This is a genomic window from Klebsiella sp. M5al, from assembly GCF_002090195.1.
GTDB classification, from domain to species: domain Bacteria; phylum Pseudomonadota; class Gammaproteobacteria; order Enterobacterales; family Enterobacteriaceae; genus Klebsiella; species Klebsiella grimontii.
This window is the reverse complement of the sequence record NZ_CP020657.1, coordinates 1,555,829-1,613,499: the sequence shown is the minus strand read 5'-3', so window position 1 is coordinate 1,613,499 and position 57,671 is coordinate 1,555,829. Positions and strand designations below refer to the sequence as shown.

Here is a 57,671-nt window from a genome sequence, read left to right as displayed (position 1 = left end):
CGACGGTGTTTACCGACTGCGATGACCAGATGACCATCGTTCGCGAAGAGATCTTCGGCCCGGTGATGTCCATTCTGAGCTACGACGATGAGGAAGAAGCGCTCCGCCGCGCCAACGCCACCGAATATGGCCTCGCCGCCGGCGTCGTTACGCCGGATTTAAACCGCGCCCATCGCCTGATTCATCGGCTGGAGGCCGGGATCTGCTGGATCAACACGTGGGGCGAGTCCCCGGCGGAGATGCCGGTCGGCGGCTACAAGCACTCCGGCATTGGCCGCGAAAACGGCGTGCAGACGCTGCACAGCTACACCCAGATAAAATCCATCCAGGTTGAGATGGGTCAGTTTCAATCCATATTTTAACCAGGAGGTCATTTTTGCAGTTTGACTACATTATTATTGGTGCCGGTTCCGCCGGCAACGTACTGGCTACACGACTGACGGAAGATCCCGATACCACCGTCCTGCTGCTGGAAGCGGGCGGCCCGGATTACCGTTTCGACTTCCGCACCCAGATGCCCGCCGCGCTGGCCTTTCCCCTACAGGGTCGGCGCTATAACTGGGCCTACGAGACCGAGCCTGAACCGCATATGAACCATCGCCGCATGGAGTGCGGACGCGGGAAGGGCCTCGGCGGATCCTCGTTAATTAACGGCATGTGCTATATCCGCGGCAACGCTATGGATCTCGATAACTGGGCCTCGGCGCCGGGGCTTGAGCACTGGAGCTACCTGGACTGCCTGCCCTACTACCGCAAAGCGGAAACCCGCGATATCGGCGCCAACGATTACCACGGCGGCGACGGCCCGGTCAGCGTCACCACGCCAAAGCAGGGCAACAATCCGCTGTTCCACGCGATGATTGAAGCCGGCGTACAGGCCGGCTACCCGCGCACCGACGATCTCAACGGCTACCAGCAGGAAGGGTTTGGCCCGATGGATCGTACCGTGACGCCGCAGGGACGCCGCGCCAGCACCGCGCGCGGCTATCTCGACCAGGCCCGCGCGCGTCCTAATTTGACTATTCGCACCCACGCGCTGACCGATCATATTATTTTTGCCGGCAAGCGCGCCGTCGGCGTCGAATGGCTGGAGGGCGACAGCACCGCGCCGTCAAAAGCCACCGCTAATAAAGAAGTGCTGCTCTGCGCGGGCGCTATCGCCTCGCCGCAGATCCTGCAGCGCTCCGGCGTCGGCAGCCCGGAACTGTTGCGCCAGTTCGATATTTCGCTGGTTCACGCCCTGCCCGGCGTCGGCGAGAACCTGCAGGATCATCTGGAGATGTACCTGCAGTACGAATGTAAAGAGCCGGTGTCGCTCTACCCGGCACTGCAATGGTGGAATCAGCCGAAAATCGGCGCCGAGTGGCTGTTCGGCGGGACCGGCATCGGCGCCAGCAACCAGTTTGAAGCGGGCGGATTTATCCGCAGCCGCGAGGCGTTTGCGTGGCCGAATATTCAGTACCACTTCCTGCCGGTGGCGATTAACTACAACGGTTCAAACGCGGTGAAAGAGCACGGATTCCAGTGCCACGTCGGTTCCATGCGCTCCCCGAGCCGCGGCCACGTGCGTCTGAAATCGCGCGACCCGCACCAGCATCCGGCGATCCTGTTCAACTATATGTCGCATGAACAGGACTGGCAGGAGTTCCGCGACGCCATTCGCATCACCCGTGAGATCATGAGCCAGCCGGCGCTGGATAACTATCGCGGCCGGGAGATCAGCCCGGGCATTGAGTGCCAGAGCGATGCCGAACTGGATGAGTTCGTACGCAACCATGCGGAAACCGCCTTCCACCCCTGCGGTACCTGCAAGATGGGCTACGACGAGATGGCGGTGGTGGATGGCGAAGGTCGGGTTCACGGGCTGGAAGGCCTGCGCGTGGTCGACGCCTCGATTATGCCGCAGATTATTACCGGCAACCTTAACGCGACCACGATTATGATTGGCGAAAAAATGGCCGATGCCATTCGCGGCCGCCAGCCGCTGCCGAAGAGCACCGCGGCGTACTATGTGGCGAACGGCGCGCCGGTTCGGCGGTAAGAGTAAGCCCCGCCCCTCTCCCTGCGGAGAGGGTTAGGGTAAGGGAAAACTAGCGAAAATCTTCCAGCCGCTTTATCTGCCGTCCATCAGCATCAAAATTCTCCGGCGCCAGCCACGCTCGCAGCGCCGCGTCGCGCGCGGGCCATTCGCTATCGATAATCGACAGCATATCGCTATCGCGGGTGCGTCCTTTACGCACCATCCTCTGGCGAAGACGCCCTTCCCAGGTAAACCCCAGCCGGTCGGCGGCGCGGCGGGAGGCGAGATTCATTGAGTCGCATTTCCACTCCAGCCGACGATAGCCGTGAGCAAAACCATTTTGCAGCAGCAGCCAAACTGCCTCGGTCCCGAGCGGCGTATTTTTCATCGCCCGCGACCAGGTGACGTGCCCTATCTCCACCGTGCCCATCGCCCGCTCAATCGCCATATAGCTGACCAGCCCGACGGCCCGCTCGGCGTGGAGATCGATAACCGCATACGGCACCAGCCCATCGTCCATGACCTTGCCGGTAATCCAGTGCGCCGTTGACTCCACGCTCTGCGGACAGTTGCTGGCAAGCCACGTCCAGTCGCTGTCGTCGCCGAGGGTGTAGGCGGCAAACAGATCCGCCGCGTGCCGCTCGGTATCCAGCGGCTCCAGCCGGCAAAAGCGGCCATTTAACGCCGTGCGGCGCAGAAGCCCCGCGCCCTGCCACCCGGGCACGCGATCGTTGACCTGCTGACCAAACTCATTGATTTCCGGCACGCTTATCTCTCCCGTAGTGTTATCAGGTTGTTATATCAAGAAACCCGGATTGCAGGAAGATGCTGGCAGAATAAGCTATTGAGTTAAGATGGGATGAAAATCAGCCCCGTTCGCGCGAGGCTTAGCGGGGCTACGAGTAGGTGGCCCGGGTCAGGCGGTTACGCCGCGACCCGGGAAATCATCCCCTTACTTCGCCAGGCTCGCGAAGCGGGCGAATACCGCATCAAAAATCGCCAGCCCTTTTGCCACCTGTTCGGCGCTGATGGTGCACGGCGGCACCACGTGAATGCGATTTTCCACGACGAACGCCAGAAGGCCGGCTTCGGTCAACGCGCCTTTAATGGCCGCCATATCGGCAGCGCCCAGCGGCGTTTTATGTTCGCGGCTGCTAACCAGCTCCAGCGCCTGGAACAGACCGCGGCCGCGCACGTTGCCGATAATCGCGTGCTTCTCCGCCAGCGCTTCCAGCCCCGGACGCAGCACCTCGTTGCCGATGGTCGCCGCGTTCTCTACCACCTTCTCTTCTTTCATCGCGTCAATGGTGGCGACAATCGCCGCCATCGCCAGCGGATGGCCGGAATAGGTCAGGCCGCCGGCAAAGAAATGGTCATCAAAGTAGCGGGCGATCGGCTCGCTGATCAGCACGCCGCCGGCCGGGACGTAGCCGGCGTTAACCCCTTTGGCGAACGTCACCAGATCCGGCACCACGCCGTCCTGCTCGAAGGCAAACCAGCTCCCGGTGCGGCCAAAACCGGCCATCACTTCATCGAGGATCAATATAATACCGAACTCGTCAGCCAGCGCCCGCACGCCCTGCATATAGCCCTCCGGCGGCACCAGAATCCCGGCGGTCCCCGGGATCGACTCCAGCAGAATCGCGGCAATCGCGTTCGGGCCTTCACATTCGATCATCCGCCGCAGATGGGCCAGCGCGCGCTGGCACTCCTCTTCTTCCGTCGTGGCGTTAAATTCGCTGCGGTAGAGATAGGGGTTAAAGAAGTGAACGTGACCGCGCGAATACTCGTTCGGTACGCGCCGCCAGTCGCCGGTGGCGGCAATCGCGCTGCCGGTATTGCCGTGATAGGAACGATAGGCGGAGAGCACTTTATCGCGCCCGGTATAGAGCCGCGCCATACGGATGGCGTTCTCATTGGCGTCGGCGCCGGCGTTGGTGAAGAACACTTTGCTAAAGCCTTCCGGCGCCAGCTCGACAATCCGCTTCGCCGCTTCGCCGCGGGCGAGGTTGGCGGTGGCGGGAGCGATAGTCACCAGCGCTTCCAGCTGGGCCTTCATCGCCGCCAGTACGCGAGGGTGCTGATAGCCAATGTTGACGTTGACCAGTTGGCTGCTGAAATCGAGGTAAGTATTGCCTTCGTAATCCCACAGCTCGCAGCCTTTTGCCCCGGCGATCACCAGCGGATGTAAATTGCCCTGCATCGACCATGAATGAAACACATAAGCGCGATCCAGCTGCCGAACTTCATCATTGCTTATCGCTACCTCGTTCTGTAGTGCCAGCTTCATACCCTGCCCTCTCTCATGTCGTTGTTGTTGGCCTCATCATTGGCCGTTCAGGGAAGAAACGGATAGAGCCAGTCAGGCGAAAATGATGTGACACCGTGTCACATCGCCGCGCGCCGACTGGCCCTGTGCCCGCGCGCGCGGGGTTTCTATAGTGGGAACGACAACCTGCACAGGAGAATGAAATGGCAACGAGCAAAGTGGTGTTTATTACCGGGGCGACCTCGGGTTTTGGGGAAGCGGCGGCGCAGGTCTTCGCCGATGCGGGCTGGTCGCTGGTGCTGAGCGGACGCCGTTTTGAGCGGCTGAAGACGTTACAGGATAAGCTCGCCTCGCAGGTACCGGTGCATATTATCGAACTCGACGTGCGCGATAGCGATGCGGTCGCCGCGGCCGTGGCGGCCCTGCCCGCTGATTTCGCCGACATTACGACATTGATTAACAACGCCGGACTGGCGCTGTCGCCGCAGCCCGCGCAGAAAGTGGATCTGGACGACTGGAAAACGATGATCGACACCAACGTCACCGGGCTGGTCAACGTGACCCACGCGCTGCTGCCGACGCTGATTAACCACGGCGCGGGGGCGAGCATCATCAATATCGGCTCTATCGCCGGGCAGTGGCCCTATCCCGGCAGCCACGTCTACGGCGCCAGCAAGGCTTTCGTGAAGCAGTTTAGCTATAACCTGCGCTGCGATCTGCTCGGGACCGGGGTGCGCGTGACCGATCTCGCGCCGGGGATTGCCGAGACGGAATTTACCCTGGTGCGCACCAAAGGCGACCAGGCGGCGTCAGACAACCTGTATCGCGGCACCACGCCGCTGAGCGCGCGGGATATTGCCGAACAGATGTTTTACATCGCCACGCTGCCGGATCATATGAATATCAACCGGGTCGAGGTGATGCCGGTGCGCCAGGCCTGGCAGCCGTTCGCCATCGATCGGGATTAAGGTTTGGTAGACCGGAGACGCGCATCAGACATCGCGCTCGGGCCTGGTAGCCCGGACAGGCGCGATAAGCGCCGCCTCCGGGACGGTGTTGAGGGGTTCCGTTCACTATTATCCCGCAGAAAATGTCTCACCGTGGTAGGTGAACGGGTAAAGGGGAGAAAACCGTCTCCCCCTTTACAATCCCCGCGGTCCCGCAAAGAAATCGGTGCTGCGCACTGCGCTCACCTCCCGGACCTCAGCCTGCGGTCGGCTCAACTCGACATCCCTGTCTCGATTCGCCTCTGTCCGCCATCCCTGGCGGCCAGCCCTTGTCTTCGGACCTCCGGTTCGCCGATTTCAGCGGGGGCCAGGGCATCGCTGCATATCACGTTGTTTCAGCGACATATCCGCTGCTGCATGAAAATCTCCCGGAGGCGGCGCTTACGCGCCTGTCCGGGCTACCCAATCTGCCCCCCTCCAACACCGAGCCCGGAGATCCCGGGTCGCGGCGTAAACGCCATACCCGGCTACTCCTTCGCAGACGGCTGGAAACCCGTAGCCCCGGTAAGCGCAGCGCCACCGGGGAGATTGGCCGCTGATGCTTACCGGCTGCCCTGCAAAAACTGCCTGACGCGCTCGGAATCCGGGTTGCTGAAAAACTTCTCCGGCGGCGCTTTCTCAATCAACAACCCTTTTTCGAGAAACACCACCTCATCCGAGACCTGGCGCGCAAAATCCATCTCATGAGTCACCACCACCATCGTGTAGCCCTCGGCGGCCAGCGCCTTCATCACGCCCAGCACCTCGTTGACCAGCTCGGGGTCCAGCGCCGAGGTCGGCTCATCAAACAGAATGACCTCCGGCGACATCGCCAGCGAACGGGCAATCGCCACCCGCTGCTTCTGTCCGCCGGAGAGCGTAATCGGATAAACGTCGGCTTTATGCGCCATCCCCACTTTCTCCAGCTGCTGCATGGCGATGGCTTTCGCTTCATCACGCTTCATCCCCTTCACGTGCAGCAGCGCTTCGCTGACGTTCTGCTGCACCGTCAGGTGCGGCCACAGGTTAAAGCTCTGGAACACCATGCCAACCCGCTCGCGGATTTTCGACAGCTGGCGGTGGGACATCGCCCGGCCATTATGCTCATCAATACCCAGCCGCTGGCCGCTGATGCGGATCTCGCCGCGATCCGGCTGTTCCAGCCAGTTCATGCAGCGCAGCAGCGTCGATTTACCCGACCCCGACGAGCCGAGAATGCTCACCACGGTCCCCTTCTCTACCGTCAGATTGATATCACGAAGAACTTCAACGTTATCAAACTGTTTAGAGACGTTTTTGACGCTTACTGCAGTGGTATCAGACATGACTCATTCCTCTTCTGACTCCCCAGGCGCTCAGACGCTTAATCAGCAGCTCCAGCAGGATGCTGATCGCCCAGTAGAGCCCAATCGCGACGATAAAGGCGTTAAACGGGATAAAATAAGTGGCCTGCACGCTATTAGCCGCAGCGGTTATCTCCTGGACGGTGATAATGCTGAGAAACGCGGTATCTTTCAGGCAGATAATCAGCTGGTTGCCCATCAGCGGTAGCGCTGAAGAGAGAATATTGGGCAGAATAATGCGGCGGAATATTTTGTAGCGCGAAAATCCCTGCGCCACCGCGGCCTCGATATAGCCGCCGGAAAATACCCGACGCTGGCTGCGTAAAATCTCAAAGAAATAGGCGCCGTGGTAGATAACTAAGGCGATTAGGCCGGCGGTCCAGGGTTCCATACTAATACCAACTTGCGGTAGCCCGTAATAGAGCAAATAGGCAAGAATCAAAAAAGGAATCGCCCGCATTAAGCTGACAAAGGCAATAATAAGCCGGTTAAGGGTTTTCTTTTGATATTCGGTTAAATAGCACAGGACCACACCGATAATTAATCCGGCGATGGCCGCGGTAATAAAAAGCTCAAGGGTGGCGAGTAAACCGGCAATAAAGCTGTCGCGCACCGACCAGATAACGGCCCACTGATTCATAGCACCTCCTGTATTTATCGCGCCAGACGTTTCGCTTTACGCTCGGCCATCCCCTGCAGTTTCAGCAGCAGGCCAATAATCACCACGTACAGCAGACCCGCCGCCAGAATTGGCGAAAGAGGTTCATAGGTGACCGAGGAAATTCGGTTAGTGACGCGCGTCAAATCCACCACGCCAATCACCGCAATGGCCGGGCTACCCTTGATCAGGAACGACATCTCATTAACCAGCGCGGGCAGGCTTTCAATCCACATCTGCGGCAGCATGATATAGCGGAAGTAGGCCCAGCGACGCATTCCTACCGACTCCGCCGCTTCCCGCTGTTCGCGGGGGAAGGTGCGAAAGGCGTTGCGCCAGATTTCGGCGTTAAAGGCCGAGGTATTGAGCGTCAGCGCCACAATCGCCGCGACGTTTTTATCGAGGTTAATCCCGACGGTCGGCAGAGAAAGAAACAGGAACAGCACCAGCGTGACCAGCGGCGTCGCGCGGGCAAGGCTGATATAGACCACCAGCAGCTGATCGATAACCGGGATACGCAACATGCGCACCAGGGCAATCAGCAGACCGATCGCCACGCCAAAAGCAATGGCGATGGCCGAAATCCAGAGGGTCGTCCATGCGCCTTCAATCAGTAACTGCCAGGAAATTGCATCCATGAAGCCCTCCTTCACCTAAACAGGCGGCGGTTTCCCGCCGCAGAACCCATTACAGACCGGCTAATTTATGGAACTGTTCCGGGCTGGTGATTGGCACGTTCGGAAGATCGTCATAGGTTTCGCCAAACCACTTTTTCTGTAGTTCCGCGAGCTTGCCGGTCTCCTTCATGTGGTTCATAAATTTGGTCATATAAGCCAGCAGCTGCGGCGAGTTTTTCGGGATCGGCCACGCCATATAGCCCGGGCCGGATACCGCCAGCCCCTTGGCGAACACCTTCGGTTTGGCCTTCGCCAGATCGTTGACTGAGATAACCACGTTAATCACGTAATCCAGCCGTTTGTTGGCAAGGTCGGCGTAGGCTTCAGGATAGGAGGGATACTCCACCACCGGCCCCAGCTTGCCGCCGGTTTTCTCCAGCATCGCTTTCAGTTCCGGCAGCCGCGCCAGCAGCGCGCTGCCCGCCTGGACGCCCACTTTTTTCCCGCTCAGTTCGGCAATGGTGTTCAGGGAGTTATCGCCCGCGCGTTTAACAAAATAGTGCTGCGCTGACGCCCACGGCGGCGTGAAATCAAAAACCTTGAGACGGTCGTCGGTAATCACCGCGCCGGTTAACGCCATATCGTATTGCCCGGTGGAAACCGCCGCCAATAATCCGGTCCACGGCAGAATGCTCTGGTCAACGTTGAATTTCGCGTATTTACGTAATTCATCGAGCATATCTTTGTTAAAGCCATCCGCCTGGCCGTTATTCATAAAGTTAAAAGGCGCGTAATCATCTTCGGTCGCGACTTTTAGGGTGCCGGATTTTTCTATTTCCGGAAGATCTGCGGCGGCTGCGTGATAAGAAAAGGCCATCGCCATGATGGCGCCCAGACAAATTGAACCTAATGATTTGTTCATTAATTCACCCCTAATTAATTCGCCAGACGTGTTCATTCCAGAACATGAAAAGGTTTTGCAAAATATGTGCCGACGGAAGTTCCGAACCGCGACTGATGAATGCGTTTTTACTGTAGGGAGCGTTTTTAATTTCCGGATAGAGCCAGATTCACCGCGCGGATGTGTCAGTCATTCTCAGGGTGGTATGGAATTTGCTCGAGTTTCTGTACTGAGCGTTTGAGTAAGGAGCCTGGCATGATCCGACACCTGTTACACGTTGATTTCGACCCGCGCCGCGGTTTGCAGGAGCAGGTGCGCGAGACGCTGATTAACGCCATTCTGGGCGGTATTTTTTCCGCCGACACGCCGCTTCCCTCCTGCCGCCAGCTGGCCAGCCAGCTGCGGGTATCGCGTAACACCACGGCGCTGGTTTTTGAGGGGCTGGTTAACGAAGGCTATCTGCTGAGCCGTCCGCGCAGCGGTTACTACCTGCACCCGGATTATCAGCATGCCAGCCGCGCCGCCGCGCCGGAAGCTGCACCCCAGGATGAGCGTTCTGCACCACGCTGGGGCACGCGGCTGCAAATCACGCCCAGCCAGCAGGAGTCGATTCTGAAACCGGCCGGCTGGATGAACTACCGCTATCCGTTTATCTACGGTCAGCCGGATACCCGCCAGTTTCCGCTGGCGACATGGCGTTCGGCGGCAAACTGGCTGCACGGCGGCGTGCGCGACCCGGCGTGGGTGGTGGATCATATCGATCAGGACGTACCGATGCTGATTGAGCAGATCCGCACCCGGGTGCTGCCCAAGCGCGGCATTGTCGCCTCGCCGGACGAGATTCTGATTACCCTCGGTTCGCAAAACGCGCTTTACCTGCTGACGCGCCTGCTGATGTCATCCAGCACGCGCGTTGGCGTGGAGAATCCCTGTTTTCGCGAGGCCATTAACACCTTTCTGCTCGCCGATACCGATATCGTGCCGCATCCGGTGGATGAGCAGGGGATCGTCCTCAATGACGCCCCCTGCGATTACTACTATGTGACGCCCGGCCATCAGGTGCCTACCGGGGTAGCCATGAGCAAAGCGCGGCGCAGCCAGCTGCTGGAGCATGCCGCTCGCCATGACGCGGTGATAATTGAGGACGATTACGACTCTGAAAGTAACTTTATGCTCAACCCGCTGCCGGCGCTGAAGGCCAGCGATCGCTGCGGTAGAGTGATCTACGTGAGCAGCCTGTCAAAAGCGCTATCGCCGGGCCTGCGGCTGGGCTTTATGGTCGCTGACCCGGATCTGATTGATGAAGCCCGGGCGCTGCGCCGTCTGGTGTACCGCCATCCGCCGACCAATATTCAGTATCAGATGGCCCATTTCCTCGCCCAGGGCCACTATGAAACCCACCTGCGGCGCTACCATTACGACTCGGCCCAGCGCTGGGACCGTCTCAACAACGCGCTGCAGCAGCATCTGCCGGAGTGCCAAATCATCCCCGGCAGCGAACACGCCAACGCGTTCTGGCTGGCCACGCCGGAGCAAATCAACACCCAGCAGCTGACCTGGCGCGCCGCCCACGCCGGGGTGCTGATTGAGCCCGGCGCGCGGCATTTCCTCAGCGACGCGCCGCCGGCTAACTTCTTCCGGATGGGGTTTCACGCCATTAATCCTGACGCTATCGAACAAGGCGTGGAGGTGCTGCGCGGCCAGCTGGCGCAGATGGGCTGAGCGCCGGGCCCCGCGTCCTCACGGTCATGATGACAAATAAGGGTGAACGGCGGAAACAATCAGACCGACGGCAAAACACATAAAGACGATGCCACCGGTTTTATTCAACTTAACAAAGGCATTCCCGGACGACATTTTCGTTTTTACGCTGTGTGCGAAAAGGCCGTAGAGTGAATGAATGACAACAACCAGAATACAGAAGGTTATCGACAGCACGCTGAACTGCGGAATAAAGGGCTGCTGGGGATGAATAAACTGGGGGAACAGCGCCATAAAAAACACAATGGGTTTGGGATTAAATAGCGACACCAGCAACCCCTGACGAAACCGGTAGCTGGCGGTAGGTATCACGTCCTCTGAAGACGAGAGAGGTTGATTCAGTACGCGGGGCACCGAGCGATAGAGTTTTATGCCCAGATAGATCAGATAGGCCGCCCCGACCCCCTTGACGATCAACAGCGTCAGCTGAGAAGTGGTAATCAGCACGCCAACGCTGCTGGCGGCAATAATCGAGATGACCCCCATTCCAACCGCCACGCCGATGATCCCCGCCATCGCATTACGCAGATTGTAATTCAGCGTGTTGGTCAGCGTCAGTAATACTCCGGGTCCGGGACTGGCAATGGTCAAACTGGCGATCAGAATATAAATGTAGAGCTGCTGCATTGAAAAAAGATCCTGTACAGAACAGGGCGCCACTCCGCCCCTGAAATGATTAACGACGTAGTATCTTCAGGACGTGCGTGCGCTCAGCGTCAAAAGCACAACCGTACATGATTTTTTGTACACTACAGTAACAATTTTAAGTTGTCATTAAATTTAAAATTATCCATATAATTCATTAAAATAAATAATAATAGTTTATTTTAATATCATTATCCTGCTATTTATCCCTTAAAAGATTACGGATAAGTAAACCTGTATAACGCAGCTAAAACGCCATCGTTATTATCCCGGCGACGATCGCCGATGGACTAGCGGTATTGTTCAAACTCCACGGCTTCGCGAACCTGGAGCAGCGCCGCACGCAGGCTATCCAAGGGGACTGAACCAAGGGCGATGCGGAGCGCCTGCGGCACGTTCGCGGCAGCGCAAAACGGTTCGGCGGTCGACACGGAAATATGGCGATCCATCAGCATTTTCACCAGCCGATCGGCCCGGCTCTCCTCGCCCAGAGGCAGCCAGAGGAAGTACGAACTCGGATGGCTCACAAAGGGAAGCGCGCCGAGCGTCTCACGCGCGAGCGACTGCCGCAGCCGCGCATCCCGTCGCTTCTGCGCCGCAAAACGCGCAACCGTCCCATCATCAATCCAGGCGCAGATCAGCGAGCTCATCAGCGAAGGGGTATTCCACGTCGTGGCCCGTATGGCGCGTACAATCTCAGACCGATAGCGGGACGGGCAGATAACCGCCCCCACGCGCAGCCCGGTGGCGACGTTTTTCGAAAAACCGGTGATATAAACCGTTCTTTCCGGCGCATAGCTGGCCAGCGGCGGCGGCGGATTGCGGACCAGCCAGGCGTATGCGGTATCTTCAATAATCAGCAGGTCATGCAGGCGCGCGAGGTCCGTCAGCGCCTGCCGCTGGCGAGAAGTGAGCACCCAGCCGAGCGGATTGTGCAGCGTCGGCATGGTATAAACCGCCCGTACCCGCCGCTGCCGGCACAGCTGGTGAAGCGCTTGCAGATCCGGCCCCTCCGCGCGACAGGGGATCGCCACCAGTTCCAGATGATAAAGCGCGGCCAGGGCCTTAAAGCCCGAGTAGGTCAGCGCATCAACCGCCACCACATCGCCGGGGCGCAGAAGGCCCATCACGGTCACCGCCAGCCCGTGCTGGGCGCCGCTGACGATCAGCACGTTTTCCGCGTCGGGCGCAAAGCGGCTACCGGTCAAATGGCGGGCGATAGTTTCGCGCTCGGAGAGCCGCCCGGCATGAGGCTGGTAGCGCAGATGAGATTCAATATCCCCCGCCATCGCCAGCCGCCTGAGCGCCTCGCGCAGCGCATCCCCCTGCGCCGGCAGCGAAGGATAGTTGAAGTTGAGATCGATAACATCGCCCGCCACCGACTGCTGATCGACGCCGTGCCCCGGCGGCAGCGAGATATCCCGCACAAAGGTGCCGCGCCCGGTTTCGCCGCTGACCAGCCCCATTGCTTCCAGTTCACGATAAACGCGGGTGGCCGTGGCCAGCGAGATGCGTTCATCGGCGGCAAGGGTACGATGGGTCGGCAGACGGGTTCCGGCCGGCATCTGTCCGCGATGAATCGCCTGCGCGTATCTGTCGACAATGGTTTTGTATCGGGCTTTCATCGGTGAATGTATCTATGACAATAATTTGATTGTATTAGATTAAGAACACTACCATCGCTTCAGACATTGCTCAAGCGGGCACTGCACAGCCAATATTGCGAGGTTAGCGTGGTAGATTCAGCGGTTCATAACACAGCTCCGGGGCCGTGGTCCGGATGGCTTAATGGTTTGCTGGGCGTCATCATTTTTAGCGGTTCGCTGCCCGCGACGCGTCTGGCGGTGCTGGAGATGGACCCTTTTCTATTGACCTTTCTGCGCGCCTCCATCGCCGGGCTCCTGGCCATCGTGCTGGTGGTCGGCTTTCGCCAACAACGCCCGCGCCTGTCGCAGCTTATGCCGCTGGCGATTGTCTCGTCAGGGGTGGTGATCGGTTTTCCGCTGCTCACGGCGCTGGCGCTGCGACACGTCACTTCAGCGCATTCGATAGTTTTTCTTGGGCTTTTACCGCTGACGACGGCCATTTTTGGCGTGCTGCGCGGCGGCGAACGTCCGCGTCGCGCTTTCTGGATCTTTTCGGTTATTGGCAGCCTGCTGGTGGTGGGATTCGCCCTGACGCAAAACGCGGCGGCGTCGCTCAGCGGCGATCTGCTGATGCTGGCGGCGGTGATCGTCTGCGGCCTGGGCTATGCGGAGGGCGCGAAGCTGACCCGGGAGCTCGGCGGCTGGCAGGTGATTAGCTGGGCGCTGATTATGGCGCTGCCTTTTATGCTGGTGGCCTCGTGGATGACCCGGCCAGCGTCATGGGGCGCCCTGACGGTATCGACCTGGGCTGCGCTCGGCTACGTGTCGGTTTTCAGTATGCTTATCGGTTTTATCTTTTGGTACAAAGGGCTGGCCGCTGGCGGTATCGCCGCCGTCGGCCAGCTCCAGCTATTACAGCCATTCTTCGGGCTTGGCCTGGCGGCGGCGCTGTTGCACGAAACCGTCAGCCCCGTGATGCTGGCGGTGACGCTGGGCGTGATTCTGTGCGTTGTCGGTTCGCGTAAATTTGGCCGCTGAAGCCGTTCCCGAAGGCGGGTTGCTAATATTGCCCTGGTAGCCCGGACAGGCGCGCAGCGCCGCCTCCGGGACGGTGTTGAGGGGTTCCGTTCACTATTATCCCGCAGAAAATGTCTCACCGTGGAACGTGAACGGGTGAAGGGGGAGAAAACCGTCTCCCCCTTTACAATCCCCGCGGTCCCGCAAAGAAATCGGAGCTACGCACTGCGCTCATCTCCCGGTTCGCCGATTTCAGCGGGGGCCAGGGCATCGCTGCATATCACGTTGTTTCAGAGACATATCCGCTGCTGCATGAAAATCTCCCGGAGGCGGCGCGTCGCGCCTGTCCGGGCTACCCAATCTGCCTCCCTCAGGCGCCGAACCCGCAAATCCCGGGTCGCGGCGTAAACGCCTTACCCGGGCGACGCCTTCGCAGACGGCTGGAAACCGTAGCCCCGGTAAGCGCAGCGCCACCGGGGAGAACGGCCGTTTACACTACCCGCGCGTACTGCAGCATCACCTGCAGCAGCACGTTCGCGCCGGCCTCAACGTGCTCCGGCGACGCATACTCGATTTCGTTGTGGCTGATCCCATCCTTGCAGGGGATAAAAATCATCCCGGTTGGCGCCAGGTAGCTCATATACACCGCGTCGTGTCCGGCGCCGGAGACAATCTCCCGCGCGGGATAGCCCAGACGCTGCGCGGCGTCGGCAATCGCCGCCTGGCAATCCGGGTGGAACGGCGCCGCCGGATAGTGGCTCACCTCTTTCAGTGCTATTTTCAGGCCGCTCTCCCGTTCAACGTCGGCGATAAACGCCCGCAGCTGACGGTCCATCTCATCCACCAGCGCATCGCTGAGATTGCGCATATCAATCGAAAAGGTTACCTCGCCCGGCACCACGTTGCGGCTGTTCGGATAGACCTGCACCATTCCTACCGTACCGCGCCCCTCGTCGCTGCGCCCGGCAATCGCCACCACCTCCTGCATAATACGGGTGGCGACCTGTAAGGCATCCTGGCGCAGGCGCATCGGCGTCGGTCCGGCGTGGGACTCCTGGCCGGTCACCACGCAGTCATACCAGCGGATCCCCAGCACGCCCTGCACGATACCGATCATTTTCTCTTCATCCTCCAGAATCGGCCCTTGTTCAATATGCGCTTCGAAGTAGGCGCCAATCGGATGATCGCCCGGCGTCTGGCTGCCGATATAGCCGATGCGCGCCAGCTCCTCGCCCACGGTTTTACCGTCCGCATCCTGAGCGGCATAAATAGTTTCCAGCGGGAAAACCCCGGCAAACACCCCGGAGCCCATCATCACCGGCACAAAACGCGATCCCTCTTCGTTAGTCCAGAACACCACTTCAATCGGCGCTTCGGTTTCGATATCCCGATCGTTCAGGGTGCGCACCACCTCCAGCGCCGCCAGCACGCCGTAGTTGCCATCAAATTTACCGCCGGTCGGCTGGGTATCAATATGGCTGCCGGAGACAATCGGCGGCAGCGCCGGATTACGCCCTTCGCGGCGCATAAAGACGTTGCCGATTTTGTCGACGGTGACGCGCATCCCCGCCGCCTGCGCCCAGCTAATCACCAAATCTCGTCCCTGACGGTCAAGATCGGTGAGCGTCAGACGACAGCAACCGCCCTTCGGCGTGGCGCCGATTTCCGCCAGCGTCATCAGCGAATTCCACAGGCGTTCGCCGTTAACCCGGCAGTCGGTGGTGTCGGTCATCGGGGTAAAAAGGACATCACTGCTCATTTCGGTCTCCTTGCATAAACGCGGCGGCCAGCTCGACCAGCAGACGATCGCTGCCGCGCGGCCCTAAAAATGAGATCCCCAGCGGCAGACCGCCCGTCTGGGCGACCGGCAGCGTCACCTGCGGACGTTGGGTCATCACGGAAATTAACAGCAGGTCATGGGACAGGCGGCGGACCGCCTCTATCTCCTCGGCCTGCGCCGTCAGCAGCGGCGCGCCGTCGGGAACGGTCGGCATCACCAGTACCGCATCGCCCAGCTGCGCGTCCCACCAGGCGGCAAAACGCACGCGCTGCTGGCAGGCGGCGTCAAACTGCGCGCGGGTAACCGCTTTGCCCCAGAAAAAGCGCTCGCGGACGTCCGACCCTAGCTGCAGGCCGTAGCGCTCAATGGTTTCGCCCTGCGCCTGCCACGCTTCGTAGCCCTGAATCTGGCGAAAGGCGAGATAGATATCGTCCACGTCCGGCAGCGGCGCGGCGAGCGGGGTTACCGCGCCGAAAAAGCGCGCCAGCCGTTGGCGAACCGGCTGCAGCGCCTGCTGGCTGCGCAGCGGCAGGCGGGAAAACAGCCCATCATGACAGGCCAGCCGAACGCCGCTCAGATCCGCGCGTTCATCGGCAAACAGGCAGGCGGCGACGGCGGAAAAGACCTCCGGCGAGCGGGCAAAGAAACCGCAGGTATCCATGGTGGCGCACAGCGGCTGGCAGCCGTCGAGGGAGAGACGGCCGTGGGTCGGACGCAGGCCGAACAGTCCGCAGTAGCTCGCCGGCGTCCGAACCGAGCCGCCGGTATCGGTACCGAGGGCAAAATCGCACACTTCGTTCGATACCGCTGACGCCGAACCGGACGAAGAGCCGCCGGGAATATGGTTCGGCGCGGCGCCGTTGCGCGGGGTGCCGTAATGGACGTTGTGCCCGCTCATCGAATACGCCAGCTCGCTGGTATGGGTTTTACCGATAAAGCGCGCGCCGTTATTTAACAACGTTTGCACCACCGGCGCGGTGCGGTTTTTAATCCCGGACAGCGCCAGCAGATGCGGATTGCCGCCGCCGGTCGGATAGCCCGCCACGTCGAACAGATCTTTGACCGCAAAGGTTAACCCGCTCAGCGGCCCGCTGAGCGCATGCGCCACCGGATGCGGCGGATAGGGCATAAAAGCGCGAAGGTCATCCTGCATCGTGTTTTCTCCTGGCTTCAGGCGTAAAGCGCCTGGTTTTCAACGGACGGGCTCAGCTCGCGCCAGCGATGGCAGCTCACCACGTGACGCGGCCCGGCCTGGTCGGTGGCCGGCTGGCTTTGCGTACAGGCGGGACGCGCGTGCGGACAGCGTTCGGCAAACGCGCAGCACGGCGGCAGGCGCGAGAGATCCGGCGGCGAGCCGGGAATGCAGCGCAGCGCATCGCCCTTTTTCAACCCCTCTTTCGGACGGCTGCCCAGCAGCACCTGGGTATAAGGATGGCGCGGGCGATACAGAATCTCCTCAATCGACGCCTCTTCGACGATGCGCCCGGCGTACATCACCGCCACCCGGTCGGCGATCTCCACCGCCGCGCCAATATCGTGGGTCACAAATATAATCGACAGATCGCGCTGCTTTTGCTGCTCACGCAGCAGGATCAGGATCTGGATTTGCACCGTGGCGTCGAGGGCGGTGGTCGGCTCATCCGCCAACAGCAGCTGCGGGTTGCAGGAGAGCGCGAGGGCGATCATCGCCCGCTGGCGCATTCCGCCGGACATCTCGTGCGGGTAAGCATCCAGCCGCCGCTCGGGGCTCGGAATACGCACCTGGCGCAGCGCCTCCAGCGCCCGCTCCCGCGCCGCCTGCCGCGACAGGCCTTCATGACGACGCAGCCCTTCGACAATCTGCTGGCCCACGGTATAGACCGGGTCGAAGGCCAGCAGCGGCTCCTGGAAAATCATCGCGCAGCGCGCGCCGCGGTAGCGCCGCAGCTGCCCGGCGTTCATGGTCAGCACCTCTTCCTCACCGACCTTCAGGGTGCCGGAAAGCACGCTGCTTTTCGGCGGATGCAGCCGCATCAGGGCGCGCAGGGTCACGCTTTTCCCGGAGCCAGATTCGCCGATCAGCGCCATGACCTCGCCCTTTTGCACATCAAAGGAGACGCCGTTGACCGCGTTGACCGTCTGACCGTCGCGGCGGAACTCAACCCGCAGATCGCGGATATGGACGTAGGCTTCATGCGACATGGCTGACCTCCTGAATGGCGATATTTTGATGCCAGGGCGACGCGGGCTGCGCCATCAGACAAGCGCTCTGGTGCCCCTCGCCGACGCTTTGCAACGTCGGTTTCACCTCGGCGCACACCGCTCTGGCGTGCGGACAGCGGGTATGAAAGCGGCAGCCGGAAGGCGGCGAAATCGGGCTGGGCGGATCGCCGTTCAGCGCAGAGGTTAAGGTGCGATTATGCGGGTCCATCGACGGCATCGAGCTTAACAGCGCCCGGGTATAGGGGTGGGCCGAGGCGGTAAACAGCTGCTCCGCCGGGCCAATCTCCACCACCTCGCCGAGATACATCACCAGAATGCGGTCCGACAGCCAGCGCACCACGTGCAGATCGTGGCTGATAAACACATAGGTCAGCGCCAGCGTCCGCTTCAACTCCTGCAGCAGCTGCAGTACCTGGGCTTCCACCGATTTATCCAGCGCCGAGACGGCCTCGTCGAGGATCACCAGCCGGGGCTTCATCGCCAGCGCGCGGGCGATATTCACGCGCTGGCGCTGGCCGCCGGAGAGCGCGTGCGGATAACGGTGGGCAAAACGTTCCGGTTCAAGGCCGACGTGCGCCAGCAGATAGCGGGCGTATTCGCTGGCCTCTTTGGCGCTGACGCCGTGTACCCGCTGGCCGAACGCGATGCTCTCTTCCATGGTCATACGCGGGTTGAGCGACGCGTAGCTATCCTGGAAGACCATCTGCACCTGGCGGCGATACGCTTTCATCGGCAGGCGCGATGAGCCCACCTCCAGGCCATCGAAGATCAGCTCCCCGCTATCCTGTTTGAGCAGCTGCATCAGCAGCCGCGCGGTGGTGGATTTACCGCAGCCCGACTCCCCCACCACGCCGAGGGTTTCGCCTTTAATCACCGCGAAGCTGACGTCGTCCACCGCCTGCACCACTTCGCGCGCTTTGCCGCCGCCGGCGGGAAAATGCTTCAGCAGGTTGTTGACCTTCAGCAGCGGCTGCGCCGGTCCGCCGAGATCGATATTGATAAAGGGTTGCATCGCTTACTCCTTAATCGCCATTGCCGCACGCAGGCGGTCCGCGAGGATATTGAACGAAATGGAGGTGATAAAAATCATCAGGCCGGGCAGCGCCGCTACCCACGGCTGGGTATAAATCGCCGTACGCAGGGTGTTCAGCATCAGTCCCCATTCCGGCTCCGGCGGGCGAACCCCGAGGCCGAGAAAAGAGAGCCCGGAGGCGAGGATCATGCACACCGAAATGAGCCCGGTGGAGAAGACGAAAATCGGCCCCAGTACGTTGCCCAGCACCTGCACGCGAATAATGGTGAACGCGCTGGCCCCGGTGGCCCGGGCGGCGTCGATGTAGTCCATATGCCGTACCTGCGCGGTGACGCTTTCGGCGATACGCGCCACCTGCGGCACGAACACCAGGGTCAGCGAGAGCAGCGCGTTACCGATGCCCGCCCCCAGCGCGCCGGAGAGCGCGATCGCCAGCAGCACCGAGGGAAAGGCGTAAAACACGTCCACGGTGCGCATAATCAGGGTATTGGTTTTACCGCCCGCATAGCCGGCGATAATGCCGATCGCCCCGCCGATAAAAAAAGCGAACACTACCGGGACAATCCCCATAAATAGCGACAGCCGGGTGCCGAGAATCAGCCTTGATAGCATGTCGCGCCCGAGCTCATCGGAGCCCAGCGGGAAGCCGTCGGTACCGATCGGCTTGAGGCGTAAAAACATCGACGTTTGGTACGGGTCTTTGACGATAAGCCAGGGGCCGAACAGCGCCAGCGTCAACAGCACGAGGATGATCGCGCCAACGAATACGCCGCCGGGGTCGCGCAGCAGGCGGCGAAACACGCCGCGCCAGTAGCCTTGTCTGGCGACCGTCGTGGCGGAGACGGCAATGCCTTTGGTCGTCACGGTATCCACCATCGTTAGCTCCTCTTAATTCGCGGGTCGAGACTGGTTTGCAGAATATCCACCAGCAGATTGAGCAGCACAAAGAACAGCGCCAGTACCCAGATGGTGCCCTGCAATAGCGGCAGGTCGCGCTGGAAAATGGCGGTGTTCAGCAGCAGGCCGGTGCCGGGCCAGGAAAAAACGGTTTCCACCAGAATCGAGCCGCCCATCAGATAGCCGACCTGCAGCCCCATCACCGCCAGCGCGGTCGGCGCGGCGTTTTTCACCACGTGCAGAAAGATCCGCGATTCGTTGAGCCCCCGAGCGCGCAGGCCGACGATAAACTCCTGGCTGAGAATATCCGCCACCTGAGAGCGAACGGTGCGGGCGATGATGCCGGTCGGGATCACCGACAGGGTGAAGGCCGGCAGCAGCATAAACTGCAGGTGTTCCCAGTCCCACTGCCAGCCCACTTCGCCGATTGGCCCGCCGCCGGTCGCCGGCAGCAGCGCGAATTTGACGCTAAAAACGATCACCAGCAGCATCCCCAGCCAGTAGTGCGGCACGCTGACGCCGAACACCGACAGCACCGAGGCCAGACGGTCAATAATGCTGTTACGAAAGTAACCGGCGACAAAACCAAACAGGCTGCCCAGCACAAAGCCGATCGCCGTCGCCAGCAGCGCCAGACGCAGAGAGTAAGTGACCGCCGTCATCACCTCATCGATGACCGGACGCCCGGTGGCGACCGACATCCCCAGATCGCCGTGCAGCGCCCGCCATAGCCAGTGCACAAACTGCAGCGGCAGCGGTTTATCAAAGCCGTAGGCCTGCATTAAGGTCTGACGCAGCGATTCCGAGGCGTCCGGCGGCATCACCGATACCAGCGGATCGCCCGGCGCTATCTGCACCAGCATAAAACAGATTACCGCCACCCCGAGCATGGTGGGGACGGCCAGCAGGATGCGATATAGCAGGGTATTGATCATCTCTTGCTCCCGTGTCGATTACTCTTTTTTGCTCACCAGACTGAGATCGATAAACCAGCTTTGCGGCTGCACCACTCCGGTGACGGCTGGCGATATCGCCCGTGGTCCGACATCGTGGGCAACGAACAGGAACGGCACCTGATCGACCAGCGCGGCGTGCAGTTCGCCGGCGGCTTTATCCATTTCGGCCGGGGTAAACGCGTGCTTCACCGCCGCCGCCAGCTTTTCGGTTTCCGGGGTCGAGAAGTAGCCCCAGTTGGTCGCCACCGGCGGGAAGGCCTTCGCGGTGGAGAAGCGGATCATGCCGAAATAGGGATCGTTAACCGCGGCGCTAACGTTGATCGCGTCGATCCCTTTCGCGGAGGGATCTTTCGCCCCGAGGCGCCAGTTAGTGAACAGGGTGTTCCATTCGTTGACTTTAATATCGACGTTAAAGAAGCAGCTTTTCAGGCTCTGCTGGATGTACTCGTTCATCGGCAGCGGCTGCATCTGCCCGGAGCCGGAGGCCGAGGTGGCGACCGTGACGTGCAGCGGTTTCCCGGCGCTATACCCGGCTTCGGTCATCAGCTTGCGGGCGGTATCCGGGTCATATTTGATCTGGAAGGTAGGTTTACCGCGCCACGGACTGCCGGCCTCGTAGACGCCGGTCGCTTCGGTCATATAGCCGCCGAGATAGCTTTTAAGCTCCGCGCGGTTCAGGCACAGGTTGGCGGCTTTGCGCACGCGAATATCTTTCCACGGCGAGCCCTCTTCGAAGGAGAATTGCCACGGCCACAGGTGCGGCTGGGTGTTGGCGTAGATTTTAAAGCCCTGGGCTTTAATCTGATCGACCGCATCCGGGGCCGGGGCTTCGATCCAGTCCACCTGCTTCGAGAGCAGCGCCGCGGTGCGGGCGTTGGCTTCCGGCAGCGGGATCAGCACCACTTTATCCACCCGCGGAATGCGATCTTTGTTCCAGTAGTCGGGGTTTTTATCGAGGATCAGCTGCTGGCGGGGAACCAGTTTTTCCATTTTGAACGGACCGCTGCCCACCGCGTGGGCGGCGAATTCGGTCCACGCCTGCTTACTGCGCGCGGCGGTATCGCCAGTGCCCGACGGCACCGCGTCGTACAGCTTCTGCCACGCGGTCGGCGACACGATAAACAGGTTAGTGAGGTTATATGGCAGCAGCGCGTCCGGTTCGGAGGTGGTCAGCGCCACGGTGTGGTCGTCAATCTTTTCCGCGCCGGTGAGAGTCGGCATGCGCGACAGCGTGTTGCCGATCTGGCCGGGCGCATACTGCGGCGCGGCTTTATTCAGCACCTTATCCACGTTCCAGACGATGGCGTCGGCGTTGACCGCAGAACCATCGTGAAATTTAACCCCCGGGCGCAGGGTGAAAATCCAGCGGCTTTGATTTTGCGGGTCAACGTGCCACTCGGTCGCCAGCCCCGGCACCAGGCCGCTGGGTTTCTCTCCCTGCGACAGATCCCATTCAACCAGGGCGTCGTAAAGCGGAATGCCGGTAAAGCGGTTGCCCTCAAAACCCTGATCGGGCTGTCCGAGGGTCAACGGGATATCGGCGGCGGTCATGGCGATCCGCAGGGTTGAGGCCTGAGTCGGCACAGAGGCAAACAGCGCCAATGCCCCGCTAACAGCAACGGCGAGATGGCGTTTACGCGAAAGTAATTTTGTCTTCAGCATCACATTGTCCCTGTTAAATAAAAGTCGCTATTTAACAGGCAAGATACATACCAGTTCTGAACGCGCGGAAAATAAGTGTGAAATGGCTTATAAAATAAGAATGACTTATAACATCCTTATGATTTTACTTGAAAAATAAAATAACCTTATCTTTTTGCACCGCCAGCGGGAATTCTGTTGCAGGATTGCACCAGCCTAACTTTTTACGCAAAGGAATCATCACGTGACGTCACTTTTTATAAAATAAATTCATAATCTTCGGCAAATCATCAGTTTGAGGCGTTGTCTTCTATACTTCTTGATAAAGAGAAAGAGGGAGTCGCCATGCCGTTACCTGATTTTCACCGCTCCGAGCCGTTTACCCTCGGCATCGAGCTGGAGCTCCAGGTCGTCAACCCGCCGGGCTTTGATTTAAGCCAGGACTCTTCCGCGCTGATTGACGAGATCCAGGGCACGCTGAAAGCGGGCGAGGCCAAGCATGACATTACCGAAAGCATGCTGGAGATCGCCACCGGCGTCTGCCGCGACATCCACCAGGCGACGGCGCAGCTGAGCGCGGTTCAGCAGGCGGTGCTTCGTGCCGCCGCCCGCCATCACGTACAAATCTGCGGCGGCGGAACGCATCCGTTTCAAAGCTGGCAGCGCCAGCAGATCAGCGATAGTCCGCGCTACCGGAAAACCGTCGAGCACTTTGGTTATCTGGCGAAGCAGGCGACGATCTTCGGTCAGCACGTGCACGTGGGGTGTCAAAACGGCGATGATGCCATTTATCTTCTGCACGGCCTGTCGCGCTTCGTGCCGCATTTTATCGCGCTGAACGCGGCATCGCCCTGGCTCGACGGGACCGATAGCGGCTTTGCCTGCTCGCGGCTTAACCTTTTCGCCGCCTATCCCGATAACGGTCCGATGCCGTGGGTCAATAACTGGCAGGCTTTCATCGGCCTGTTTCGGCGCCTTAGCTATACCAGCATGATCGACAGCATGAAGGATCTGCACTGGGATATTCGCCCCAGCCCGCGCTTTGGCACCGTCGAAGTCCGGGTCATGGATACCCCGCTGACGATTAGCCAGGCGGTGAATATCGCCGGTTTTATCCAGATCATCGCCTGCTGGCTGCTGACGGAGCGGCCGTTTAAGCATCAGCCCGAGGATTATCTGCTCTACCCCTTCAACCGCTATCAGGCCTGCCGCTATGGGCTCGACGGGATCAATACCGATGTGAACAGCGGCGAACAGCGAACATTGCGCGAAGAGATTTTACAGCTGGCGGATAAGCTGGCGCCCAGCGCCCATAAGCTCAATGCCGACAGCGCGCTGGAGGCGATGGTGCGCCAGGCGAAGCAGCATCGCAGCGAGCCGCAGCAGATGCGCGAGTTTGTCGCCAACGGCGGTTCATTGATCGGGCTGGTGCAAAAGCATTGCGAGATCTGGACGGCGTAGCGGCGATAAAAGGCTATACTGCACGCTCTCGTTGGTTGTCTGGAACCCTGCCGTGTGCTTGCCATCGCTTCTGCCGCTGTTGCTGTTATCTCTGCCCGCCTTCGCCAGCGGGACATGCTCGCTGACCGACCCGTCCCTGACGCTGCAAAGCTATACCGTCGATCCGCAGCGCGAACGCATCGTGATGTACTGGCAGAATGAGGACGGTAAAGCCTGGGGATCGCTGCGCTCGCTGCTGGGGGATATCAACCGCGACGGGCAGGTGCAGATGGCGATGAACGGCGGAATTTATGATAAAGCCTACGCGCCGCTGGGGCTGTATATCGAGAAAGGTCGGCAGTTGACCCCGCTTAACCGCGCCTCCGGCGGCGGCAACTTTTTTATTCGTCCCGGCGGGGTGTTTTATCTGCGCGGGCAAAACGCGGGGATTGTCAGCATCAATAAATTCAGGCCGTCGCCGGCCATCCGCTACGCCGTGCAGTCGGGCCCAATGCTGATTGAAAACGGCAAGATCAACTGGCGACTGAAGCCATCCGCCAGCTCGCGCAAGCTGCGTAACGGCGTGGGCATCACCGGCGATGGCAAGGTGGTGTTTATGCTCAGCGCGCGTGAAACCAATTTCTACGATTTCGCCTGCTACGCGCAGGCGAAGCTCAACGTGCGCCAGATGCTCTATCTCGACGGCACCATTTCGAAGATGTACCAGAAAGGCGATAGCGTGCCGTGGCAGTATCATCCGTTCGTCACCATGATCGCGGTGGAGAGTAGATAGTCGGCAAAACATCGTCTGCGGGGGTGTTTCGCAACCCGGCAATATTCTGCACCGATTTCCCCGGTGGCGCTGCGCTTACCGGGGCTACGGGTTTCCAGCCGTCTGCGGAGGAGTAGCCCGGGTAAGGCGTTTACGCCGCGACCCGGGATTTCCGGGCACCGTGCCCGAGGCATCTACATCCGGCGATGCCCCCACTCGCGCAGGCGCTGGAACAGCACGTACAGCGACGGAATAAACAAAATGCCGATTACCGTCGCCACCAGCATGCCGCTGAACACCGTGGTGCCGATAATCCGCCGACTCTGCGCCCCGGCGCCGGTGGCGAGCATCATCGGCACAATCCCGATGATAAAAGAAACCGCCGTCATCATCACCGCGCGGAAGCGGCGGGTGGCCCCTTCGCGGGCGGCGTCGACGATCGACATTCCCTCTTCGCGCTTCGCCCTGGCAAACTCGACGATCAAAATCGCGTTTTTCGCCGCCAGCGCGATCAATAGCACCAGCCCTATCTGCACGTACACATCGTTGGCGTACCCGGCCCACCAGAGCCACAGCAGCGACCCGCCGATGGCGAACAGCACCGACAGCATTACGCTCGCCGGCAGCGTCCAGCTCTCATACTGGGCGACGAGGAACAGCCACGCCATCGCTACCGCCGCCAGCACAATCCACACCGCCTGGTTACCGGTCTGCTGCTCCTGCCAGGAGATGCCGCTCCAGGCGTAATCATAACCGTGGGGCAGGTTCGCTTGTAAAATCTGCTCCATCACCGCCATTGCCGTCCGGCTGCTGACGCCTTCGGTCGCCGACCCGCTCACCGATACCGACGGAAACTGGTTATACTGCTGAATAAACGGCGCGCCCACCGTCGGCGTAATCGTCACCAGATTACTCAGGCGAACCCGCTCGCCGCTGTCGCTGCGCACGTACAGCTCGCTTATCTGCTCTGCCCGCTCGCGCCACTGCATCTCGTTTTGCATTACCACGTGGTAGACACGATTGTTAATGCTGAAATCGCCGGCGCGAGTGCCGCCAAACGCGGTTTGCAGGCTGCTGAAAATCCTCGCCACCGGTACGTTCAGCCGGGCCGCCTGGTCGCGGTCAACGGTGAGCGTCAGCTGCGGCACGTTACTGCTCCAGGTGGTAAATACCCGGCTCAGCTGCGGATACTGGTTGGCCGTCCGCAGCACCTGCTGCGTCACCTGCTCCAGCTCCGCCGGCGATTGTCCGGCCTGGGCCAAGATGCGTAAATTAAATCCGGAGGCGTTGCCCAGCCCCGGCAGCGTCGGCGGCGCAAAAGTCATGATCGTCGCCTCCGGTAGCCCCATCAGCTGGCCCTGCACTTTTTCCATCACCGCCTCCAGCGGCGGTCGCTGGTGCCAGTCCTTCAGCATCACCGAGATAAACCCGCCGTTTGAAGCGCTGGTACCGTTGAGAATATTAAAACCGGAGACCTGAATCACATCCTCAACCGCCGGATTCAGTTTCAGCAGCTCGCGCGCCTGGGCCATCACCGCTTCGGTACGCTCCAGCGAGGCGGCTTCGGGCAGCTGTACGCTGGCAAAGAAATAACCCTGATCTTCCTGCGGCAGAAATCCCTTCGGCATGGTGGTGAAGCTAAACACCACCACCCCGGCCGCCGCCGTCGTCGCCGCCAGCGCCAGCCAGGGGCGACGATTCATCCTCCCGACCAGACGCCCGTAGCCATCGCGCACCGTATCCAGACCGCGGTTAAAACCGCGCCAGATGGCGGCTGGCTGCTGCGGCCGCGAACGCAGCAGCAGCGCGCACAGCGCAGGCGTCAGGGTCAGCGCCACCACGCTCGACAAAGTCACCGCCGTCGATAGGGTCACCGCGAACTGGCGATAGAGCTCGCCGACGATCCCCGGCAGCATCGCCACCGGCACAAACACCGCCAGCAGCACCAGGGTGGTGGCGATCACCGGCCCGGCGATTTGCCGCAGCGCCTCGGCGGTTGCCGCGCCGCGCGCCAGCCCCTCCGCCATTTTGCTTTCCACGCTCTCCACCACCACGATGGCGTCATCCACCACCATCGTCAGGGCGAGAATGATTGCGAACAGGCTCAGGGTATTGGCGCTGTAGCCCAGCGCATAGAGCACGGCGAAGGTACCGATAAGCGAAACCGGGATCGCCAGCGCGACTATCAGCGTCGCCCGCCAGCTCTGCAGAAACAGCGAGACCACCACCACCACCGCCAGCAGGGTCAGCGCCAGCGACACGCCGATCTCTTTGATCGTCGCCGCGACAAAGCGGGTGGTATCAAACTTCACTTCCCAGGTGAGATCCGCCGGGAAACGCGCATGCAGCCGGGTCAGCTCGGCGCGCACCGCGCTGGCGACCTGTAGGGCGTTAGCGGTAGGCGTCGGATAGATGCCGAGATAAGCGGAGTCTTTGCCGTTGAGCTGCGCGCCGGAGCTGTAGCTGCGCGCGCCCAGCTCGATAGTCGCTACGTCGGACAGGCGCACCAGCTGGCCGCGGTCGCCGCTGCGAACCACAATTTGTCCGAAACCGGCGGCGTCGCTCAGTCGACCAATACCGTTGATGGTCAGCGTCTGCTGCTGGCCGTTAAACACCGGCGGCGTCCCCACCTGCCCCGCCGCGCCCTGCACGTTCTGCTCGCGCAGCGCCTGGGAAACATCATCGGTAGTGATATTCAGCGCGTTCATGCGGTCGGGCCGCAGCCAGATACGCATGCTGTAGTCGCGCGCGCCGAATATCTGCACTTCCCCGACGCCCGGCAGACGCGCCAACGCCTCGCGCACTTGGGTGCTGGCGTAGTTGCTGACAAACAGCGGCGACAGCGTGCCGAGCGGCGAGTAAAGACTGACGCCCATCAGCAGGTTCGTCGCCCGCTTGCGCACCTGAACGCCGTTTTGCTGCACGTCGGCAGGCAGTTGCGCCACCGCCTGCGACACGCGGTTCTGCACGTCGATCGCGGCTAAATCGGCATCGGTACCGGCGGCAAAGGTCAGGCTCAGGCTGTAGGTTCCCTCATCGGAGCTGGTAGACTCCATGTACAGCATATGATCGACGCCGTTGAGCTGGGTCTCCAGCGGCGCGGCAATGGCTTCCGCCACGTCCGCCGCGCTGGCGCCCGGCCAGCTGGCGCTGACGTTGATGACCGGCGGCGTAATTTGCGGATACTGCTCAACCGGGATCAGCTTCAGCGAGACCGCGCCGACGAAGGTCATCAGCAGCGCAATCACCATCGCAAAGCGCGGACGACGGATAAAAAACGTGAGCATCTTCTCTCCCTCTTTAGTTGAGCAGCTGAACGGCTGCGCCGTCACGCAGGCGCTGGGCGCCCTCCGTCACCACGCGCTCGCCCGGGAGGAGGCCTTCCGCCACCGCGAACTGCTGCCCCTGCTGCCCCGCGGGGGTCAAGCGGCGCATCGTCACGGTGTTGTCCGCCGTCAGCACCCAGCTGTAAAAGCCCTGTGCGTCCTGCTGCATCGCCGCCGCCGGGATCATCGGGCTCTCCTGAAGCTGCCGCGGGCGGAAGAAAATGGTGACGTTGCCGCCGGGCAGCAGACGGTGCTGCGGATTAGCGAATTCAGCGCGCAGCGCCACGCTGGCGGTGCGGCTATCAATACGGTTATCGACGGAGGTCAGAACGCCGTCTTCACGCCGTCCATCGACATCCACTTGCGCCAGCCACGCTTCCTTCAGCGCGGCAATATCCGTGTGCTGCCCCGCTTTGGCGAAAAAGACGGTTTCATCCAACGAGAACGCCACCCGAATCGGATCGAGCTGAACCACATCGACCAGCACGCCGCTGGCGGGGTTCACCAGGCTGCCGACGTGAAACGGGCTATGGCCGACGCGTCCGCTGACCGGCGAGGTAATGCGGGTGTAGCCGAGCGTAATCTGCTGGGCGGCAATGCGCGCCCGGGCCTGCTCCACGGCGGCGGCGGCGACATCGCGCTGCATCTGCGCGGTATCAAGGTCGTTGCGGCCGATCGCGTGGTTATTGATCAGCTGCTGGTAGCGGCTCAGCAGCTGCTGGGCCTGGCGTAGCGACGCCTGCGCGCTCTTCAGTTCGGCCTGGGCCAGCGCCAGCGCGGCTTTCGGCTGGGCGTCATCCAGCGTAAACAGCAGATCGCCCTGGTTGACGTACTGCCCATCCTGGAAGTGGCGCTGCACAATCTTCCCTTCGGTGCGGGCGCGAATATCGACGGAGTGAATGGCCTCGACGCGGCCGGAGATTTGCCTTTCGCCGGCGTGCGGCGCTTGTTCCACGGTGACGACGCGGACCGGAACGGCCGGCGCGGCGGCGGCGGCGAGCGCGTAGCCTGCCAGGCCGCAGGCCAGCAGGGCGGAGCGGATGATCTTGTTCATGGGGAATTCCTTACGACGATGCGGCGTCCCTCCCCCGCAGGAGAAGGGACGCCGGGCGGGTCAGACACGCTACGCGGTTTTACGGAAACGACGGGTCAGGCGTTTCTCAACTTCGACCACCAGGAACATCGCGATACCGATGACCAGCGTGATGAACCAGTAGCGCGGCGGCAGCCCTTCGGTGCCAAACATCGTCTGCATCACCGGTACGTAGATGATGACCAGCTGCATCAGCAGCAGTACGCCGCTCACCAGCCAGATGCCTTTGTTACGCAGCAGCCCCATGTTGAGCGAGAAGGTATCGCTGCTGCGGCAGTTAATCATGTACACCCACTGTGCGGTAACCAGCATCTGCAGCAGGACGGTGCGGATAAACTCCGGGCTGTGGCCGCGCGGCGCCAGCCAGGCTTCCAGAATAAAGGCAGCCACGGCAATCATCGTGCCGACGAAGGCGACGCGCCAGACGGCGAAGGCGTCCATAACGTGCTGGCCGGTTTTACGCGGCGGACGGTTCATGGCGTTGCGCTCGGCGGCTTCAAACGCGAGGCCGAAGGAGAGCGTCGCGGAGGTGGCCATGTTCATCCACAAAATCAGCACCGGCGTCAGCGGAATGATGTTCCCCGCCAGCAGGGCGATGATAATCAGCAGCCCCTGCGCCAGGTTGGTCGGCATGATGAACAGAATGGTCTTCTTCAGGTTGTCGTAGACCCGACGCCCCTCTTTGACCGAACTGGCGATGGTGGCAAAGTTGTCGTCGGTCAGGACCATGTCGGCGGCCTCTTTGGTCACCTCGGTGCCTTTGATCCCCATGGCGATCCCGACGTCGGCCTGGCGCAGCGCCGGGGCGTCGTTGACGCCGTCGCCGGTCATGCCAACCACTTCACCGTTACCCTGCAGCGCTTTCACCAGGCGCAGCTTGTGCTCCGGGCTGGTACGGGCAAAGATATCGTACTCAACGGCGGCTTTCGCCAGCTCGGCGTCGTTCATGTGCTCCAGCTGGTAGCCGGTCATCGCCTGGCTGCTGTTGGTGATCCCCAGCATCTGGCCAATGCTCATCGCCGTCTGCGGGTGGTCGCCGGTAATCATCTTCACGCGGATCCCCGCGTTCTGGCAGGCGTGGATAGCGTCAATCGCTTCCGGACGCGGCGGGTCCATCATTCCGGCAATGCCGAGGAACACCAGACCTTCGCGCAGATCGTCGTGGGTCAGCGTGGTGCTGCCGACGTTGGCCGGTTTGTAGGCGGCGGCGACCATACGCAGGCCCTGGCGGGCAAAGCGCGCCATCTCCTCTTCCCAGTACTGAGGCTCAAACGGCACCGCCCCCTGCTTGCTCAACTGCTGGCGGCACAGGGCAAAAATCACGTCCGGCGCGCCGGTAATCAGCACCTGCTCGACGTCGCCCATTTTCTGGTGGGTCGCCATGTATTTATACTGCGAGTCGAACGGTATCTTCGCGACCAGCCGCGCGTCGACGGGCGCAAGCCGCGCTTTCGCCGCCAGCACCTTCAGCGCCCCTTCCGTTGGCCCGCCGGTAATGCCCCACAGGCCGCGCTCGTCCTGAATCATCTGGCTGTCGTTACACAAGTCGATGGTGCGCAAATAGGTTTCCAGCACGCTGCCCGCTTTAATCTGCACCGGCTCGTTGCTGCCTTCCAGGCAGATGTTACCCTGAGGCTCGTAGCTGTCGCCCTCGACGCGGTAGCAGCAGTCGGCGGTGATGATCGCTTTGACGGTCATTTCGTTCATCGTCAGGGTGCCGGTTTTATCCGAGCACACCACGGTCATGGCGCCCAGGGTTTCCACCGTCGGCAGCTTGCGGATAATCGCCCGCTGACGCGCCATCGCCTGTACGCCCAGGGAGAGAATAATCGAGATAATCGCCGGTAAACCTTCCGGCACGGCGGCCACCGCCAGGCTAATCAGGGAGAGCAGCAGCTCGCCGAGAGGAATGTCGCGCAGCGCGAGGCTGAAGACGAACAGTGCGGCCATCATCGCGAGGATAATGACGAAAATCGCTTTGCCGAGCTTATCCATCTGCACCAGCAGCGGCGTACGGTGCTTCTCAATCCCCGCCATCATCTGGTTGATGTGGCCGAGCTCGGTCTCCTGACCGGTTGCGGTCACCACGCCAACGCCGCCGCCGGCGCTGATGGTGGTGCCGGAGAAGAGCATATTGGTACGGTCGCCCAGCGGCAGTTCGCCTTCCAGCGCGTCGGTGGTTTTATCCACCACCGTCGACTCGCCGGTGAGAATCGCTTCTTCAACCCGCAGATTATGGCTCTCAATCAGGCGCATATCGGCAGGGACGCGGTCGCCCGCGCGCAGAATCACGATATCGCCCGGCACCAGGTCGCGGGTGGGAATGGTTTCATGCTTGCCGCCGCGCTGCACGCGCGCGTCGCTGGAGAGCATATTGCGGATGCCCTGCAGCGATTTTTCGGCGTTGCTCTCCTGGATATGGCCGATCAGGGCGTTGATCACCGTGACGCCAAGGATGACGAGCGTATCGACCCAGTGGCCCATGACCGCGGTGAGCGCGGCGGCGGCCAGCAGGACAAAAATCAGTACGTCATTAAAGTGGGCAAGGAAGCGCAGCCAGGCCAGCTTGCCTTTTTTCTCCGGCAAGGCGTTGGGGCCGAAGGTTTTCAAACGCTCTGCGGCCTCGGCGGCGCTGAGGCCGCTGGCATGGCTTTTAGTCTGCGCCAGCACCGCATCAACCGTCTGCTGATATGCGCGGCGTGGCGCGACATCCCCTGAGGGGGTGGTATTATTAGTTTTGATCGTTTTGGTCAAAATATATCTCCCTTAAAATTCCGTGAGGCGGAAAGCCTGGAATCATTCCGGGCCAATGAGAAAAATTTTAAACAGCGGAGATAATTTAAGCTTGCGCAATATTTAATCTCTCGCAAATACAAAATTTATGGTAAGTTAATTCTATAAAACAACTATTGCAGAATATTAATAAACCAAAACTAAACGAGGTCTACTATGTTTGGAATCTACCGCGGACGCCGTCTGGTACTGTACATCCTGCTGGCCATTATTATCGCGACTCTGGTGGGATATAGCACCTATACTTTTGTAAAAGCGCTGGCTTAATAATGACGTTAATTTACATTACGGTGTAATTAACTTAATCACAAATAGTGCCAAAATAATTAACATGGGAATAAGCGAGGACGTTTAAATATAATACTTAAGGCGTAATATGATTGCGTACGAAACGATATTGCATTGATTCTCTTTTTACCGGACAATATGTTTTTAACTGATGATTAACAAATAATGAAACATCCGCTAGAAACGCTCCTCAGCGCCGCCGGCATTTTGCTGCTGGCTTTGCTCTCCTGCCTGCTGCTGCCGGCGCCCTCGCTGGGCCTGACGCTGGCGCAAAAGCTGGTGGCGACATTCCATCTGATGGATCTCAACCAGCTTTATACCCTGATCTTTTGCCTGTGGTTTTTAGCGCTGGGCGCGGTTGAATATCTGCTGCTGCGCTGGGTCTGGCGTCGCTGGTTTTCCGTTGAGCGCTAGGCCGGTCAGGTCACGCATGCCGCTGATCAGCGCTTCGCACCAGGCGGCGTAATCGTGGCCGCTGGAGGAGGGGTGGAAGCTCACCGTATAGCCCTTCTCTTTGAGCACCTGCTCAAATTCAAGCGTATTGGCATAAATGCCGCCGTCCGGCCCGTTGGTTTCGAATTTCCCCGCCTGCAGCCAGAAGCGCACCGGATAGCGCGGCGACTGCTGGTACTGGCGGGTCAGCCAGCTGGCCTCCTCCCCTTGCGGCGCCCACCAGTATGACCCGGACAGGCTCAATACGTTGCCAAACTGTCGCGGATAGCGCAGCGCTACCCAGGACGCGGCCAGCCCGCCGTAGCTGGAGCCGGCGACCACGGTTTTTTGCCGACTCAGGCTGAGTCCCTGGCGGCGCAGCCACGGCAGCAGCTCATGGGCCATAAAATCGGCGAAGTGCGGATTTGGCGGCAGCTCCTTCGCCCGTCGCGGATGATCGAGACTATCGATAAACACCACGTTGATCGGCGGCAGCCGATGGCTGGCGATCAGGGCATCCAGCACGTTGGCGAGGCGGTACTCGTGCTGGTAAGTTTTGCCGTCAAAGAGCAGTAGGGTCCAGCGCGCGGGCTGCGGCAACCGCGGGCGATAAATCAGCACTTCCCGCGTATTTTGCAGAAAGTCGCTGCGCAGCTGATGGCGGGTTAAGGTTCCGTAGCGGAGCGGCTGCGCCATCCGCTGGGCGGTGCAAAAACGCGCGGCGTTGAGGGCCAGCAGAGAGTAGCGATTCCAGCGGTCGTGGGCGGCATTGACGCTGTTCGGGTTGAGCGGGTCAGCCTGGGCGCTGACCAAAATCGCCCGCCGCTGCTCCCGCGCGCTGCCGGTTACCTGCGGCACGTCCGGGGCCAGCTTATACTGCATGAGGGTATCGGCGGGCACCACGTAGCTGCGAAACCAGACGTCAGAATCGCCGAGGCGAAACAGCGGATCGTGCTCCCCCGCCGGCGAACCCAGAATAAACACGTTGCGGCTCGCCCCGCGCCACAGGAAAGTTACCCGCTTATGGCCGGCGTCCACCGGTTCCACCATTGGCGTCCCTTCCCGCTCGAGCTCCTGCCAGAAATGCGCCGTTGAACCTCCCGCCGCCAGTTCACGCTTCAGCCGCTGCAGGCGCGGGCTGACCGGATCCAGCGGCTGAATTTTGGCCAGCGCGGTGGTTTCCCGCATCTGCCACTGAAAGCGCCAGCGCGCACCTTCTTCGCCGTGCAGCACCAGCGATGAGGCGCGGTGTACCGGCAGAGAAAACAGCAGGGTTTGCTCGCCGTCCGCCGGACCGCCCGCCAGCAGCGTGCGCAGACGGCGGTTATTGTCATCCAGCAGTCGGGCATCGGTGACGCCGGAGAGGGTCGCCGCGACGTAGTTCTCGCCCAATGTCGGCAGGTCAAAACAGACCTCGCCGCTGGCGTCGAATTTCCCCTGTAGTTCACCCTGTAACGAGGGAGATTCGCAGTTCATTGCCGCCGCCGGTAGGGTACTCATGCCAATCAGCAGGCCGCTCCACGCCGTCTTCATTAGCCGAAATTTCCTTGTAAGAATTTGTTAATAACGCTAATGCAAATAATAACTATTTGCAATAACATTAACGCCGTTAATGATAGGCGTCGGTCGATTCCCCTCGACGTGGGCGTTTTTTGATGGCGATTCAACCAAGGATAAAAAATAAACATGTTTAAATATAATAAGATAACAGCTTTCTGGGCCGCGGGCGTGGCGGCATCTCTGTTTGGCGGGCTGGCGCTGGCGGCGGAGGAAACGATCGTCGTCACCGCCGGCAGCGGCGAGGATCCCACCGCGCCGCTGAAGGGAATCGTGGCGACAAAAACGCTGTCGGCAACAAAGACCGCCGCGGAGATCGTCAAAACGCCGCAGTCGGTATCGGTGGTCACCCGCGATCAAATGCGGGCGCTGGACGTCACCTCGGTTTCCCAGGCGCTGCGCTATAGCGCGGGCGTTTTTACCGAATACCGAGGTTCATCTAACCGCAACGACGAGGTATTCGTACGCGGCTTCAGCTACGTGCCCAAATTCCTTGATGGCCTGAGCTACGGCGCCACCGCCTCGTCGCAAACCGGCACGTTCGACCCGTGGCTGCTGGAGCGCGTCGAGCTGGTGCGCGGCCCGGCCTCGGTGCTGTTTGGTCAGGTCAACCCCGGCGGGCTGATTAGCATGACCAGCAAACGACCGACCAGCCAGCCGATTCATGAGGTGCAGTTCCGTACCGGTAATAACCACCTCGCCGAAGGCGCTTTCGACGTTGGCGGTACGCTGAGCGATGACGGCCACCTGCTCTATCGCCTGAACGGGATCGCCCGCACCCAGAATAACCAGATCGATGACTATAAAGAGACGCGGATGGCTATCGCTCCCGCCCTCACCTGGTATCCTAATGACGCCACGCGCTTTACCCTGTTAACCAGCTATCAGAAAGACCCGGACGCCGGCTACCGTAACTTCCTGCCGCGTTACGGTACCGTGGAAAGCGTCGACGGCAGCTATATTCCGCGCGATTTTAACGTCAGCGATCCCAGCTACAACCAGTCGTGGCGTGAACAAACGATGATTGGCTATGAATTTGAGCACCAGCTCAACGATACCTTGACTCTGCGCCAGAATGCCCGCTACGCCACCATCAAACAGAAGTATCGCTACCTGGTTTACTCCACCAGCGCCGCCAACAGCTCGGTACTCTCCCGCCGCGCCCAGCATGAACAGCGCCAGACCGATGAGTTTGGCATCGATAACCAGCTTGAAGCGCAGTTCGCCAGCGGTCAGGTGGCGCATACGGTGATTGGCGGTGTGGATTACAAAACCAGTAAGGATAAGCAGTATCTTGGTCGGGCCGGCGGCTCGCAGTACGATATCGACTGGCGCAGCCCGAGCTACGGGGTTAACGTCGATGAAAGCGCCTTCAGTCCCGCCACTAATGAACAGCAAAATCTCGACCAGACCGGGGTGTATGTTCAGGATCAGCTGAGCTGGCGGAACTGGGAACTGTTAGTTTCCGGGCGCTACGACTGGGCGGAAGTGCGCACCACCGATTTTACCGACGCCAGCGGCACCCAGCAGAATGATAATAAGTTCACCTGGCGCACCGGCCTGCTGTACGCCTTTGATTCCGGTCTTTCCCCCTATATCAGCTACAGCACCTCCTTCGAACCTAACCTGCAAACCAACCGCGCACCGGGCGTCGGACCATTCGATCCCAGCGAAGGCAAACAGGTTGAGGTGGGTCTGAAATACCAGCCTGACCCAAACGCGTTGATGACCCTCGCGCTGTACGATCTGACGCAGAGCAACGTCGCGACCTACAACAGCGCGGCCGGGTGGTTTGAAAACAGCGGTAAAGTGCGCTCGAAAGGCGTTGAAGCCGAAGCGCACGCGACGGTTTTCGATAACCTCAATCTGATCGCGTCTTACACCTACACCGACGCGGAAACCGTCAATACCACCGTCGTCGGTACCGAAGGGAAAACGCCGGCACGCATTCCGACCCATATGGCTTCGGCGTTCACCAGCTATACCCTGCCGGACGGCGCGTTAAAAAGCCTGACCGCGGGCGTTGGCGTACGCTATATCGGCACCAGCTACGGCGATGCGAAAAACACGTTTAAGGTACCGGCAGTGGATCTGTACGACGCCATGGTCAGCTATGAGTTAGGCGAGCTGAATTCGAGCCTGAAAGGGGCGAAAGTGCAGTTCAACGTCAACAACCTCGCCAATACCAAATACGTGGCCTCCTGCGCCAGCGATAGCGCCTGCTTCTACGGCATTGGTCGGACGGTGACGGCGACGGTGAACTACGCCTGGTAAGAAAAACGTCCGCCGGTCTTCCCCCGGCGGACGCTTTCAGTGCGCGCGGCTGTGGTTTTCTTTACGGTAGGCGCCCGGCGGCAGGTTAAACGTGCGGGTGAAGATACGGGTAAAGGTTTGCTGCGAGTCAAAACCGTATTTCAGGCAAATATCGTAGACCCGCTGATCGGTATCGCGCAGATCGCGCGCCGCCAGCAGCAGCTTACGCTCGCGGATATAGCGCCCCAGACTCTCCCCTTTGTACTGTAAAAACAGCCGTTGCAAATGCCACTTCGAGTAACCGGCGTGGCGCGCAATATCGTCGATACGTAGCGGTTGATGCAAATTATCATCAATCCACTCGACGATAGTATCAATGACCTGAGCGGAAATAGTCATATGTCCTCTCTCCTCCTGAACCACTCTCATCGTTAGCGCCACCAGGCGTTAAATGATTGCGTTTTATCAGCGACCCAAACCGGCTCACCCAACATTGGCGTCAGCAGTCGCCACGGTCGCCCTGTGCTGGCCTCCGCCAGCCTTATGTACGGATCGTCCCATGTGTGTTTTGCCAGCACGAAGCGCCCGGCATGGCCCGGCAACACCGCGCGTGCGCGCACATCGTCAGCGGCTTGCGCCGTCTCTTCCGGCATCATGTGGATGTACTTCCAGTCCTGGTCATACTGACCGTTTTCCATGATCGCCAAATCCACCGCGCCAAACTGTTCGCCGATGGCTTTAAAGTGCGGGCCGTAGCCGCTGTCGCCGCTGTAGTAAATTTTCTGCTGCGGGGTGACGAACATGAAGCTGGCCCACAGGGTCTGGTTGCGCTTGAGGCCGCGGCCGGAAAAGTGGCGCGCCGGCAGGACGTGTACCGTCAGTTCATCGCTCACCGGCACCGCTTGATTCCAGTCCGCCTCGCGGATTATCGCGCTCTCCATTCCCCAGTAGCGCAGATGCGACCCGACGCCCAGCGGCGTCACCACCCGCTTGACCTTCGGCATCAGCGCTTTGATGGTGGCGTAATCGAGGTGGTCGTAATGATCGTGCGAGATAATCAGCAGGTCGATCTCCGGCATGCCCTCAGCGTGCCACGGGTAATCCCCGGCAAAGGCCTTATTAATAAACGAGAACGGCGCCGCATAGCGACTAAACACCGGGTCAATCAGGATGCGCTGGCCCGCCAGCTGCAGATACCACGAGGAGTGCCCCAGCCAGACCATCGCGTCCTGCCCTAACGGCAGGCTGGCCAGATCGGTGTTCACCAGCGGCAGCGGCTGGGCAGGTCTGGCGTTTTCCCGTTTGGCGACCAGAAACTCCCACCACGCGGCCAGCATATTTTTTTGCCCGGTAAACCCAGGCGTCGGAAGCTGATTGTGAAACTGGCCGTCGCGATAGTGCGGAGACTGCTCCACCAGGCTGAGCTGCGCGCCCTGCGGCGCCTGACCAAATCCGGCATTTAACACAAACGGCAAAGTTGTTGCTGACGCTAATAACATGATGGCGACCACGCTGAAAGTGACACGGTTCATATCCTGACCTGGCGAAATCCTCCTTCCTGGAGGTTTTAGTTATAAGGCTTGATTATGAGTGAGTAAGCACTCATTATTAGGAAGAAGCTGAAAGTCGTCAAGACGATTTTCAAATTTTGACAGACAGCGTTGCAGTGCCCATGTCAGGCATGCTTAGATCGTGGTTTTATCATGTGTGAGGTAAAGTGTAGTGGCTCGTCCTAAGAGTGAAGATAAAAAGCAAGCGTTACTGGAGGCCGCAACCGCCGCCTTTGCCCAATCGGGAATCGCCGCCTCAACCTCCGCCATCGCCCGCAGCGCCGGGGTTGCCGAGGGTACGCTGTTTCGCTACTTTGCCACCAAGGACGATCTGCTCAACGAGCTTTATCTGACCATAAAAGCGGATCTGGTTAAGACAATGATCGCCGGTCTCAACCCGAACGAGACCGAGTCGAAAGAGAACACGCGCAATATCTGGAACAGCTATATCGGCTGGGGCGTGCGTAATCCCATGGAGCATAAAGCGATTCGCCGGATGGCGCTGAGTGAAAGGATCACCGACGAAACCCGCAACCGCGTCAAAGAGATGTTTCCCGAGCTCAATGAACTCTGCCAGCGTTCAATCAAGCCCGTTTTTCAATCCGAAGAATACCGCACCTTTGGCGATGCGCTGTTTCTTTCGCTGGCCGAAACCACCATTGAATACGCCTGCCATGAGCCGGAGCGCGCCGTACGTTTTGTCGAGCTGGGCTTTGAAGCGATGTGGCAGGCGCTTGCCGAGGACAATCGCTGATGGACCACCGCTCGCTGCATGACCACGCGCATCGTATCGCGCTGGAGCTCCCCTTTACCGAGCACTGCTGGCCGTTTGGCCCGGAGTACGATGTGTTTAAAGTCGGCGGGCGGATTTTTATGCTGACCGCGACGGTTCGCGGCCGCGCGCTGGTCAACCTGAAGTGCGATCCGCAGAAATCACTGCTTCATCAGGCGATTTACCGCAGCATCGAGCCCGGCTATCACATGAACAAAAAGCACTGGATCACCGTGGTTCCCGGCGAAGATATCAGCGTAGATCTGCTGGCGGAGCTGATCGATGATTCGTGGAACCTGATCGTCGATAAACTCAGTAAAAAAGAGCAGCAGCGGCTGCGCCCGCGGTGATTTTCAGCGCTGCGCGATAAGTGTTATCGCATTTTTGCCCCTTATCTTTTTTCCGTCATCGCTGTACTCTTCCTTCACGAAACGCACCCGCAAGGGGTTGTAAACAGTGAGGAAGAGTATGGATATCGTATCGGTTGCCTTAAAGCGCTACTCCACAAAGGCATTTGACGCCACTAAAAAGCTGACTGCCGAGCAGGCGGAAAACCTGAAAACGCTGCTGCAGTACAGCCCGTCAAGCACCAACTCCCAGCCGTGGCACTTTATCGTTGCCAGCAGCGATGCAGGTAAAGCGCGCGTCGCCAAAGCGGCAAGCGGCACCTACGTGTTTAACGAACGTAAAATTCTCGATGCCTCCCACGTAGTGGTTTTCTGCGCCAAAACCGCAATGGATGACGCCTGGCTTGAGCGCGTGGTCGATCAGGAAGAGGCCGATGGCCGCTTTGCGAACGCCGAAGCCAAAGCCGCGAACCACAAAGGCCGTACCTTCTTTGCCGATATGCACCGCAAAGAGCTGCACGACGACGACCAGTGGATGGCGAAGCAGGTTTATCTCAACGTCGGCAACTTCCTGCTTGGCGTCGCGGCCATGGGTCTGGACGCCGTGCCGATTGAAGGCGTCGATTTCGCGATTCTCGATGCCGAATTCGACCTGAAAGCCCAGGGCTACACCAGCCTGGTGGTGGTGCCGGTCGGCCATCATAGCGTCGAAGACTTCAACGCCGCCCTGCCGAAGTCACGCCTGCCGCAGGCGACGACGATTACCGAGATTTAATTCTCTGCTTTTCTTTTACGTCAGGATAATCCCCGGATTGCCGCTGTCGCCTTATCCGGGCTACAAAATTACACACTGTGGGAACCCGTAGCCCGGGCAAGGCGCATCAAGCGCCGCCCCCGGGAATAGCCCGCAGTATTTTGCAGCGAGGATACCCCCACGTGCCAGATGCGCTCCGCATAGCGACCAATGGCCGCCAGGCGTTGAGCGTACGCTGAATAATGCGCTGCTCTTTTCGGACCACGTTCATAGGCATTCCCTGTCGTTAATGTTTATCCAGCCACGCCAGCGCCTGCTCGCCCGTTTCATCCATCGGCAAATAGACCAGCAGGCGCGAACCGTTGCGCGGGGCCGAGTACCAGTACATCTGCTGCAGGCTGAAGCGGCCGAGCTGCGGATGGTTAAAGTGTTTCACCTGATTTTCCACCCCGCGCACCTCATAGCGCTGATGCCAGAGGGACTCGAACTCCGCCGACGCGGCGAAAAAGCGCGCCAGCTTATTTTCCCACAGCGGATCGCCGCGGTGCTCCGCCATCGCCGCGCGGAAATAGGAGACAAACGTCGCCAGCACGTCGCGATTCTCGATGCGGCTGCGCCAGGTTTCATTAGTCAGGTACAGATAAATGCAGTTGCGATCTTCCTCCGGGATGGTGGCGAAATCGATACCCATCAGGCGGCAGAAGCTGTCGTTCCAGGCCACAATATCAAAGCCGGGATTCTGAATACTGGCGGGCTGCGGCATCAGGCTATCGAGCATCCGCCGGGTGCCGGGGCTGATGCCTTCGCATACCGTCACCTGAGTGGCCTCAGGCGGAGTCAGCCCGGCCAGCACAAACAGATGCCGGGTCTCAAGCGGGCTGCACTGCAGCGCATTCGCCACCCCTACCAGCACCGCCGCCGACGGATTGACCTCCCGCCCCTGCTCCAGCCAGGTGTACCAGGTGACGCCGACGTCCGCCAGCATCGCCACCTCTTCCCGCCGCAGGCCCGGCGTGCGCCGCCGGCCAACGCGGGGCAACCCCAGGCGCTGCGGGTCGAGGCTCTCGCGGCGGGCGCGCAGAAACGCCCCCAGCTGTTTGCGGCCGTCATCGGGCGCGGCGAGGGTCATTTCACGTTGCGGCATGGTCGTCATAAAACCTCCAGCATGGTAGTACCAATACCAGTATAAGCAGGAACTGGTACCCGTTTAATTTATCGGTGATGCTACGGCTATCCGCTGAATGACGCAATGGAGAGATCCGATGAATTCGTCTGCTGTTTCACCCGGCCGCGCCGGTTTATTCCTTCTGTTGACCGGCCAGATGCTGCCGCTGATCGATACCTCGATCGCCAACGTCGCGCTGGACTCCATTACCCAATCGCTTAACGCCAGCGCCACTCAGCTGGAGCTGATCGTCGCGCTGTACGGCGTCGCCTTTGCCGTCTGCCTGGCGATGGGCAGCAAGCTTGGCGACAACTATGGCCGCCGTCGCCTGTTTATGTGGGGCGTGGCGATGTTTGGCGTCGCCTCCCTGCTGTGCGGGATGGCGAACTCCATCAATACGCTGCTGGCGGCGCGCGTGGTGCAAGGGGCCGGTGCGGCGCTGATCGTGCCGCAAATCCTCGCCACCTTGCATGTCACCCTGAAAGGCACCGCCCACGCCCGGGCCATCAGCCTGTACGGCGGCATTGGCGGTATCGCCTTTATCGTCGGCCAGATGGGCGGCGGCTGGCTGGTGTCGGCGGATATCGCCGGTTTAGGCTGGCGCAACGCCTTCTTTATTAACGTGCCGATCTGCCTGCTGGTGCTGGCCTTCAGTCCGCGATACGTCCCGGAGACGCGGCGCGAAGCGCATTCGCGCATCGACTGGCAGGGCACCTTTAGCCTTGCGCTGATCCTCTGCTGCCTGCTGTTTCCGATGGCGCTGGGGCCGGAACTGCACTGGCCGTGGACGCTGCAGCTGATGCTGGCTGCGGTGCTGCCGCTGCTGATCTGGATGCGGGCCAGCGCGCTGGGCAAACAGCAGCGCGGCGAGCAGCCGCTTTTGCCGCCTCGCCTGTTGAAGCTCACCAGCATTCGCTTTGGCATGGCCATCGCCCTGCTCTTTTTCAGCGCCTGGTCCGCGTTCATGTTCTGCATGGCGCTGACCATGCAGGCCGGTCTGGGGATGGCGCCGTGGCAGTCCGGCAACAGCTTTATCGCCCTCGGCGTGGCCTACTTCATCTCCGCGCTGTACGCGCCGAAACTGATAGCCCGCTATAGCATGGGACGCATTTTGCTGACTGGTCTGGCGGTGCAGATTGTCGGCCTGCTGCTGCTGAGCGCGACCTTTTATCGCCTCGGTATCCACACCACCACCCTGGCGCTGGTCCCGTCCACGGCGCTTATCGGCTACGGGCAGGCCCTGATCGTCAATAGTTTTTACCGTATCGGGATGCGCGATATCAGCGCCTGCGACGCCGGAGCCGGGAGCGCGATTCTCAGCACTCTGCAACAGGCGACGCTGGGTCTGGGTCCGGCGATTCTCGGCTCGCTATTCTTAGCTCTTGCCCAGCGCAGCGGCGGCGACTATCCGCGGGCGCTGATCGATTTCCTCGCGGTGGAAGTGGTGATGATGCTGGTACTGGGCGCCATCGCGCTATGGCTACGCCACCACCTTAACGTCCGCCCGGCGGTCGCGACCTCATAATCACATCCGCGTAACCTGCAATTTGCATAATAGACATCCAGCGGTCATCATAACCGCTGGATGTAAAGGAGACGTTATGCAGGAATTAATATCGCAAATCGCCGCATTAGGCATCAAAATTACCGCCACGACCTCACTCATTATTATCTTCGGCATTATTTTTCTGACGGCGATTGTCGTTCACCTTATTCTGCACAAAGTGGTGCTGCGTACCTTCGAAAAGCGGGCGCAGGCCAGCAGCCACCTGTGGTTGCAAATTATTACCCAGAACAAACTGTTTCATCGTCTGGCCTTCACCCTACAGGGGATTATCGTCAACGTGCAGGCGGTGTTGTGGCTGCAAAAAGGCAGCGAGGCGGCGGAAATCCTCACCACCTGCGCCCAGCTGTGGGTAATGATCTACGCGATGCTGTCCTTCTTCTCGCTGCTGGACGTGGTGTTCAATTTATCGCAGAAATTCGCCACCGCCTCTCAGCTGCCGCTTAAAGGCATATTTCAGGGAATTAAGCTGGTCTGCGCGATTATTGTCGGCATTCTGGTCATCTCCTTACTGATTGGCCAGTCGCCGGCGATTCTGATTAGCGGCCTCGGCGCGATGGCCGCGGTACTGATGCTGGTGTTCAAAGACCCGATTCTCGGCCTGGTCGCTGGGATCCAGCTCTCCGCCAACGATATGCTCAAACTCGGCGACTGGCTGGAGATGCCGAAATATGGCGCCGACGGCGCGGTGATCGACATCGGGCTGACCACGGTGAAGGTGCGCAACTGGGATAACACCATCACCACTATTCCCACCTGGTCGTTGGTTTCCGACTCGTTTAAAAACTGGAGCGGTATGTCGGCCTCCGGCGGTCGCCGCATTAAGCGCAGCCTGAATATCGATACCACCAGCATTCATTTTCTCGATGAACAGGAGCAGCAGCGCTTAATTCAGGCCCGGCTGCTGAAGCCGTATATGGATTCGCGTCATCAGGAAATCAGCCTGTGGAACCAGCAGAACGCCGCCGATCAATCGATATTGAATCAGCGCAAGATGACCAATATCGGCACCTTCCGCGCGTATTTGCAGGAATATTTGCGTAATCATCCGCGCATCCGCAAAGATATGACGCTAATGGTTCGCCAGCTGGCACCGGACGCCAACGGTTTGCCGATTGAGATCTATTGCTTCACCAACACGGTAGTGTGGGCAGAGTATGAGAGCATCCAGGCGGATATTTTCGACCACGTATTTGCGGTGGTTGACGAATTCGGCTTGCGGATCCATCAGTCCCCCACCGGCAACGATATTCGTTCGCTGGCGGGCGCGTTTACTCAGTAATATCCTCAGGCACTGGCGCGGGAAATGACGCGCCAGTCCATCATCACCCGCTCAACCGCAGCGTCGGGATTATCGATCCTTTTCATTAATAACGTCACGGCGGTACGGCCAATTTCGCGTGAAGGCTGTTCCACGGTGGTCAACTGCGGCGATACCACTTCGGCCAGTTCGGTGCCATCAAAGCCGACCACCGCGATATCTTCCGGTACCCGCAGCCCGGCCTGCGCAATGGCCCGCAGCGCGCCCGCCGCCAGCGAATCGGAAACCGCAAACACCGCATCCGGCTTCTCTTCCTGAGCCAGCAGCGTCTCCATCGCCTTTGTACCGGCTGCGGCGCTTAAGTCGCTGGCGTAGATCACCTGCTGATAGTCCAGCTCGCGAACGTGCAGCACGCTTTTATAGCCGCGCTCGCGCAGACGGGAATAGCGGTAGCTGAGATCGTGGTTGATTAAAGCAATGCGTCTGCGCCCGCCGTCGACCAGCCGGGAAACGGCGCCCTGCGCCGCGTCGACGTCGTTGATGCCGACGCAGGAGATACTGCCGTTATCGGCGTATTCCGCGCACTGAACCCAGGGCGCGTCGCCGATCATGGTGGTCAGTTCCGGCAGGCTGGAGAGCGCGTTCATGGTGATGATGCCGTCGACCATTTTGCCGGAAAGCAGCTGCAGGCCCGAGGTGGAACGGGCTAAATCCGAACCGGAATTACACAGCAGGATCCGGTAGCCGTTCTTTTCCGCCTCTTCTTCAATACCCTTGACCACTTCGGCGCAAAAGGGGTTGGCGATATTCGAGACCATCACCAGAATCATATTGCTGCGGGCCGTTCGCAGCTGGCGGGCCAGCAAATTCGGCTGGTAGTTACTCTCTTTGATCGCCTGCAGCACACGTTCGCGATTCTTCGCTTTCACGGTATCGCTGTTATTCAATACCCGCGATACCGTCGCCACCGAGACGCCCGCCAGACGAGCGATTTTCTGAATTGACATAGAGGCTGCACTTCCCGCATAGACGTTATATTTCGCAGGCTATCATAAATGAGCGCCGTCCGCGCCGTCAGCAGGTTTTGCAAGAATCGACGGGATTGATTAGCACGCTAAGGTCGCTATCATGATAGCGTCGGCGTTGTTTCGCGAGAGGCGAAACGTACGCTGGCCGTTGAACGTCATCGGCATATAACTGGGGTATCTCTTGAACACCATAAAAAATATTCACATCGCGGCGGCAATGATCACCGACGGTCAAGGACGCTGTCTCTTAGTACGCAAACGAGGGACGGAATACTTTATGCAGCCTGGGGGAAAGCCTGAAATCGGGGAAGCCTCGGAGGCGGCGCTGATCCGCGAGCTCGAAGAGGAGCTCAACTTCCTCGTCTCACCTGAAGAACTGGTTCCGGTAGGCCGCTTCACCGATACGGCGGCAAACGAGCCGGGCCATACGCTCTCTGCGGATATCTTTCAAATAGCAACCAACAGAGCGAGCTTTACACCGACGGCAGAAATAGAAGAAGTTATCTGGTATACGCCGGGACAGGATCGGCATATTAAGCTTGCTCCTCTTACCGAGAATCACCTGCTTCCTCTGCTGAAAAAGGCGTAAGCGCCCGGGGCGCATCGAAAGTCTTGGTTCATTTGTCTGCAAGCCAAAATCCATGGTGCCGTCGTTCCGGTGGCGTTGCGGCGGCCTGCAGGCAGAGCCAGTTCAGGCTGAAGGGCCCCACTTCCACAAGAAAAATTTGTCCGCATCTTCCGGTTAAGATTTAGCACATCCTGCTGATTCACCTCCCTTCAAACTGCGACGCGTTTTAGCTCTTAAAAACGCCCCATTTTGTACGCCAGATCATATTTCGCCAGACAATCCTTTCCCCCACAATCCAAAATATCGCAACTTTCCCTTACAAAAATAAGGTCATTACAGAATAACCTCCACGAAATAAAACAAAATAAAAACACAAAATTAACAAACAGCGATGAGATAGCGTTTTTTTTGACTTATTGTGCTGTTTTTTTTTAACCAATTCTCCCCGATTCAGCGAGAAAATTCCTGGTAACTATGGATTATTCTTAAAGAGAGATCGACATAAAATTCTGTATCTTAAGATTTTTCTTATTCATAATAGTAGGTTAGTATAAATCCAGACAATTTTTGGACTTAAGAATTTACACATTTTTCATCTATATAACTCTCCAGAAATTAAAGTTGTCACATTTATTAACTAGCCATAATATAGCCACATCATTGAACGATAGGGTAAGGCAATATAGGGAAATAAATCGACATATGCTTCCGCAGAAATATGAGAAGGTATACTGCATAAGCTGTCAGTATCAGTGCGAAATCTATCCACGACCTACGATAAAATCGATTAACTGCACTGAAACTCACTATTGCGTATGGCCTGATAAAAATATCTATTTAAAAAATGGTGTGCATTGTTTTTTAATTAACAAGCACTACAACTTCTCTAATTCTGGATATATTTTTGTTGATTTTTCTCGCTACAACATCAGATTATTCACCAATAATAAATGGATTGAATATCTGCTCAAAACAGGCTTGCGGGTAATTTTGATTGCCGACAGATTAGCGCAGCCGCTGGCGCTGTACTGGAAACACCGCTGTCAGCAGATAATTTCGATTATCAATACCGGCGATACTCGAGATGAGATTGAAAAGAAAATACAGCTTTCGTTTCTCGGTCAAAGAGATGCTCGAGGTTACCGTCAAAAACTTAGCGATCAAGAGGTATTGGTACTCGATCATTTACTCGCAGAGAAGTCGGTTAAAGAGATAGCAAAAGAATTGCAGATGGCAGAAAAGAGAATTTACGCAATCAAGCTCAGCTTGCAGAATAAGATGGGAGGCAGAGGGAAGTTAAACATTATTCTATCTGGATAAAGTCATTATCAGTATTTGTAGCAATAACTCCATAAATGGAACTAACTTAATTATTCTCAGGAAATTTAAAATGAAAAAAATCGTATTAGCGGGTGTTGTGGCTGCGGCTCTTATCTCTTCCAACGCAATGGCTAACGTGACCACTTCCGCCACTGCCAGCTGGGATGCTAGCGCAACTAAAGACGTCACCAGCGCGCTGGTTGTCACTCCGCTGAAATCCCTGAACTTCCAGTACGCTGAAGGGATTAAAGCGTTTAACGCCCAGAAAGGCGCTTTTGACATCACCATCCAGGGCCAGTCTGGCGCGACTGACTTCACGCTGACCTCTCAAATCGTCAGCAACACCCTGAGCCGTACCACTGACGCCTCTACTCTGGCCGTCGGTGTGAGCTGGAACGGCAACGCGCTGAACAAAACCACCCCGGTAACGATGATTGATACCGCCAACAACATCTCCGCGGGTCTGGATGCGCTGGCAGTCGCGACCGCCTTCGCAGGCGCCGATCGCGTCAGCACTCAGGGTAACTTCGATTTCACTATCGACTCCGCGACTTCTGACGGCAGCACCGCCGCTGAGTTCAAAGATTTAACCGACGGTTACTGGAGCGGCGACGTTCGCGTTCAGTTCAATGCGGAATGGACTATCTAATCAGGTGTAGCCAACACCTGTCCGGTATGACAAGGAGGCTTCGGCCTCCTTATAAGGATGCGCCATGAAACTGAATCCATTATTACTCTCTCTCTTTTTATTCACCGTGACGCCCTCCTCCCATGCCATTAATGTCGGAGACGTCACCTCAATAATGGGGCCGGACGCCTCGACGCTGGCAAAAGAAATCATTAATACCACCGATACGGCACGTTACGTTAGCGTCAGCGTGGAGCGTATCTCATCGCCTATGGCCGGCGGCAAGGTTATCCCGATGGCGAGCAGATCGGAATTATTATCAACACCAGCCAGTCTGATATTACCTGGAAATGCTAAAGAGAACTTTCGTTTTTTTTACAAAGGACCTCAGGATAACCAGGAACGTTATTATCGCATATCCTGGACCGATGAGCCGGTGACCGAGTTTGAAGCCAATAAAAAGAAAAAACAGGGCGAGGCAACGACCTCGGCCATTATTGGTACGATTCTGGTGGTCGCGCCGCGTGAAGAAAGATTTGACTATCGTCGCGATAATGACACGGTAACCAATACCGGTAACGCTTCATTCCGCGTTATCTCCTACGGACCCTGTCGTGATAAAGCGAAGGATGAGGGGAAAGGCTGTCGTGAACGCTATTATGTCATGCCTGGTATCAGCGTAAAAATAAAGCATACCGATCTCACCAACAAAAAAACACGAATTGGAATATGGCACGGTGAGCAATATATAAATGTAAACTGAGTAATATTATGGATAATCTTGGTTATGTCAAAGGGACGTTGTTCGCTGGGTTATTGATTACGGTAAACCAGGGTTGGGCAGCTAATGCCACAGCGCCAGTTAAAGTCAGTAACTATGTTATTCCTTCGGTATTTGCTAACGCGTTATATCAGGGCATGTCGGTCCCTGTTTTTATTCGTTATGAAGGCGATAATAGTACCCAACGCAGCCAGCAAAAAATCGCTGATGCCATCCTTACCATCAAGGATAATGAGTTTCGCCTGAACCAGATCGCGCTCAGCGATCTGCCGGAACGAACCGAATTATCACCTCAGATAAAATCATTGCTCAACGACATGCAGGACAAAAGCATCGGCGACGGTCAGCGCGTTTATATCAACAAAGACGCCTCTCTCTCACTCGATACGCGTTCCTTTTATCTTGAGCTGACGGTTAACCGGGCAGCCATGCAGGCCGCTATTTTGCCGCGTACCAATATGCTTGGGGAATCCACTGCTCAGAATCTCTCGAGCGTGCTGAATTACTCGATGGGGAGCTATTACAACAAATATGAGAATACCGATAGCGCCAGCAGCTATCTGACGCTGGACAATACCTGGTCGCTGCGGGAGCACCATCTGAATTTTAACGGTTCCCTCTACGGGATTGGTACCGGCAACCAACAGGGTAAACTGTATCGCTCGATGTACGAACGTGACTATCAGGGACGCCGCTTCGCAATGGGGATGGTGGATACCTGGAATCTGCAATCGATCGCCAGCATGAGCGCCCTGAACTCCAGCCGCATTTACGGCATCAGCTATGGCAATAAAAGCAGTTCCCAAACGCAGGACAATACGCTTGCTCTGGTGCCCGTAACGGTGTTCCTGCCGGCCGCCGGCGAAGTTCACGTTTATCGTGACGGCAAACTGCTCAGCATTCAAAACTTCTCGATGGGTAGCTACGAGCTCGATACGTCACGCCTGCCGTTTGGCATCTACAACGTTGATATACAGGTGGTCGTTAACGGGCGCGTGGTCAGCAGCCGGACGGCGAACATCAATAAAACGTTCGCCCGGAAATCGAGCGTGACCGGCGATCTCTCGTGGCAAACTTTCGCGGGCAGCCTCGAATACAACAAGATGGACTATCGCCATAAATACAACATCAATTATGGCACACGGAATACGTGGATTGCCGGGGTCGCCGCTGCAACCAGCCAACCCTGGCTTTCCGGCGTGAATCTGAAAACCACGCTCTACGGTTTTGACAATTACGGCGTCAATGAAACGGAAGCGAACGTGATTTTCAACAACGCGTTCAGCTTTAACCAGCAGGGGCTGCTCGCTACCGACGGCAGCTGGCAGAGTACCTCCACCTTCAACATGAGTTTACCGGACGGGTATGGCAACCTGTGGGGGTCGCGCCAGTACAGTTCCATCGGTAACGCGCTACCGATGCAGCAAAACGACTACGTGACCGTCGGCGCCAACGCTAACCTGCGCAAAATCGCGCCGTTCCTCGGTACGCTGAGCGTCAGCCGCACCAATAACAAATATACCGGGAGCACCTATACCAACGTCGATTACGATCAATCGCTGTTAGCTAATCGCTACGCAACCGTCACGCTACGCGCCGGTATTCAGAACTATCAGTACAACAACCATGAAAATCTGCGCGATAAGTACGTCAATATTGACGTCTCTATCCCCTTCTCTACCTGGCTCAGCACCGGGGTGTCCAGCCAGAACGGAAACATGCTGGCGAACGCCACGCTGCGCAAAAGCTTTGACAACAGCGCCATTACTCAGGTTGGGGCATCGGTTTCGAAGCAGATTAAACAGAATAAAAATGACGATAGCCGCTATCGTTCCGACGATTACGCCGCCAATGGTTACGTTAGCTATGACACCAAATATAACGCTGGCACCGTCTCCGTTAGCCGCTCATCGCGGCACAGTTCAAACTACAGCCTGAGCTCGCAGGGCAGCGTGGCCTGGACGGAAAAAAATATCTATGCCGGAAAAGGTACCCAAACCGCAGGCCTGGTGGTCAACACCAACTTCAGCGGCAAGGGCCAGATGATGGCGCAGATCAACGGTCAAAGCTATCCCCTCACCGGCAAAAGCAACTTCATCAGCCTTCCGCCTTACGCGGAATATAAGGTGGAGCTGATGAACGACAAAAACTCAGAAGACAGCGTCGACATCGTGACCGACCGCCGCAGCAAAGTCGTGCTCTATCCGGGCAACGTCAGCGTGATTAATCCGGAAGTCAAACAGCTGGTCACCGTATTTGGCCGGGTGAAAGACCGTCGCGGCGGTTACTACGCCAACGCCGATATTCATAACCACATTGGTAAAACCCGAACCGACGAACTCGGTGAGTTCGCCATGGACGTCGATAAGCGTTATCCAGTGATTACCCTGGTGGATAAATTCGGCGGCATTTGCGAAGTGGATCTGGATCTGAGTGAAGCGAAAGGCGCTGTCTGGGTCGGGGAGATTCCTTGTGAGATCCAACAACAAACGGCATCAGTGACGGGAGATGTTAAGAATGTCTATTAAACCCCAGAGCATCATGCTCCTGGCCGGCTGGCTGCTGGCTGCGCCGGCTATGGCGCTCACCCCCAGTAACAGCGGAAGCGGCAGCAACTCCTATATGTTTATCGACAATGATGTTGATGACGAATATTTCATCACCACCAGCTCCCTCGACCCGCGCTTCACCGGAGCCAACGTCTGGACAAAATATCCGACTAACCAGCGTAGCCTGGGGTATATAACCTACATAGGCTGGGCTTACGCCAACCGCTACTTCGACCTGTGGATCGAGAATTCGCCCATTAACCAGCCGTTTCTCGGGATCCGCTGCATGTCTACGGGCGCAAACTGCCCGGCGTCTGGCTATATTTCTCCCGATGTCATCGATAAAAACGGCTACTATCACGCGATGTCCGGCAACACCGTAGCAAACGGTTACTACGGTGCCGGAGCGCTAAGCCAGTCGGCCTATGAGTATTTTCGCGATCGGCCGGTGGGGACCATCGATTCTTTGCAGCTTAATCTTTGCTACATGAATTCCAATACCGATTATGACTTTGCCTCCGGCGTTCGCTGTAAAGATCTCCCCAGCGGGGGAACATGGCGCTACTACACGTTCAACCTCGAAAAGGTCTCGCATCTGAAGTTAAACAGTACCGGTGCTCTGGCAGAAGTGTGGATTGCCAGCGATGGCACGCCAAGCGTTAACCTCGGCTCTGATTTGTGTCAAATGGGTGTGGTCGGGAGTGCTTCGGGGATCATCTGTAAAATGGTGTCTTACAGTTTTCAGGAGACTAAAACTCTCACCACCTTACTTGATTTCCGGATGGTGATCGACACGGCGATGCTGGGATTTTCTCCTTCTACGTCTGACGTAAAGTACAGCGGTGATGGGGCAAGCTGGACCAATTTTGGTACGGTCAGCACCTATAACAAGGTTTTCAAACCGTCAGGCGAGTACGTTTACGTATTCCTGTCCAACGCCTTTTTCCAAAAAGTCCTCAAGGCAGGAACGGATTTAACCAACAAGGATGCTCTGTTTACCTTCTATTTTGATAACTCCGTCACGCCACAATCGGGTTATTATCAGTTCACGCCATCAACATTAATTAACATCATCCCACGGGAATACGGGATTAGCATTGTCGCCAGCGACGGGACTTCTCATCCCAAAGCATCCGGCAAAATCGGTAGCGAAGAGCCCATCACCTTTGAGTATAAAGTCACCACCTCCGCGTCGCGTCAGGCCGACAGTATTACCGCCCAGGTGATTGGCGACTCCGTCAACATGTATGGCTTGCCGTTCTGCCTGTTTACCTCAGCGGACGAGACGCTAAAAGTACCGGTCCCGGCCTACCTCGAATGGACGTCCGCTACCGGTAAAGCGGTAAAAGTCCGCAACAGCTGCGGCGAAGCTCCTGTCGATATGACCAACGCCGTTTGGGTACAGACGGCCTGGAACGCCAACGTCAACGATGGTTTCTTTTTTACCACCACGCTGAAACTGCTGTTTCCGATGGATGACCCACATTCACAATTCACCACCAATGGTCATGACTGGATGGGGACCGTCAGCGCCACCGGCGATGTAAAAGTGACCGCCACGTGGGTCGGCGTGGACCGGGGGGTGTGATGCAAAAAATCCTTGTCATCGGATTATGCGGGCTGTGTATTCAGCCCGCTTCCGCGGTGTACTTTGATTCCATCATTTATGATATGGATGCCAGCAAAGATTTTATCTCCCGGCCGCTGGTCAACGATACAAAAAGCACTAACTTATATACCATTTCGGCTTACAAAATCTCCCGGCCGGGCAACGGTAATGAGCGACCGGTGCCCGGTCAGGATAAAGATCTGGTCTGGTCGCCGCTGCAGTTCACCGTGCAGGCCAAAGGTCAGGAATATTTTAAGCTCTATTACCGTGGGCCTAAAGATGACGTTGAGCGCTATTATCGGGTGATCTTTAAGGAGACGCCCGTCACGGTTTTCCCCTGGCGTCAGGATCAGAAAAAACTGAATGTTGTCCCTTCGGTATCGATGAGCACAATTCTCATCGTGCGCCCGCGTAAGACGCGATTCCAATATGAAATTAATGAAGCCACAGGCACCATTAAAAATACTGGCAATACCTATTTTAGAGTCATTCTGCAGAAAGGCTGCGATGGTGACGATGAAAGTTCAACGCAATTTTATATGCTGCCAGGGGAGAGCTGGACAGGCCCCGAGGCGAAGACTAGCAACAGGAAATACATTGTCGCATTAGGCCGCTATCATCAGTTAGGAAAGGGCTGTTTTATGAATTCGCCGGGCTAACCGCCGCTAATCCAGAGCGGGGATATTATGCCTGAAGCGCAATTCCCGCAGGCGATTGAGCCCGCCAAACTTTTTGCATAAAGAGTATTGAAAGCGGTAGACGCTGCGGGTATCGCACGCCATGATGCGGGCGATATCCTGACTGGAGTGCCCATCTGCCAGCAGGCGCAGCGTCTTCATTTCATGCTCTGTCAACGACGGTGTGCGCCGGCAGCGAAGATTTCGCCCCAGCATGATGCGTTTTATTTTCTTGATTAAGCTGGTTAAACCATCGTTGACCTCTACCACCGACCATAATAATCCAGAGCGCAGCATCCAAAAATTAGCCATGGGTAGCATGCTCTTATCCGCGAGCAAAATAACTTTCAGCCCGGTCTCCTGCAATTTTTCAGCCCATCCCTCATGCAGAAAATACAAAATATTGTCGAGAGAGAAATCCACTACCACCATTCCTTCAGGCAGGAAACAGGTAATTTCACGAAATACCAGATCATTTACCGCACGTTTGAAAAAATAGTTTTTATCTGGCCATACAGAAAATTTCCTCTCTCCACAATGCGAACGTTCAATTTTATCTTCCGCTTCAATAGGGCAGTTTAAACCACACGCCATACATTTAATCTCATGGTCACCTGCCGGCATTACGCTTACCTCTTGAGTGGCTAAAAATATTTTCGAAAAGATACAGACGGAATATCAAACATACTATAAACAAAAATTCCTGCTGCTATTATATTTACTATAAGCATAGAAAACAAAAGACTAATTTATACTTCCATACCTTAGGGGAAATAACGTTAACAGATCTTATTAAATATTTTAATAGAATCTCCTATAATTTAACTATATCATATTCTATATATCAAAACATATCTGACCTGATTTCCTTAGTCGAAGCGAGCATAATATTTTTTTGTGACTAAATTTATCATCACGCAATACATAAAATTCGCAGGCTATCATCATTCTTTGCTTCTTGTGGGCAATGACCCATTCACCGCCGCCGGGAATGTCTCCGCCAGCCAGTCGATAAATACGCACAGCCGGGAAGTGACATGGCGATTCTGCGCATAAACCACGTGAAAGGGATAAGGAGCCGGACGCCATTTGTTCAATATTTCCACCAGTAATCCGTTCGCCAGCGCATTTCTCAGCGAATATGAGAAGGTCTGCACAATACCCAGCCCAGCCTCCGCAGCCGCAATATGCGCGTTGCTCTCATTTATGCCAAGGTGATGTTCCGTTTTAATCTCTTGCGCGATGCCGTTAGCCAGAAAGCGGAACGGGAAGGCTCTTCCGCTGGCGGGAGATAAATAGCTGACCAGCCGATGTCCGTTCTTCAGCTCATCGGGATACGCGGGAACACCATAAAGCCTGAAATAGCCCGGCGTGGCGCAGGTCACGATCGTCGCTTCGCCGATTTTGCGCGCGATCAGCGTCGAGTCGTCCAGCGGCCCGCCTCTGATCGCGCAGTCAATATTGCCGCTGATAAGGTCAGATGGGCTGTCAGCGACCGCCAGATCGATGCGGATATCCGGATAAGTCGCCATAAAATCAGCCAACAGCGGGATCAGCACATCGCGAGCGGTGGATCCGCCTACCGCGACGCGCAGATGGCCCTTTGGCTTATTGCGGGAAGCGCGAAATGAGGCATCCACCTCATCCAGCTCTTTCAGAATCCGCACCGCTTTTTCATAGTACTCGCGCCCTTCCGGCGTGACGGTAATGCGCCGGGTCGTGCGCTGTAGCAAGCACACGCCCAGATGCGATTCAAGCTGTTGAATCGCTTTACTAAGGCTGGCATTGGGCATATTCAGGGAGTCTGCGGCCCGAGTAAAGCTGTTGGCTTCAACAACGCGCGTAAAAACTTTAAGGGCTGAAAACCGATCCATTATTCGCTGTTCCTGATAGCAGTCGCTGATTATTCACCGGCGTGAAGAGTGTTTTTCACATTACTCCGTTTTTTGCATCCGTGGCTGACGGTAGAGTGACTCCCGTACTCAGTCGCCAGGTGGTCACGGTAAGTGGATGACTCAATTGGCATATTCATACTTTAGTTAAGGAAGTGCATCATGAGTAAAAAACTTTCGGCAAAAATCGCGTTAGTCACCGGCGGCACCTCGGGCATCGGCCTGGCATCAGCCCGGGAGCTGGCCTTGCAGGGAGCGACGGTCTATATCACCGGTCGCCGTCAGGAAGAGCTTGATGCGGCGGTCGCGTTAATCGGTCCCGCCGCCAGCGGGATCCGCGCCGATGCCTCGATATTAAGCGACCTCGATAGGGTGTTTTCGACCATTGCCAGCGAATCAGGGCGACTGGATGTGCTTTTTGCCAATGCGGGCGGCGGCGATATGATGCCGCTGGGCGCCATAACGGAAGAGCACTTCGATCGCATTTTCGCTACCAACGTGCGCGGCGTGCTGTTCACCGTCCAGAAGTCCTTGCCGCTGTTGACCCTGGGGGCTTCCATCATCCTTACCGGCTCGACCGCGGCGGTGAAAGGCACCGCGAACTTCAGCGTGTACAGCGCCAGTAAGGCCGCCGTGCGTAATCTGGCACGCTCATGGGCGCTGGATCTCAAGGATCGCGGTATCCGCGTGAATGTGGTCAGCCCGGGACCCGTCCGTACGCCCGGCCTGGGAGGACTTGTCGCAGAAGAGCAGCGTCAGGGGCTCTTCGATATGCTGGCCGCCGACGTCCCGCTGGGCCGCATTGGCGAGCCCGAGGAGGTCGCTAAAACCGTCGCTTTTCTGGCGTCAGACGACGCGAGCTTTATTAACGCCGCCGAAATCTACGTTGATGGCGGGCTGGCGCAGATCTAAAAAATGCTGCCTGAAGACCCTTGGATTCATGGGTCTTCAGGTGCTACCGTACATCTATAATTAACCGTTTTGTTCTGTCGCCGAATGATCGGTATACCTGTTCTAATAATTATGGATGATGATATCAATGAAACTCAAAATAGCGCTTATCGCGCTCGGCTGTTCGCTCGCCGCCCTTTCCGGCTGTACCTCCTCAAAATCTTCACCGGAACGCCACGCTTACTACTTTATTTCACACCGCAGCGATTTCGTCGGCGGTAACTTCGCCACTAACCGTCAGGAAAACTACCGCTTAAATCTGCCGAACTTTACTGAAATCTATGCCCGCGGCCAGCAGGACAGAAAATCGGGGATGAGCGAAAGCGACGCCCGCCGTACTGCCGACGCCATCAGGCAGCAGGTGGCGCAGGGCACAAAAACCCAGCACGCGTTCAACGGTAACGCCAGCGATAAATGGGACAACGAGATGGAAAATAAAGACGCCGTGCTGTTTGGTAATGAACTGGCCGGGACCTATCTCGACGGCTATTTTGGCGTGAAATAACACAGCGGGTGCGCGAAATGCGCACCGCGCCTTCTGCTTATCTTTCCACCTGCACCCAGCGCTGCTGCTGATGGCTTTTCACTATCGCATCAACGATGTACATCACGTCCGCCCCCTCATAGAACGAGGCGAAACGCCGCGACGACGCCGGCGGCATCTCACCGGCGCGCACCGCCTGATAAAAGCTCAGCATCATATTTTTAAACGCATCGGGCCAGCCTTCGTTATGCCCGCCGGGGAAATGGGCGCTGGCGGCGGCCTCGCCGAGCATCAGGCTCGGATCGTCGCTCAGCAGCTGGTTTGGCTGCTGGCGATGACCTACCCACAGCCGCTGCGGCACCTCCTGCTCCCATGCCAGCGAACAGTTACTGCCGTTGATCTCTACCGTCAGGCCATTTTTTCTCCCGGCGCTGACCTGCGAAACGGTAAAACAGCCCTTACTGCCGTCATCAAAACGGAACAGTACCGACCCCAAATCTTCGGTGTCGACGGGCCGCGCCTCATACGCGCCATTATCGCGATGCTGGCTAAAGGTCGCATCCCCGGCGACGGGCGCCTTACGCGTCGGCCAGACGATAGAGAGATCCGCCATCACCTCGACAATGCGGCGACCGGTCATAAACTGCACCGTATCGCACCAGTGGGAGCCAATGTCGGCCACCGCCCGCGAGGCGCCGCCCTGCGCTGAATCAACCCGCCAGTTATAGTCGGTTTCCAGCAGCATCCAGTCCTGCAAATAGCTGCCATGCGCCGCAAACAGCCTCCCGACGTCGCCGTTGCGCACCATCGCCGCCGCCTGCTGCACCATGGCGAACTGGCGATAGACAAAGCTAACCCCGTGGACCACGCCGGCATCCTCCGCCAGCGCCACCAGCTCACGCGCTTCTTCCGCGGTCATGCAGAGCGGTTTTTCTGAAAAAACGTGCAGACCGGCGGAGAGGATCTGGCGGTTAATCCGCGCGTGCAGGTGGTTCGGCGTACAGTTATGCACCACCTGCAATCCGGGGTGGGCCAGCAGCGCCTCGACGCTGCCGTAGGCGTGCGCCACGTTGAGCTGACGCGCCTTCTGCTGCGCCATCTCGAGGCTACCGTCGCACAGCGCCACCACCTCGATATCCCCCACCCGGCGCAGCGCCTCCAGGTGCGCCGGCCCGATAAACCCGGAACCAATAATGCCGACCTGGATCATTCTCTCCCCTCCTTGCCCGCGGCGAAATCATCAAACGCCCGCCCGGAGACCGGGATGATATGGCGGCGGATAAACTCGCTGCCTTCGCGCGCGCCAACCTCCGCGTCCTTCAGGCAGCACTCCCACTCCAGCACCGCCCAGCCGTCAAAATCATACTCGGTGAGCTTGCTGAAAATCGTTTTGAAATCGATCTGCCCGTCGCCCAGCGAACGAAAGCGCCCCGCCCGCTGCGGCCAGTTCTGATAGCCGCCGTAGACCCCGCTGCGCCCGTCGCGGCGGAATTCGGCGTCTTTGA

Annotated in this window: 49 protein-coding genes and 1 pseudogene (2 of these 50 running past the window's edge); 23 read left to right on the top strand and 27 right to left on the bottom strand. The window is 58.2% G+C overall.

The genetic code is table 11. From position 1 onward, the window contains the following. Both betB and betA read left to right on the top strand, forming a co-directional pair. Positions 1-362, top strand: the end of a protein-coding gene (gene betB / locus BWI76_RS07615; RefSeq protein ID WP_004132232.1) for a betaine-aldehyde dehydrogenase. 1,111 nt of this gene lie to the left of the window's left edge; only the last 362 of its 1,473 coding nucleotides appear in the window; the start codon falls outside the window, past its left edge; the stop codon is at positions 360-362. 14 nt (positions 363-376) lie between these two features. Then, entirely contained in the window at positions 377-2,041 is a 1,665-nt protein-coding gene (gene betA / locus BWI76_RS07610; protein ID WP_064371453.1) for a choline dehydrogenase, read from the top strand. A gap of 49 nt (positions 2,042-2,090) precedes the next feature. Here betA and BWI76_RS07605 read toward each other — a convergent pair whose 3' ends face one another. Continuing rightward, positions 2,091-2,786, bottom strand: coding sequence for a GNAT family N-acetyltransferase (locus BWI76_RS07605; RefSeq protein WP_004132230.1), 696 nt, complete (start codon positions 2,784-2,786; stop codon positions 2,091-2,093). A 186-nt stretch (positions 2,787-2,972) separates the two neighbouring features. Then, the gene (locus tag BWI76_RS07600) at positions 2,973-4,310 is read right to left on the bottom strand and encodes an aspartate aminotransferase family protein (RefSeq protein WP_064371454.1); all 1,338 of its coding nucleotides are present in this window, start codon (positions 4,308-4,310) and stop codon (positions 2,973-2,975) included. A gap of 182 nt (positions 4,311-4,492) precedes the next feature. On the opposite strand from BWI76_RS07600, the gene BWI76_RS07595 reads away from it, so the two are divergent. After that, positions 4,493-5,257: an SDR family NAD(P)-dependent oxidoreductase gene (locus BWI76_RS07595; RefSeq protein ID WP_004132229.1), complete on the top strand. Its 765-nt coding sequence runs from the start codon at positions 4,493-4,495 to the stop codon at positions 5,255-5,257. A 581-nt stretch (positions 5,258-5,838) separates the two neighbouring features. On the opposite strand, the gene BWI76_RS07590 is transcribed toward BWI76_RS07595, so the two are convergent. From BWI76_RS07590 to BWI76_RS07575, 4 genes are read right to left on the bottom strand one after another with little or no spacing between them, the layout of a single operon-like run. Next, the gene (locus tag BWI76_RS07590) at positions 5,839-6,600 is read right to left on the bottom strand and encodes an amino acid ABC transporter ATP-binding protein (protein WP_064371455.1); all 762 of its coding nucleotides are present in this window, start codon (positions 6,598-6,600) and stop codon (positions 5,839-5,841) included. Then, positions 6,593-7,258 (bottom strand): amino acid ABC transporter permease, encoded by a 666-nt coding sequence (locus BWI76_RS07585; protein WP_004132434.1) that lies wholly within the window; start codon positions 7,256-7,258, stop codon positions 6,593-6,595. The genes BWI76_RS07590 and BWI76_RS07585 overlap by 8 nt, the downstream gene beginning before the upstream one ends. A 14-nt stretch (positions 7,259-7,272) precedes the next feature. Further along, positions 7,273-7,914 (bottom strand): amino acid ABC transporter permease, encoded by a 642-nt coding sequence (locus BWI76_RS07580; RefSeq protein ID WP_004132432.1) that lies wholly within the window; start codon positions 7,912-7,914, stop codon positions 7,273-7,275. 49 nt (positions 7,915-7,963) lie between these two features. Beyond that, the gene (locus tag BWI76_RS07575; RefSeq protein ID WP_004132430.1) at positions 7,964-8,815 is read right to left on the bottom strand and encodes a transporter substrate-binding domain-containing protein; all 852 of its coding nucleotides are present in this window, start codon (positions 8,813-8,815) and stop codon (positions 7,964-7,966) included. Between the two features lie 234 nt (positions 8,816-9,049). Between BWI76_RS07575 and BWI76_RS07570 the strand changes: the two genes are divergently transcribed. Continuing rightward, entirely contained in the window at positions 9,050-10,516 is a 1,467-nt protein-coding gene (locus BWI76_RS07570; RefSeq protein WP_004132428.1) for a PLP-dependent aminotransferase family protein, read from the top strand. 24 nt (positions 10,517-10,540) lie between these two features. Here the strand turns inward: BWI76_RS07570 and BWI76_RS07565 are convergent, their stop codons facing one another. Both BWI76_RS07565 and BWI76_RS07560 read right to left on the bottom strand, forming a co-directional pair. Next, positions 10,541-11,182 carry a LysE family translocator gene (locus BWI76_RS07565; RefSeq protein ID WP_004132427.1) on the bottom strand — a complete coding sequence of 214 codons (642 nt, stop codon included), beginning with the start codon at positions 11,180-11,182 and terminating at the stop codon, positions 10,541-10,543. Between the two features lie 308 nt (positions 11,183-11,490). After that, positions 11,491-12,825 carry a PLP-dependent aminotransferase family protein gene (locus tag BWI76_RS07560; protein ID WP_004132425.1) on the bottom strand — a complete coding sequence of 445 codons (1,335 nt, stop codon included), beginning with the start codon at positions 12,823-12,825 and terminating at the stop codon, positions 11,491-11,493. Between the two features lie 108 nt (positions 12,826-12,933). Here BWI76_RS07560 and BWI76_RS07555 point away from each other — a divergent pair, with 108 nt between their 5' ends. Then, positions 12,934-13,824: a DMT family transporter gene (locus BWI76_RS07555; RefSeq protein WP_024358863.1), complete on the top strand. Its 891-nt coding sequence runs from the start codon at positions 12,934-12,936 to the stop codon at positions 13,822-13,824. Between the two features lie 469 nt (positions 13,825-14,293). Here the strand turns inward: BWI76_RS07555 and BWI76_RS07550 are convergent, their stop codons facing one another. Genes BWI76_RS07550 through BWI76_RS07520 form a run of 7 tightly spaced genes read right to left on the bottom strand, consistent with a single transcriptional unit; the run spans position 14,294 to position 22,333 of the window. Beyond that, complete coding sequence (locus BWI76_RS07550) at positions 14,294-15,562, bottom strand: Zn-dependent hydrolase (protein WP_004132159.1); 1,269 nt, start codon at positions 15,560-15,562, stop codon at positions 14,294-14,296. Continuing rightward, complete coding sequence (locus BWI76_RS07545; protein WP_004132158.1) at positions 15,552-16,736, bottom strand: amidase; 1,185 nt, start codon at positions 16,734-16,736, stop codon at positions 15,552-15,554. Before BWI76_RS07545 ends, BWI76_RS07550 begins: the two co-directional genes overlap by 11 nt. Positions 16,737-16,753: 17 nt before the next feature. Then, complete coding sequence (locus BWI76_RS07540) at positions 16,754-17,764, bottom strand: ABC transporter ATP-binding protein (protein WP_064371456.1); 1,011 nt, start codon at positions 17,762-17,764, stop codon at positions 16,754-16,756. Then, complete coding sequence (locus BWI76_RS07535; protein ID WP_004132154.1) at positions 17,754-18,797, bottom strand: ABC transporter ATP-binding protein; 1,044 nt, start codon at positions 18,795-18,797, stop codon at positions 17,754-17,756. The genes BWI76_RS07540 and BWI76_RS07535 overlap by 11 nt, the downstream gene beginning before the upstream one ends. Positions 18,798-18,800: 3 nt before the next feature. Beyond that, the gene (locus BWI76_RS07530; RefSeq protein ID WP_004132151.1) at positions 18,801-19,694 is read right to left on the bottom strand and encodes an ABC transporter permease; all 894 of its coding nucleotides are present in this window, start codon (positions 19,692-19,694) and stop codon (positions 18,801-18,803) included. A gap of 2 nt (positions 19,695-19,696) precedes the next feature. Then, positions 19,697-20,650 (bottom strand): ABC transporter permease, encoded by a 954-nt coding sequence (locus tag BWI76_RS07525; protein ID WP_004100013.1) that lies wholly within the window; start codon positions 20,648-20,650, stop codon positions 19,697-19,699. 18 nt (positions 20,651-20,668) lie between these two features. After that, positions 20,669-22,333: an ABC transporter substrate-binding protein gene (locus tag BWI76_RS07520; protein ID WP_004130238.1), complete on the bottom strand. Its 1,665-nt coding sequence runs from the start codon at positions 22,331-22,333 to the stop codon at positions 20,669-20,671. A 324-nt stretch (positions 22,334-22,657) separates the two neighbouring features. Here BWI76_RS07520 and BWI76_RS07515 point away from each other — a divergent pair, with 324 nt between their 5' ends. Together BWI76_RS07515 and BWI76_RS07510 are read left to right on the top strand one after the other, a co-directional pair. Further along, entirely contained in the window at positions 22,658-23,773 is a 1,116-nt protein-coding gene (locus tag BWI76_RS07515) for a YbdK family carboxylate-amine ligase (protein WP_049088995.1), read from the top strand. Between the two features lie 52 nt (positions 23,774-23,825). Further along, a complete protein-coding gene (locus BWI76_RS07510) occupies positions 23,826-24,545 on the top strand; it encodes a phosphodiester glycosidase family protein (RefSeq protein ID WP_004132145.1) in 720 nt (239 codons plus the stop codon). A 173-nt stretch (positions 24,546-24,718) separates the two neighbouring features. On the opposite strand, the gene BWI76_RS07505 is transcribed toward BWI76_RS07510, so the two are convergent. The 3 genes from BWI76_RS07505 to BWI76_RS07495 form a co-directional block, all read right to left on the bottom strand. Then, on the bottom strand, positions 24,719-27,811 hold the full coding sequence (locus BWI76_RS07505) for an efflux RND transporter permease subunit (RefSeq protein ID WP_084402759.1): 3,093 nt from the start codon (positions 27,809-27,811) through the stop codon (positions 24,719-24,721). A 13-nt stretch (positions 27,812-27,824) separates the two neighbouring features. After that, on the bottom strand, positions 27,825-28,904 hold the full coding sequence (locus BWI76_RS07500; RefSeq protein WP_024358870.1) for an efflux RND transporter periplasmic adaptor subunit: 1,080 nt from the start codon (positions 28,902-28,904) through the stop codon (positions 27,825-27,827). Between the two features lie 69 nt (positions 28,905-28,973). After that, the gene (locus BWI76_RS07495) at positions 28,974-31,697 is read right to left on the bottom strand and encodes a cation-transporting P-type ATPase (protein WP_064371458.1); all 2,724 of its coding nucleotides are present in this window, start codon (positions 31,695-31,697) and stop codon (positions 28,974-28,976) included. 492 nt (positions 31,698-32,189) lie between these two features. Between BWI76_RS07495 and BWI76_RS07490 the strand changes: the two genes are divergently transcribed. Then, on the top strand, positions 32,190-32,438 hold the full coding sequence (locus BWI76_RS07490) for a DUF1158 domain-containing protein (RefSeq protein ID WP_004135363.1): 249 nt from the start codon (positions 32,190-32,192) through the stop codon (positions 32,436-32,438). Here BWI76_RS07490 and BWI76_RS07485 read toward each other — a convergent pair. Next, positions 32,367-33,989 carry an alpha/beta hydrolase gene (locus BWI76_RS07485; RefSeq protein WP_004135361.1) on the bottom strand — a complete coding sequence of 541 codons (1,623 nt, stop codon included), beginning with the start codon at positions 33,987-33,989 and terminating at the stop codon, positions 32,367-32,369. The two genes, BWI76_RS07490 and BWI76_RS07485, sit on opposite strands and share 72 nt — an antisense overlap. 153 nt (positions 33,990-34,142) lie before the next feature. Between BWI76_RS07485 and BWI76_RS07480 the strand changes: the two genes are divergently transcribed. After that, entirely contained in the window at positions 34,143-36,287 is a 2,145-nt protein-coding gene (locus BWI76_RS07480; RefSeq protein ID WP_004135359.1) for a TonB-dependent siderophore receptor, read from the top strand. A gap of 36 nt (positions 36,288-36,323) precedes the next feature. Here the strand turns inward: BWI76_RS07480 and BWI76_RS07475 are convergent, their stop codons facing one another. Further along, positions 36,324-36,665 carry a RamA family antibiotic efflux transcriptional regulator gene (locus BWI76_RS07475; RefSeq protein ID WP_004130221.1) on the bottom strand — a complete coding sequence of 114 codons (342 nt, stop codon included), beginning with the start codon at positions 36,663-36,665 and terminating at the stop codon, positions 36,324-36,326. Between the two features lie 32 nt (positions 36,666-36,697). Beyond that, entirely contained in the window at positions 36,698-37,798 is a 1,101-nt protein-coding gene (locus BWI76_RS07470; protein ID WP_004135356.1) for an MBL fold metallo-hydrolase, read from the bottom strand. A 190-nt stretch (positions 37,799-37,988) separates the two neighbouring features. On the opposite strand from BWI76_RS07470, the gene BWI76_RS07465 reads away from it, so the two are divergent. The 3 genes from BWI76_RS07465 (at position 37,989) to nfsB (ending at position 39,710) form a co-directional block, all read left to right on the top strand. Then, on the top strand, positions 37,989-38,570 hold the full coding sequence (locus BWI76_RS07465) for a TetR/AcrR family transcriptional regulator (protein WP_004135355.1): 582 nt from the start codon (positions 37,989-37,991) through the stop codon (positions 38,568-38,570). Further along, the gene (locus BWI76_RS07460; protein WP_004135353.1) at positions 38,570-38,938 is read left to right on the top strand and encodes an MmcQ/YjbR family DNA-binding protein; all 369 of its coding nucleotides are present in this window, start codon (positions 38,570-38,572) and stop codon (positions 38,936-38,938) included. Before BWI76_RS07465 ends, BWI76_RS07460 begins: the two co-directional genes overlap by 1 nt. A gap of 118 nt (positions 38,939-39,056) precedes the next feature. After that, complete coding sequence (gene nfsB / locus BWI76_RS07455; RefSeq protein ID WP_004135351.1) at positions 39,057-39,710, top strand: oxygen-insensitive NAD(P)H nitroreductase; 654 nt, start codon at positions 39,057-39,059, stop codon at positions 39,708-39,710. Positions 39,711-39,975: 265 nt separating this feature from the next. Here the strand turns inward: nfsB and BWI76_RS07450 are convergent, their stop codons facing one another. Continuing rightward, positions 39,976-40,842, bottom strand: coding sequence for a helix-turn-helix transcriptional regulator (locus tag BWI76_RS07450; protein ID WP_004135348.1), 867 nt, complete (start codon positions 40,840-40,842; stop codon positions 39,976-39,978). Positions 40,843-40,951: 109 nt separating this feature from the next. Between BWI76_RS07450 and BWI76_RS07445 the strand changes: the two genes are divergently transcribed. Beyond that, complete coding sequence (locus BWI76_RS07445) at positions 40,952-42,379, top strand: MFS transporter (RefSeq protein ID WP_024358875.1); 1,428 nt, start codon at positions 40,952-40,954, stop codon at positions 42,377-42,379. 76 nt (positions 42,380-42,455) lie between these two features. Then, the gene (locus BWI76_RS07440; RefSeq protein WP_049087492.1) at positions 42,456-43,700 is read left to right on the top strand and encodes a mechanosensitive ion channel family protein; all 1,245 of its coding nucleotides are present in this window, start codon (positions 42,456-42,458) and stop codon (positions 43,698-43,700) included. 5 nt (positions 43,701-43,705) lie between these two features. Here BWI76_RS07440 and BWI76_RS07435 read toward each other — a convergent pair whose 3' ends face one another. Next, on the bottom strand, positions 43,706-44,686 hold the full coding sequence (locus BWI76_RS07435; RefSeq protein WP_024358877.1) for a LacI family DNA-binding transcriptional regulator: 981 nt from the start codon (positions 44,684-44,686) through the stop codon (positions 43,706-43,708). A gap of 211 nt (positions 44,687-44,897) precedes the next feature. Here BWI76_RS07435 and BWI76_RS07430 point away from each other — a divergent pair, with 211 nt between their 5' ends. From BWI76_RS07430 to BWI76_RS07400, 7 genes are all read left to right on the top strand, one after another. Next, the gene (locus tag BWI76_RS07430) at positions 44,898-45,296 is read left to right on the top strand and encodes an NUDIX hydrolase (RefSeq protein WP_024358878.1); all 399 of its coding nucleotides are present in this window, start codon (positions 44,898-44,900) and stop codon (positions 45,294-45,296) included. Between the two features lie 681 nt (positions 45,297-45,977). After that, a complete protein-coding gene (locus BWI76_RS07425) occupies positions 45,978-46,595 on the top strand; it encodes a LuxR C-terminal-related transcriptional regulator (protein WP_004135339.1) in 618 nt (205 codons plus the stop codon). Positions 46,596-46,665: 70 nt separating this feature from the next. Further along, positions 46,666-47,244: a common pilus major fimbrillin subunit EcpA gene (gene ecpA / locus BWI76_RS07420; protein ID WP_064371460.1), complete on the top strand. Its 579-nt coding sequence runs from the start codon at positions 46,666-46,668 to the stop codon at positions 47,242-47,244. A gap of 64 nt (positions 47,245-47,308) precedes the next feature. Continuing rightward, the gene (locus BWI76_RS07415; RefSeq protein WP_049087495.1) at positions 47,309-47,986 is read left to right on the top strand and encodes a hypothetical protein; all 678 of its coding nucleotides are present in this window, start codon (positions 47,309-47,311) and stop codon (positions 47,984-47,986) included. A gap of 8 nt (positions 47,987-47,994) precedes the next feature. After that, entirely contained in the window at positions 47,995-50,532 is a 2,538-nt protein-coding gene (locus BWI76_RS07410) for a TcfC E-set like domain-containing protein (RefSeq protein WP_064371461.1), read from the top strand. Further along, a complete protein-coding gene (locus tag BWI76_RS07405; protein WP_004135334.1) occupies positions 50,522-52,141 on the top strand; it encodes a hypothetical protein in 1,620 nt (539 codons plus the stop codon). The genes BWI76_RS07410 and BWI76_RS07405 overlap by 11 nt, the downstream gene beginning before the upstream one ends. Continuing rightward, on the top strand, positions 52,138-52,821 hold the full coding sequence (locus tag BWI76_RS07400; RefSeq protein ID WP_024358883.1) for a fimbria/pilus periplasmic chaperone: 684 nt from the start codon (positions 52,138-52,140) through the stop codon (positions 52,819-52,821). The genes BWI76_RS07405 and BWI76_RS07400 overlap by 4 nt, the downstream gene beginning before the upstream one ends. Positions 52,822-52,827: 6 nt before the next feature. Here the strand turns inward: BWI76_RS07400 and BWI76_RS07395 are convergent. Further along, positions 52,828-53,525 (bottom strand): annotated as a pseudogene (locus tag BWI76_RS07395) (helix-turn-helix transcriptional regulator). 258 nt (positions 53,526-53,783) lie between these two features. Next, entirely contained in the window at positions 53,784-54,713 is a 930-nt protein-coding gene (locus BWI76_RS07390) for a LysR family transcriptional regulator (protein WP_004135323.1), read from the bottom strand. A gap of 180 nt (positions 54,714-54,893) precedes the next feature. On the opposite strand from BWI76_RS07390, the gene BWI76_RS07385 reads away from it, so the two are divergent. Further along, positions 54,894-55,643 carry an SDR family NAD(P)-dependent oxidoreductase gene (locus BWI76_RS07385; RefSeq protein WP_004135321.1) on the top strand — a complete coding sequence of 250 codons (750 nt, stop codon included), beginning with the start codon at positions 54,894-54,896 and terminating at the stop codon, positions 55,641-55,643. Positions 55,644-55,770: 127 nt separating this feature from the next. Continuing rightward, positions 55,771-56,187, top strand: a complete 417-nt coding sequence (locus BWI76_RS07380) for an Exc2 family lipoprotein (protein ID WP_004135319.1) — start codon at positions 55,771-55,773, stop codon at positions 56,185-56,187. Positions 56,188-56,224: 37 nt separating this feature from the next. Here the strand turns inward: BWI76_RS07380 and BWI76_RS07375 are convergent, their stop codons facing one another. Together BWI76_RS07375 and BWI76_RS07370 are read right to left on the bottom strand one after the other, a co-directional pair. Then, positions 56,225-57,376 carry a Gfo/Idh/MocA family protein gene (locus BWI76_RS07375; RefSeq protein WP_024358886.1) on the bottom strand — a complete coding sequence of 384 codons (1,152 nt, stop codon included), beginning with the start codon at positions 57,374-57,376 and terminating at the stop codon, positions 56,225-56,227. Continuing rightward, positions 57,373-57,671, bottom strand: the final stretch of a protein-coding gene (locus BWI76_RS07370; RefSeq protein ID WP_004135316.1) for a sugar phosphate isomerase/epimerase family protein. The gene runs 730 nt beyond the window's last position; only the last 299 of its 1,029 coding nucleotides appear in the window; its start codon lies off the right edge, out of view; its stop codon occupies positions 57,373-57,375. The genes BWI76_RS07375 and BWI76_RS07370 overlap by 4 nt, the downstream gene beginning before the upstream one ends.

Excerpts from the sequence above, each read along its gene's own strand:
- BWI76_RS07600 (WP_064371454.1), bottom strand. The coding sequence starts at position 4,310 with ATGAAGCTGGCACTACAGAACGAGGTAGCGATAAGCAATGATGAAGTT.
- BWI76_RS07595 (WP_004132229.1), top strand. The coding sequence starts at position 4,493 with ATGGCAACGAGCAAAGTGGTGTTTATTACCGGGGCGACCTCGGGTTTT.
- BWI76_RS07590 (WP_064371455.1), bottom strand. The coding sequence starts at position 6,600 with ATGTCTGATACCACTGCAGTAAGCGTCAAAAACGTCTCTAAACAGTTT.
- BWI76_RS07585 (WP_004132434.1), bottom strand. The coding sequence starts at position 7,258 with ATGAATCAGTGGGCCGTTATCTGGTCGGTGCGCGACAGCTTTATTGCC.
- BWI76_RS07580 (WP_004132432.1), bottom strand. The coding sequence starts at position 7,914 with ATGGATGCAATTTCCTGGCAGTTACTGATTGAAGGCGCATGGACGACC.
- BWI76_RS07575 (WP_004132430.1), bottom strand. The coding sequence starts at position 8,815 with ATGAACAAATCATTAGGTTCAATTTGTCTGGGCGCCATCATGGCGATG.
- BWI76_RS07570 (WP_004132428.1), top strand. The coding sequence starts at position 9,050 with ATGATCCGACACCTGTTACACGTTGATTTCGACCCGCGCCGCGGTTTG.
- BWI76_RS07565 (WP_004132427.1), bottom strand. The coding sequence starts at position 11,182 with ATGCAGCAGCTCTACATTTATATTCTGATCGCCAGTTTGACCATTGCC.
- BWI76_RS07560 (WP_004132425.1), bottom strand. The coding sequence starts at position 12,825 with ATGAAAGCCCGATACAAAACCATTGTCGACAGATACGCGCAGGCGATT.
- BWI76_RS07550 (WP_004132159.1), bottom strand. The coding sequence starts at position 15,562 with ATGAGCAGTGATGTCCTTTTTACCCCGATGACCGACACCACCGACTGC.
- BWI76_RS07545 (WP_004132158.1), bottom strand. The coding sequence starts at position 16,736 with ATGCAGGATGACCTTCGCGCTTTTATGCCCTATCCGCCGCATCCGGTG.
- BWI76_RS07540 (WP_064371456.1), bottom strand. The coding sequence starts at position 17,764 with ATGTCGCATGAAGCCTACGTCCATATCCGCGATCTGCGGGTTGAGTTC.
- BWI76_RS07535 (WP_004132154.1), bottom strand. The coding sequence starts at position 18,797 with ATGCAACCCTTTATCAATATCGATCTCGGCGGACCGGCGCAGCCGCTG.
- BWI76_RS07530 (WP_004132151.1), bottom strand. The coding sequence starts at position 19,694 with ATGGTGGATACCGTGACGACCAAAGGCATTGCCGTCTCCGCCACGACG.
- BWI76_RS07525 (WP_004100013.1), bottom strand. The coding sequence starts at position 20,650 with ATGATCAATACCCTGCTATATCGCATCCTGCTGGCCGTCCCCACCATG.
- BWI76_RS07520 (WP_004130238.1), bottom strand. The coding sequence starts at position 22,333 with ATGCTGAAGACAAAATTACTTTCGCGTAAACGCCATCTCGCCGTTGCT.
- BWI76_RS07515 (WP_049088995.1), top strand. The coding sequence starts at position 22,658 with ATGCCGTTACCTGATTTTCACCGCTCCGAGCCGTTTACCCTCGGCATC.
- BWI76_RS07505 (WP_084402759.1), bottom strand. The coding sequence starts at position 27,811 with ATGCTCACGTTTTTTATCCGTCGTCCGCGCTTTGCGATGGTGATTGCG.
- BWI76_RS07500 (WP_024358870.1), bottom strand. The coding sequence starts at position 28,904 with ATGAACAAGATCATCCGCTCCGCCCTGCTGGCCTGCGGCCTGGCAGGC.
- BWI76_RS07490 (WP_004135363.1), top strand. The coding sequence starts at position 32,190 with ATGAAACATCCGCTAGAAACGCTCCTCAGCGCCGCCGGCATTTTGCTG.
- BWI76_RS07485 (WP_004135361.1), bottom strand. The coding sequence starts at position 33,989 with ATGAAGACGGCGTGGAGCGGCCTGCTGATTGGCATGAGTACCCTACCG.
- BWI76_RS07480 (WP_004135359.1), top strand. The coding sequence starts at position 34,143 with ATGTTTAAATATAATAAGATAACAGCTTTCTGGGCCGCGGGCGTGGCG.
- BWI76_RS07475 (WP_004130221.1), bottom strand. The coding sequence starts at position 36,665 with ATGACTATTTCCGCTCAGGTCATTGATACTATCGTCGAGTGGATTGAT.
- BWI76_RS07470 (WP_004135356.1), bottom strand. The coding sequence starts at position 37,798 with ATGAACCGTGTCACTTTCAGCGTGGTCGCCATCATGTTATTAGCGTCA.
- BWI76_RS07460 (WP_004135353.1), top strand. The coding sequence starts at position 38,570 with ATGGACCACCGCTCGCTGCATGACCACGCGCATCGTATCGCGCTGGAG.
- nfsB (WP_004135351.1), top strand. The coding sequence starts at position 39,057 with ATGGATATCGTATCGGTTGCCTTAAAGCGCTACTCCACAAAGGCATTT.
- BWI76_RS07450 (WP_004135348.1), bottom strand. The coding sequence starts at position 40,842 with ATGACGACCATGCCGCAACGTGAAATGACCCTCGCCGCGCCCGATGAC.
- BWI76_RS07445 (WP_024358875.1), top strand. The coding sequence starts at position 40,952 with ATGAATTCGTCTGCTGTTTCACCCGGCCGCGCCGGTTTATTCCTTCTG.
- BWI76_RS07440 (WP_049087492.1), top strand. The coding sequence starts at position 42,456 with ATGCAGGAATTAATATCGCAAATCGCCGCATTAGGCATCAAAATTACC.
- BWI76_RS07435 (WP_024358877.1), bottom strand. The coding sequence starts at position 44,686 with ATGTCAATTCAGAAAATCGCTCGTCTGGCGGGCGTCTCGGTGGCGACG.
- BWI76_RS07425 (WP_004135339.1), top strand. The coding sequence starts at position 45,978 with ATGCTTCCGCAGAAATATGAGAAGGTATACTGCATAAGCTGTCAGTAT.
- ecpA (WP_064371460.1), top strand. The coding sequence starts at position 46,666 with ATGAAAAAAATCGTATTAGCGGGTGTTGTGGCTGCGGCTCTTATCTCT.
- BWI76_RS07415 (WP_049087495.1), top strand. The coding sequence starts at position 47,309 with ATGAAACTGAATCCATTATTACTCTCTCTCTTTTTATTCACCGTGACG.
- BWI76_RS07410 (WP_064371461.1), top strand. The coding sequence starts at position 47,995 with ATGGATAATCTTGGTTATGTCAAAGGGACGTTGTTCGCTGGGTTATTG.
- BWI76_RS07405 (WP_004135334.1), top strand. The coding sequence starts at position 50,522 with ATGTCTATTAAACCCCAGAGCATCATGCTCCTGGCCGGCTGGCTGCTG.
- BWI76_RS07390 (WP_004135323.1), bottom strand. The coding sequence starts at position 54,713 with ATGGATCGGTTTTCAGCCCTTAAAGTTTTTACGCGCGTTGTTGAAGCC.
- BWI76_RS07385 (WP_004135321.1), top strand. The coding sequence starts at position 54,894 with ATGAGTAAAAAACTTTCGGCAAAAATCGCGTTAGTCACCGGCGGCACC.
- BWI76_RS07380 (WP_004135319.1), top strand. The coding sequence starts at position 55,771 with ATGAAACTCAAAATAGCGCTTATCGCGCTCGGCTGTTCGCTCGCCGCC.
- BWI76_RS07375 (WP_024358886.1), bottom strand. The coding sequence starts at position 57,376 with ATGATCCAGGTCGGCATTATTGGTTCCGGGTTTATCGGGCCGGCGCAC.